Source organism: Neisseria sp. N95_16 (assembly GCF_002551535.2).
Classification (GTDB): Bacteria; Pseudomonadota; Gammaproteobacteria; order Burkholderiales; family Neisseriaceae; genus Neisseria; species Neisseria brasiliensis.
This window is the reverse complement of sequence record NZ_PDBT02000007.1, coordinates 1-49,388: the sequence shown is the minus strand read 5'-3', so window position 1 is coordinate 49,388 and position 49,388 is coordinate 1. Positions and strand designations below refer to the sequence as shown.

Annotated in this window: 47 protein-coding genes and 1 CRISPR repeat array; of the genes, 37 read left to right on the top strand and 10 right to left on the bottom strand. The window is 46.2% G+C overall.

Annotated elements, in window-relative coordinates; all coding sequences use genetic code 11:
• The first annotated feature begins 1,414 nt into the window (after nucleotides 1-1,414).
• From CRG49_RS02160 to CRG49_RS02000, 33 genes are all read left to right on the top strand, one after another.
• Nucleotides 1,415-1,903, top strand: coding sequence for a hypothetical protein (locus CRG49_RS02160; protein WP_095502958.1), 489 nt, complete (start codon nucleotides 1,415-1,417; stop codon nucleotides 1,901-1,903).
• 18 nt (nucleotides 1,904-1,921) lie between these two features.
• Complete coding sequence (locus CRG49_RS02155) at nucleotides 1,922-3,484, top strand: hypothetical protein (protein ID WP_154143265.1); 1,563 nt, start codon at nucleotides 1,922-1,924, stop codon at nucleotides 3,482-3,484.
• Between the two features lie 18 nt (nucleotides 3,485-3,502).
• Nucleotides 3,503-4,438: a hypothetical protein gene (locus CRG49_RS02150; protein ID WP_095502956.1), complete on the top strand. Its 936-nt coding sequence runs from the start codon at nucleotides 3,503-3,505 to the stop codon at nucleotides 4,436-4,438.
• A gap of 2 nt (nucleotides 4,439-4,440) precedes the next feature.
• Nucleotides 4,441-4,947, top strand: a complete 507-nt coding sequence (locus tag CRG49_RS02145; protein WP_154143264.1) for a hypothetical protein — start codon at nucleotides 4,441-4,443, stop codon at nucleotides 4,945-4,947.
• A 10-nt stretch (nucleotides 4,948-4,957) separates the two neighbouring features.
• Entirely contained in the window at nucleotides 4,958-5,242 is a 285-nt protein-coding gene (locus CRG49_RS02140) for a hypothetical protein (RefSeq protein WP_095502954.1), read from the top strand.
• A gap of 2 nt (nucleotides 5,243-5,244) precedes the next feature.
• Complete coding sequence (locus tag CRG49_RS02135) at nucleotides 5,245-5,553, top strand: hypothetical protein (RefSeq protein ID WP_095502953.1); 309 nt, start codon at nucleotides 5,245-5,247, stop codon at nucleotides 5,551-5,553.
• Nucleotides 5,554-5,679: 126 nt separating this feature from the next.
• On the top strand, nucleotides 5,680-6,402 hold the full coding sequence (locus CRG49_RS02130) for a hypothetical protein (protein ID WP_095502952.1): 723 nt from the start codon (nucleotides 5,680-5,682) through the stop codon (nucleotides 6,400-6,402).
• The gene (locus CRG49_RS02125; protein ID WP_095502951.1) at nucleotides 6,399-6,608 is read left to right on the top strand and encodes a hypothetical protein; all 210 of its coding nucleotides are present in this window, start codon (nucleotides 6,399-6,401) and stop codon (nucleotides 6,606-6,608) included. Before CRG49_RS02130 ends, CRG49_RS02125 begins: the two co-directional genes overlap by 4 nt.
• Nucleotides 6,595-7,482 (top strand): ATP-dependent DNA ligase, encoded by an 888-nt coding sequence (locus CRG49_RS02120; protein ID WP_097784573.1) that lies wholly within the window; start codon nucleotides 6,595-6,597, stop codon nucleotides 7,480-7,482. The genes CRG49_RS02125 and CRG49_RS02120 overlap by 14 nt, the downstream gene beginning before the upstream one ends.
• A gap of 158 nt (nucleotides 7,483-7,640) precedes the next feature.
• The gene (locus CRG49_RS02115) at nucleotides 7,641-8,450 is read left to right on the top strand and encodes an FAD-dependent thymidylate synthase (RefSeq protein ID WP_095502949.1); all 810 of its coding nucleotides are present in this window, start codon (nucleotides 7,641-7,643) and stop codon (nucleotides 8,448-8,450) included.
• Between the two features lie 250 nt (nucleotides 8,451-8,700).
• A complete protein-coding gene (locus tag CRG49_RS02105; protein WP_095502947.1) occupies nucleotides 8,701-9,108 on the top strand; it encodes a hypothetical protein in 408 nt (135 codons plus the stop codon).
• Between the two features lie 150 nt (nucleotides 9,109-9,258).
• Nucleotides 9,259-9,399: a hypothetical protein gene (locus CRG49_RS13250; protein WP_198515135.1), complete on the top strand. Its 141-nt coding sequence runs from the start codon at nucleotides 9,259-9,261 to the stop codon at nucleotides 9,397-9,399.
• Between the two features lie 11 nt (nucleotides 9,400-9,410).
• Entirely contained in the window at nucleotides 9,411-9,692 is a 282-nt protein-coding gene (locus CRG49_RS02100; protein WP_095502946.1) for a hypothetical protein, read from the top strand.
• 486 nt (nucleotides 9,693-10,178) lie between these two features.
• Complete coding sequence (locus CRG49_RS02090; protein WP_095502944.1) at nucleotides 10,179-10,445, top strand: hypothetical protein; 267 nt, start codon at nucleotides 10,179-10,181, stop codon at nucleotides 10,443-10,445.
• Entirely contained in the window at nucleotides 10,442-10,684 is a 243-nt protein-coding gene (locus tag CRG49_RS02085) for a hypothetical protein (protein ID WP_095502943.1), read from the top strand. Before CRG49_RS02090 ends, CRG49_RS02085 begins: the two co-directional genes overlap by 4 nt.
• Before the next feature lie 56 nt (nucleotides 10,685-10,740).
• Nucleotides 10,741-11,358: a dUTP diphosphatase gene (locus CRG49_RS02080; RefSeq protein ID WP_095502942.1), complete on the top strand. Its 618-nt coding sequence runs from the start codon at nucleotides 10,741-10,743 to the stop codon at nucleotides 11,356-11,358.
• Between the two features lie 108 nt (nucleotides 11,359-11,466).
• Nucleotides 11,467-12,462 carry a hypothetical protein gene (locus CRG49_RS02075; protein WP_095502941.1) on the top strand — a complete coding sequence of 332 codons (996 nt, stop codon included), beginning with the start codon at nucleotides 11,467-11,469 and terminating at the stop codon, nucleotides 12,460-12,462.
• The gene (locus CRG49_RS02070) at nucleotides 12,419-13,186 is read left to right on the top strand and encodes a DEAD/DEAH box helicase (protein ID WP_198515134.1); all 768 of its coding nucleotides are present in this window, start codon (nucleotides 12,419-12,421) and stop codon (nucleotides 13,184-13,186) included. Before CRG49_RS02075 ends, CRG49_RS02070 begins: the two co-directional genes overlap by 44 nt.
• Nucleotides 13,183-14,130, top strand: coding sequence for a helicase-related protein (locus CRG49_RS02065; protein WP_095502939.1), 948 nt, complete (start codon nucleotides 13,183-13,185; stop codon nucleotides 14,128-14,130). The genes CRG49_RS02070 and CRG49_RS02065 overlap by 4 nt, the downstream gene beginning before the upstream one ends.
• A complete protein-coding gene (locus CRG49_RS02060) occupies nucleotides 14,123-17,125 on the top strand; it encodes a hypothetical protein (RefSeq protein ID WP_095502938.1) in 3,003 nt (1,000 codons plus the stop codon). Before CRG49_RS02065 ends, CRG49_RS02060 begins: the two co-directional genes overlap by 8 nt.
• A gap of 138 nt (nucleotides 17,126-17,263) precedes the next feature.
• Nucleotides 17,264-17,989, top strand: a complete 726-nt coding sequence (locus CRG49_RS02055; RefSeq protein ID WP_095502937.1) for a hypothetical protein — start codon at nucleotides 17,264-17,266, stop codon at nucleotides 17,987-17,989.
• Nucleotides 17,990-18,040: 51 nt separating this feature from the next.
• Nucleotides 18,041-18,628, top strand: a complete 588-nt coding sequence (locus CRG49_RS02050) for a PolC-type DNA polymerase III (protein WP_095502936.1) — start codon at nucleotides 18,041-18,043, stop codon at nucleotides 18,626-18,628.
• Nucleotides 18,625-20,928 carry a hypothetical protein gene (locus CRG49_RS02045; RefSeq protein WP_095502935.1) on the top strand — a complete coding sequence of 768 codons (2,304 nt, stop codon included), beginning with the start codon at nucleotides 18,625-18,627 and terminating at the stop codon, nucleotides 20,926-20,928. Before CRG49_RS02050 ends, CRG49_RS02045 begins: the two co-directional genes overlap by 4 nt.
• Nucleotides 20,929-20,985: 57 nt before the next feature.
• A complete protein-coding gene (locus CRG49_RS02040) occupies nucleotides 20,986-21,561 on the top strand; it encodes an NUMOD4 domain-containing protein (RefSeq protein WP_154143262.1) in 576 nt (191 codons plus the stop codon).
• A 153-nt stretch (nucleotides 21,562-21,714) separates the two neighbouring features.
• A complete protein-coding gene (locus tag CRG49_RS02035) occupies nucleotides 21,715-22,602 on the top strand; it encodes a DNA polymerase A family protein (RefSeq protein ID WP_095502934.1) in 888 nt (295 codons plus the stop codon).
• A 2-nt stretch (nucleotides 22,603-22,604) separates the two neighbouring features.
• The gene (locus CRG49_RS13085; protein ID WP_154143261.1) at nucleotides 22,605-22,775 is read left to right on the top strand and encodes a hypothetical protein; all 171 of its coding nucleotides are present in this window, start codon (nucleotides 22,605-22,607) and stop codon (nucleotides 22,773-22,775) included.
• A gap of 183 nt (nucleotides 22,776-22,958) precedes the next feature.
• A complete protein-coding gene (locus tag CRG49_RS02030) occupies nucleotides 22,959-23,405 on the top strand; it encodes a Holliday junction resolvase RecU (RefSeq protein ID WP_095502933.1) in 447 nt (148 codons plus the stop codon).
• Between the two features lie 54 nt (nucleotides 23,406-23,459).
• Nucleotides 23,460-23,759 carry a hypothetical protein gene (locus CRG49_RS02025; RefSeq protein WP_095502932.1) on the top strand — a complete coding sequence of 100 codons (300 nt, stop codon included), beginning with the start codon at nucleotides 23,460-23,462 and terminating at the stop codon, nucleotides 23,757-23,759.
• A 2-nt stretch (nucleotides 23,760-23,761) separates the two neighbouring features.
• Nucleotides 23,762-24,808, top strand: coding sequence for a metallophosphoesterase (locus CRG49_RS02020; protein ID WP_157807892.1), 1,047 nt, complete (start codon nucleotides 23,762-23,764; stop codon nucleotides 24,806-24,808).
• Complete coding sequence (locus CRG49_RS02015; protein ID WP_095502930.1) at nucleotides 24,801-26,903, top strand: ATP-binding protein; 2,103 nt, start codon at nucleotides 24,801-24,803, stop codon at nucleotides 26,901-26,903. The genes CRG49_RS02020 and CRG49_RS02015 overlap by 8 nt, the downstream gene beginning before the upstream one ends.
• Nucleotides 26,904-26,978: 75 nt before the next feature.
• Nucleotides 26,979-27,434, top strand: a complete 456-nt coding sequence (locus tag CRG49_RS02010; RefSeq protein WP_095502929.1) for a hypothetical protein — start codon at nucleotides 26,979-26,981, stop codon at nucleotides 27,432-27,434.
• 63 nt (nucleotides 27,435-27,497) lie between these two features.
• Nucleotides 27,498-28,409, top strand: coding sequence for a hypothetical protein (locus CRG49_RS02005; RefSeq protein ID WP_095502928.1), 912 nt, complete (start codon nucleotides 27,498-27,500; stop codon nucleotides 28,407-28,409).
• 3 nt (nucleotides 28,410-28,412) lie between these two features.
• Nucleotides 28,413-28,676, top strand: coding sequence for a pyocin activator PrtN family protein (locus CRG49_RS02000; RefSeq protein ID WP_095502927.1), 264 nt, complete (start codon nucleotides 28,413-28,415; stop codon nucleotides 28,674-28,676).
• A gap of 32 nt (nucleotides 28,677-28,708) precedes the next feature.
• Here CRG49_RS02000 and CRG49_RS01995 read toward each other — a convergent pair whose 3' ends face one another.
• Nucleotides 28,709-29,866 (bottom strand): tyrosine-type recombinase/integrase, encoded by a 1,158-nt coding sequence (locus tag CRG49_RS01995; protein WP_095502926.1) that lies wholly within the window; start codon nucleotides 29,864-29,866, stop codon nucleotides 28,709-28,711.
• A gap of 99 nt (nucleotides 29,867-29,965) precedes the next feature.
• Here CRG49_RS01995 and dusA point away from each other — a divergent pair, with 99 nt between their 5' ends.
• The 3 genes from dusA (at nucleotide 29,966) to gshA (ending at nucleotide 33,836) form a co-directional block, all read left to right on the top strand.
• Entirely contained in the window at nucleotides 29,966-31,012 is a 1,047-nt protein-coding gene (gene dusA, locus CRG49_RS01990) for a tRNA dihydrouridine(20/20a) synthase DusA (protein WP_095502925.1), read from the top strand.
• Nucleotides 31,013-31,219: 207 nt separating this feature from the next.
• Nucleotides 31,220-32,041 carry a CoA ester lyase gene (locus CRG49_RS01985; protein WP_095502924.1) on the top strand — a complete coding sequence of 274 codons (822 nt, stop codon included), beginning with the start codon at nucleotides 31,220-31,222 and terminating at the stop codon, nucleotides 32,039-32,041.
• Nucleotides 32,042-32,288: 247 nt separating this feature from the next.
• Complete coding sequence (gene gshA, locus CRG49_RS01980; protein WP_095502923.1) at nucleotides 32,289-33,836, top strand: glutamate--cysteine ligase; 1,548 nt, start codon at nucleotides 32,289-32,291, stop codon at nucleotides 33,834-33,836.
• 179 nt (nucleotides 33,837-34,015) lie between these two features.
• On the opposite strand, the gene putA is transcribed toward gshA, so the two are convergent.
• From putA to CRG49_RS01935, 9 genes are all read right to left on the bottom strand, one after another.
• The gene (putA, locus tag CRG49_RS01975) at nucleotides 34,016-37,621 is read right to left on the bottom strand and encodes a bifunctional proline dehydrogenase/L-glutamate gamma-semialdehyde dehydrogenase PutA (RefSeq protein WP_095502922.1); all 3,606 of its coding nucleotides are present in this window, start codon (nucleotides 37,619-37,621) and stop codon (nucleotides 34,016-34,018) included.
• 223 nt (nucleotides 37,622-37,844) lie between these two features.
• Nucleotides 37,845-42,359: a CRISPR direct-repeat array (repeat unit 32 nt; unit sequence GTTTCAACACACAGCCACCCGAAGGTGGCTGG).
• A gap of 188 nt (nucleotides 42,360-42,547) precedes the next feature.
• Nucleotides 42,548-42,841, bottom strand: a complete 294-nt coding sequence (gene cas2, locus CRG49_RS01970; RefSeq protein ID WP_095503630.1) for a CRISPR-associated endonuclease Cas2 — start codon at nucleotides 42,839-42,841, stop codon at nucleotides 42,548-42,550.
• An 86-nt stretch (nucleotides 42,842-42,927) separates the two neighbouring features.
• The gene (gene cas1c, locus CRG49_RS01965; protein WP_095503631.1) at nucleotides 42,928-43,941 is read right to left on the bottom strand and encodes a type I-C CRISPR-associated endonuclease Cas1c; all 1,014 of its coding nucleotides are present in this window, start codon (nucleotides 43,939-43,941) and stop codon (nucleotides 42,928-42,930) included.
• Nucleotides 43,942-44,613: a CRISPR-associated protein Cas4 gene (cas4, locus tag CRG49_RS01960; RefSeq protein WP_095503632.1), complete on the bottom strand. Its 672-nt coding sequence runs from the start codon at nucleotides 44,611-44,613 to the stop codon at nucleotides 43,942-43,944.
• Complete coding sequence (cas7c, locus tag CRG49_RS01955) at nucleotides 44,614-45,453, bottom strand: type I-C CRISPR-associated protein Cas7/Csd2 (RefSeq protein WP_095503635.1); 840 nt, start codon at nucleotides 45,451-45,453, stop codon at nucleotides 44,614-44,616.
• A 21-nt stretch (nucleotides 45,454-45,474) separates the two neighbouring features.
• Nucleotides 45,475-46,143, bottom strand: a complete 669-nt coding sequence (locus CRG49_RS13690; protein WP_154143260.1) for a type I-C CRISPR-associated protein Cas8c/Csd1 — start codon at nucleotides 46,141-46,143, stop codon at nucleotides 45,475-45,477.
• The gene (locus CRG49_RS01945) at nucleotides 46,140-47,579 is read right to left on the bottom strand and encodes a type I-C CRISPR-associated protein Cas8c/Csd1 (protein ID WP_095503633.1); all 1,440 of its coding nucleotides are present in this window, start codon (nucleotides 47,577-47,579) and stop codon (nucleotides 46,140-46,142) included. Before CRG49_RS01945 ends, CRG49_RS13690 begins: the two co-directional genes overlap by 4 nt.
• Entirely contained in the window at nucleotides 47,576-48,331 is a 756-nt protein-coding gene (cas5c, locus tag CRG49_RS01940) for a type I-C CRISPR-associated protein Cas5c (RefSeq protein WP_095503634.1), read from the bottom strand. Before cas5c ends, CRG49_RS01945 begins: the two co-directional genes overlap by 4 nt.
• Nucleotides 48,332-48,345: 14 nt before the next feature.
• A complete protein-coding gene (locus CRG49_RS01935; RefSeq protein WP_198515132.1) occupies nucleotides 48,346-49,104 on the bottom strand; it encodes a hypothetical protein in 759 nt (252 codons plus the stop codon).
• A 113-nt stretch (nucleotides 49,105-49,217) separates the two neighbouring features.
• Here CRG49_RS01935 and CRG49_RS13815 point away from each other — a divergent pair.
• Nucleotides 49,218-49,388: helix-turn-helix domain-containing protein (locus tag CRG49_RS13815; RefSeq protein ID WP_157807888.1), on the top strand; the 171-nt coding region annotated here is incomplete at its 3' end.

The following is a 49,388-nucleotide window of genomic DNA, read 5'->3' as shown; positions in this document are numbered from 1 at the left end:
TATTAGGTTTGAACTTGTACAGCGTTTCTAAGAGCTATTAGGTTTGAACTTGTACAGCGTTCCTAAGAGCTATTAGGTTTGAACTTGTACAGCGTTTCTAAGAGCTATTAGGTTTGAACTTGTACAGCGTTCCTAAGAGCTATTAGGTTTGAACTTGTACAGCGTTTCTTGCAGCTATGCAGCTATGCAGCGTTACAGCTATGCAGCGTTACAGCTATGCAGCAACTTTTAAACTAATCGCCAAACAGTTTACGCTTTTTGCGGGTAAACTTTTGGCGATTACAGCGGTTCCCTTATACCCTATTATTAGCTAAGTGTCAAAGCTCATTAATATATTCCATTACATAAGTGACTTTGCCGAAATTTAGGTTGGGAATTTTTTATTTAGCTTTTATTTTTTTTTTTCTATATAAAAAAACATGTCGGTGAATTTTCTGTAAAGAAAGTCTAAATTCTCACACCATTTAGGTTAAAGCACGTTAGTAGAATTTAACACTAATCCAAATTACCAATAACAACAACGACTTAGAATGTAAAGACGCTGTTCAAGATACACATTAACAGGCTGCTGTCAACAAAAATTTGGTCAAGACCTGCGTTATCCAAGGAGACCTGCGTTATCCAAAACACCCTTCTAGGGTAACGCAGGTCTGTTAATTTCTGTTAAAGGATAACGCAGGTCTGCTGAAAATCATCCTAAGGATAACGCAGGTCTGCTGAAAATCACCCTAAGGATAACGCAGGTACCCTTCTAGAATACCGCAGGTACCCTATTTTGGATAACGCAGGTCTAATGTAAAGACGCTTTTTTTAGACCTGCGTTATCCAAGGAGGCACCTGCGTTATCCAAAATGGACCTGAGGTATCCAAATAGCACTTACGTACAAGGTTGTATCTATTAACATATAAATATGAAACTTTAGACTTTAACAATTAGCTAACATAAAGTTTACATTTAATTACAAGTTAAACCATACAAACTAGCTTCTTAGCACTCAAAGCACAGTTCTCAACATATTGCAATCATGTTTTACTGTATTGACCCAAGGAAAAACAAACACGCTGCCCCACTGCAACCTAGATTTAAGTACGAAATCCATTCAAATTTGAACATACGCTGCAATCCGCAGCCAAAATTGCCTACATTTTAAGCAATTTGACTGAAAATCGCCTCTCACGGCCAATTTCGCATTAATATATTAAGGAGTTTCCATCATGAAATATAGTCGAGATAAAGAGTTTCACAGGTATGTGAAGATACTTTTGAGTGAACACCCACCCAATTGGCAGGTCATCGCAAGCGGCAAACACCTCAAGCTGCTGCATACCCCAACCGGAAGAAAGGTACCCATCCCCTTCAGTCCTAGTGACCGAAGGGGATTTTTTAATTTCAAGGCTCAAATAAGGAAGATACATGATTAAGTATTACAAAGATGGTTACAGTCCGTGGGCTGTAGCACCCGACGGCACACTGTTGTTGATGATGGCTGAACAGATGGTTGACCGGTTCGAATTAGATTCAAATCCGTGGCTGCCTTGCCTGATTGCCAAGGATTTAAGTATCAAACTATATAAGCATGCTGATTTGAAATTCTTACCTTGTATTTACAAGGAAGGCCTGAGCAGTTCAAACACCATCCATATTCGGTTGCGCGTCCGAGACGAATATCTCGACCTTGAGAATCCAATCCGCAAACAATTGCTGGAATGGGAAAATTCTCACGCCCGAGACCGATTCGATTGGGGATCGATAAAAACGGTTTTGAACGCCGGTCCGGTTTTGCTGACTACCTTTGACGATAAAGTAGCGCTGTCTGCCGGTGTTGAGGTATGGGATTTGAGCTTGACTCGTAGAACTTTCTTTAGGGTGCCGGCATTTTTGCTGGTAGAAGATACTAATTAATAGGAGTTAGTAAAGATGATGAGCAAATTTCCTAAATGGGGTGAGTTAAACCCCTCTGAAAAGTACGGATTCAGTAAATTATTAGATTACGTGAAAGCTGTTTACGAGGGTCGTGAACAGCGTGGGAATTACCCAAGTTACACGAATTGTCATTTAAACATACCGGCTGAGGTTGGTCAGCAGTATAAGTTGCTGAACACGATGGTGTACATACCGGACTGGTATGTACCAATGGCTGTCAAGCACGTAGAAGCTTTGATGTCTATGGGTAGACATGGTTGGAAGCCGGTTTCAGCTTTATGGTACAACTTAACCCAATGGGAAGACGGCGAGTTGTCTGACGATGATGAGATTTGGTTTCAAATCTTAATGCAACTGCCACATATTTCGGAAGTTGATAAAACCAAAATAGCTTATTGGCAGAGTCCTGAGAAATGCGTCAAAGGAATTGAGACTCGGACTACTGTAGGCAGGTATGGGTCTAGACAGCTTGGGTTTGAGCATGGTGGAGGCTTCTTAGACGGGCTGCTAGCACATCATAAGGTGCTGCAAGGTGGTGTTGACGTTGAGTTCGTTGAGAATGACGATGTTGACGGCTGGAAGGAAGTCTATCGCAGTCCGTATATTAAGTCTTGTATGAACAATGACGAGTATGGTGTGACGCGACATGATACATACCGCTGTTATGCCACTTCGGCATTTGGCTTAGAAAACAACGGGTTACGTTTAGCCTATTTGCCGGATGCTATTGAAGGCAGGAAAAGTGCTAAAGCTCGTGCGATTGTGCATGAGCCGAGCAAGTCATTTGTCTCAGTTTATGGCTCAGGTGACTTAGAAAATAGGTTAGGAGAGTTAGGTTATACCAAGGAGTCCGGGTATCCGAGGGGTTTGATTTTGTGGACTGAATCGACGCACGACGGGTACATTGCGCCGTATATCGATGGTGACACGTATCAAGCTTCATTGCATGAAGGTGAGGAATCTTGGTTTGAATTGGAGGCGTGGGAAGGGGACTATTCACTGGATTGCGCCGGTGGTTTGGTTAACGCTCAACTCACTTGCACTTGCTGTGGAGGTACTGTTTCCAATTTGTATGGTCCAGTGCTGCATGAAGATGGTGATGGCGACTTGGTAGAAGGTGAAGTTTGTTATGATTGTTACTATGACACTTATAACATGAACTACTTGGGTGATTACATGAGCGTTCATACAGATGTGGAGTATATCATTATTGGTGGTGAGCGTTATGTATTTACCAATGAGAACTTGCGGTATTACGAGATTGAGTACTCTGAATATTTAAATGAGTACTTGTTGGAATATGTGTATTCGGACTATTACGAGTCTTACGTCGATTGTGGGGCACAGCTCTTGGAATACTGTGACGATTACATTTATACGTACGACTGTAAGCGTCTTTGGAATGAGGAATTAGTAATTGAGGACCACGCTGAGCGAATTGAGGTTGAGGGTGTAGATTATTGGATTCCGAAGGCTGGGATTAGTAATACGACTGACGAATGGCGTAAGGCGTTTTTTGAAGAGGTTAATAAGCCGCAGGTTTCAGAATCTGCGGCTTAATTTATAGGGGTTAGATAAATGTTTGATTTGAATGAGATTTTGGAATTAAGACGACCGCATGGGTCTAAGACTGAAGATGAATTCGTTAAGGATTTGGTTAAGCGGTTATCCGCAGAAGGTTTTAATCCGGTGCAAGACGCATTTGGGAATGTGACTGTGGATAATGGAGGCACGACGGTATTCACGTGTCATACGGATACGGTGCATGCGGCGAAGGCTGAAGGTATTCAAGGTTTGGTTGTGGATACATTTGGCATGATGATGCTGTCTGATCCGAATCAGGGGGATGTACTGGGCGCGGATGATGGCGCGGGTATCTATGTTCTGTTGCAGTTGCTGCTGGCCGGTGTTAAAGGTCGATACGTATTCTTTCGGGCGGAAGAAGTCGGAGGTTTAGGTTCCGAGGTTTACGCCAAAGAATATGAGGCTGAGTTAATGCGGTATAGTCGGGCGGTAGCGTTTGACCGGAAGGGCGTGAATGAGATTATCACGCATCAGTGGGGAGGACGTTGCTGTTCTGATGAATTTGCGATTGCTCTGAATGCGCAGTTGGGTTTGGATTTGAAACCAAGTGACAAGGGTACGTTTACCGATACGGCCAATTTGACGCATTTGATTTCAGAATGCACCAATGTGGCTGTCGGATATTACGACCAGCATACACCGGCTGAGAGTTTGGACACGGTGTATCTGGAACGCTTGATTCAGGCATTAGTTCAAGTGGACTGGGACAAACTTCCTGCGAAGCGGGAACTGAGTCCTAAGTATGAGGACTTAGGACTTGAATCTTCGTATGATGACTGGGGGACGTATGGGTATAAAACCCGGCAGGGGAATCCTGAGATGGAGCAATTGATTGACTTTATCAGTTCAGGTAATATTTCCGCTGAAGACTTGGTTTATGAGATGCCCGACCAAGCGGCGGAATTGATTGAATACTTGATATGGGGTTAAAAATGGCTAGAGTATATCTAAATTTCGGAGGGTTTTACGCGACTGAACATGGTAAACGGGTTGAGGCTTGGATTAACCCTGATTGGGATGATTACAAGAATATATACGATTGGAATGAAGCTTATCGTATGTATGGCCAGTACTATGTTGAGTGGTTTAATTCCTTATTTGATACAAATTTGGAATTTGTATCAATTTGGAAGCCTGAGACGTTCTATATGCAGGTAGAGTCTATAGAAGTAAGCGTGAACGAACGCGATGCAAGCTTGCTGAGAGATGTGGCTTATACAGAGTTTGGCGATGACTATTTTTTGATTTTAAACCGGGCGGTTAGGTCACGCGCTGGGTATCTGGCTGAAGACTATTATTTGCCGATTGAACAGGCGATGGATAGGAGGCTTGAGTGCGTACTGGACTGTTTACTTGAGAAGTTGGAGGCGGATTGGGATACATACTATTATGAGGTGGTCGTACCTCAGATTCCTGAAGAGGAAGCCTTTCAGTTTTAAGGGATTAAATATGAGTGGATACGATAGAGACTCCAAAGGTGTATCAGGCGCTGACCGCCTTTGGTTAGAAATTATCGGGCATGACCATGAAGCCCGAATGCAGAGGGCGCATAAGAATCTACTTGAGAAAAAAGCCGCACATCGTGCGGCTTTGTTGCATCTGGAAGATGTGAAAGTTGGGAAGGTTCGGGATTTGCTGATTCGGTTTCGGAATAAGGAAATCAGCACACTGGAATTAGATAAGATGATTAAGACGCTGTGTGGTACGACGCAGCGGCAATGGTTAAGGAGTTAGAAATGGCGCAAATTATTTTTGAAACGTTGAATGATGCTTATGCAGTCAAGGATAAGTTTCGCGTAATGGGTCGGGACTGTTACCCGATGGGAGTGTATGAGTACATTTACGATTATCTGTCTGAATCGGAAGAAGATTATGTGAACTTGGACGTGATTGCTTGGTGCTGTGACTTAAGTTGGGTGACTTTGGACGTGGATTCTGAGTCTTATGATGAAGACTTTCAAACTAAGTTGCACGAACTGGGTCGTGAGACTTCGATCATTCATGCGAATGAAGAGACTGGGGAGATTTGGTTTTTCAGTTATTGATTTATAGTAGCAACTAACAAGTGGATTTAATGATGAAGGTAAATCCACTTGTTTTAGTTTCCACTTATCTTATACAATTACTGTATAAATTTAATCGTTAAATGTATAAACGACATAAGGGTAGATATGAAGATTGGGGTAATAGGTCTTAAAGGCAGCGGTAAGGACACAGTGTCTGAGTTTATCGCCAAAGACACCGGGTTCCAGCGCACTGCTTTCGCCTATCACATTAAGCAGGTGGTGGTACAGGCTTTTGGGATTAATCCTGATTGTCGTGAGACTAAGGAAGTAGGGTTTGAGTTTGGGGAAGCAGGTCTGAAGAAGTTGTTTGACAGTCACTGCCGTTTGATGATTTCCCTTCTACAAGTAGAAGGGTTCAGCACGTTGAGATACTCGTCCTGTTTGCAAGTATTTGATTTTTCAGAGTTTAGGCAAGTATTTCTAGAAGACGGCTGTAACACTGTTCGTCAGGAAATTAGTCCTAGACTGTTGATGCAGTTGTACGGCACGGAATTTGTCCGAAATAAGATTTCCAAACGTTTTTGGGTTTCTTTGATTAAATCTTCTCGTGAGAATTTGATTCTGACCGATGTCCGTTTTCCTAATGAAGTGGAAGTTTGCGACCATCTTCTTTATATCATGCGGGACGGGGTAGGGCCTGAAGATGAGCCTCATGCGTCGGAGGTATTAAGTGCCACGATGTACAAACTGCTAAAAGACGGTGCGAGTGCTAAAGAGTTGGAAGCATTTACCGGCGTGCCGACTGCTTACATTATGAATAACGGTTCGATTGAAGATTTAGAACCTAAGGCGAAAGCCTTTGTGGATATGATTGGAGTATCAAAATGAAGGAACAGCGAATTTATACGTCGCCGTTGGTTGAGTTGTTCGATGCTGTAGAACACTCGCCGCCTAAAGAAGCAACCAAACTACTGGTTCTCAGTAAATACGGCATACTGGGGTTGGGTTCATTTGATTCTAACTTCCATGTTGCGTGGGGTTATCTGCCCAAAATTCCAAAATCAGTAAAGGAGCGCATGAGTGAAGGTATTTAAACCTATGTTGGCTGCAAAGTTAGACGACATCAAATCGTTGAACGTGTGGCCCATACTAATGAGTCCGAAATTGGACGGGATTCGCTGCATTGTCCGTGACGGAGTTGCCTATTCCCGAAGTAACAAACCGATTCGGAATGAATATATCCAACAGATTTTTCAGAAACATAAAGAGGTTTTAAACAACCTAGATGGTGAATTGATTGTTGGGGAAGTGACATCTGATGACGTGTATCGAACAACTAATTCAGCAGTTATGAGTATAGAAGGCGAACCTGAGTTTACCTTCTATATTTTTGATGACATTAGCAACCCTACCCTACCCTTTACCCAACGTTTAAATAATCTCAAATCACGACAGTTACCATCTTTTGCCGTGATTTTGGAGCAATCAGCAGCAAGTGATTGTGAAGAAGTCTTCAAGTATGAGGCTTACGTTACTGGTCTTGGGTATGAAGGTGTCATTCTGAAAGACCCTAACGGGGTTTACAAGAATGGGCGGTCTACTGTCAAAGAGTCAGGTATGTTGAAGTTGAAACGATTCACCGACGCGGAAGCGGTTTGCATCGGGTATGGTGAACTATACCGAAACAACAATACTGCGTTTAAAAACGAATTGGGTCACACAGCCCGCAGTAAAGAATCAGAAGGTTTGGTTCCAGCAAACACGCTAGGCTACCTGCTTTGCCGGACCTTGGAAGGTGTGGACTTCAAAGTAGGAACTGGGTTTTCACAAGCTGAACGAGATTCTTTATGGCAATCGCCTGATGATTTGATTGGAAAGCTTGTGAAGTATAAGTATTTCGATGTCGGTATTAAAGAAGCCCCGCGACATCCGGTGTTTTTAGGGTTTCGTGACGAAATCGACCTATGAACTTGTTTTACCTTCTAGGTTGTGTGGCCTTAGTTTTGAAGTTGTTACAAGTGTTTCAGTACACATGGGGCGCCGTAATTACGTTATTTATATTAGGCGCAGTTTTTAACCTACTAATACTTCCAAAAGAAGTTAAACAACATAATAAGGATTTGTAGATGCAGATTTCATGCAAAGTTATTGCAGACAGTATATCCGATTCAGGTAAGCGGATTACGACACTGCAACTTACTATGCCACGATTCATTTTATCGCAGTTTAATAAGCATCGGGCATTTAGCAATAACGCTGCGAGTAGTCGGGCGATTCCGGTAAACAAATTGATTCAAGAAGTTCGGAATAATCCGGTGATACCGGTTAACTGGGGTCAGAATCAAGCCGGTATGGTCGCGGAAGTGGAAGTCACGGCTGAAGTGGCTGAACAAGCCAAAAGCGTATGGCTGCAAGCGGCCAAGGCAGCGGCTGATTTTGCGCAGAAGCTGGACGAAGCTTGTATTCACAAGCAAGTAGCAAATAGGATTTTGGAACCGTTTCTGTGGTCGCATGTCGTGGTTACTTCGACTGAGTGGGAAAACTTTTTCAATTTGCGTTTGGAATATGACAGTCAGCCTGAGATGCAAGAGTTGGCTCGTTGTATGAAATCGGCGATGGACAGCAGTACACCGGTTGAACGCTACGAACACCTGCCCTATTTGCTGGAGCATGAACTTGAGTCTGAAGACTTAAGTTTTTCTGACAAGTACATGATATCTGCTGCCCGATGCGCACGGGTATCCTATAAGAATCATGACGGGTCAGTTGCTGATATAGAGAAGGATTTCAAATTGGCGAAACGACTTTTAACAAGTAAGCATATGACCTGTTTTGAGCATCAAGCATATGCCTTGCCGTATGCTAAACAAGGTTCTAATAACTTTAGAGGTTGGTTTCAAGTTCGGAAAGAATTGGAGAGTTCTAATGAAGACTGATTTTGTGATTCAAATGGTTTTGATGTTTGTGATGGCTGTTGGTTACTCGGCTGGTTTATCGGCATTGAAATACTTTGGAAAGTTTGACGGGTCGTGGATTGAATGCTTCATGTTCCTGTTGATTTACTTAGCTCTGCTTGGCCTGTTCACGATTGTCGTGATGGTCAAGTTAATGCTGGAATGATGGCTAGTCGGAATTTAAAGAACCTCACTCTTTTGAGTGAGGTTTTCCTAATATGAAAGCTATTGTATGAATAAATTTAAAGTTGGAGACAAAGTTTACTCAGTCTCGAAGGGTCGATGTATATACACATTAGAGAGTAACTACCCTAATAGACTTTACCCCTTACGTATTTCCAATGTGGCAGCCTTTACTGAGGAAGGTCGTATTGTAGACCATATCAGTTACTTGCCGGATTTACTGCCGGCAACGCCGGAAAATTATGAGTTATTAACTAAATTGTTTGGGGATGTTTGGGAACAGCCTGAAGGATATAGTCTGTTCTCAGCTTCTGGAACTACGAAACGTAAGGTAATTCAGTTTCATATAGAAAGTAACCAGCAGTTAATTATTTTGTGTGATGACGGTACTTTTTGGCGTAGTGGTAGTCTGTTCTATCCTTCTTGGAAGAAGTTGTGTGATGCTCCGCAAGATTAGGAGATTAAGATGGGAACATCAAAACCGGATTTGATTATGTGTCCACAATGTACGGAGTTGCGGGCACCAAGTTACTTTACTCGACAACGCTGGATTGACGGCCAATGCGTAAACGTCGATGAACCGTTTAAGACATGCAGGACTTGCCGAATGCGTGGCGTTAAAAAAGCACGGGGCGAGGTTACCACTTGGAAACCATCGACTATTGAAGCAGACAAGCCGCAATATTGGTCGGTAGGCAACGACAAAATCGCTCAAGCTGTTGTAGAGCGAATTAAATCTAAACTTTAAGGATAAACATCATGGCACTTGAATTACACGTTATAGAACGTTTGAAAAAAGAAATTTGTTTGTATGTACTGTCAACTCACCCTTACCTTGAAGACCCTGAGGGTTACTCAATGAAAGATTGGGCTGACTGGTTCGACAAGGCGATTAGTCGTGAAATCGACTTTGAAGAAAAAGATGAAGATGGTTACTACATCTACGGTTTGACGGAACAGTTTGAGTACTATGAGTTGCCGGTAGCGTTGATGTTTGTGTATGACATCATGCTGACAGCGGCGTTGACGTTGCACGGTTAAGACAAAATAGTTTGAAGAACCTCACTCTTTTGGATGAGGTTCTTCGCAAGAAGTGGAAGACAAAAGGATACCGCGTGACTAAAGATTGTTTATCAAGCCGTTTTAGCGAGCGGTATTCCGAAAACTTACTAAACCTATCAAGAAAGGAAACAACATTATGCTGTATATTGCTGTCACACCACACGGGAAACAGTTCCCGAGAAACATCATCCCAATTCCAAGTAGGCACCACTTACTGCAAATGGTAAAAGACACCATCTATTCAGGCAAGTGTGACTTGGCCGACCTGCCACACAATCCGAATCAGGCCAACATTAAACAGTTGCTTAAGATTCTAGACTACTTGAACGATGAGTGCCACAGCAAGACTACACGCCGAGAGTTCCTACGATTCCACGGGAAGCGTCAAGCATGATTCGGTGAGCTGTCGAGAAATCGGGCTTTTGAAACTTATTGCACTTGTAATAAGTGCGGAAGGTTAATTAAATGAAAAACTGGGTAATTAAAAAATTAGGTGGGTTTACAGCAGAACAACATAGTTTGATGATAAGAGTCTATCAGAAAGACATAGTCGAATTAAAGAGGTTATTTAAAGAGGTAGAAGAAGATTACTTGAATGAATTTCAATCAAGAAAACAAACCCAACTGGAACTTGAACGCTTGAAAGAATGGCGCAACAACGTGGCCAAAGTCTTACGGCAAAACAAAGTTCCGCACCATATCGTGAATAAAGTAACGGAGATTCCATCATGACTACTATCGAACATGGAAAATCACAAGGCCACCCATACGCGAATCTTATCAGGCTGCGCCGTAAAACTAATTTTGAGCCGTATAAAAAACAGTTGGGAGCGTTAAATGAGGTGCAGCGCATTGAGCTACTTGACACTTGCTGCGACCAAATTGTGACCGCTGTCGGCGTGGCCTATATGTTGGGCATGGATATTGAGGGCGCATTAGCTGAGGTTATCCGAAACAAATTGAAGGTCTAAGGTAAAGATTTTTAAATTGGTTATTCCCCGATTTTGAGGATTATTAAGGACAGAAAATGAGCAATTTAGTAGAACGCATTCATCTGATGTTATACATTCAGGATGAATTAAACAGTAAATTAGATCCAGATTGGAAACATCGAAATTGGAATTTCAGGCTGGCGGCTCAGGTTGAAGCTTATGAGGCATTAGACCATGTAGGCTGGAAGTGGTGGAAATATAACACACCTGACTGGGAGCAAGCCCGTATGGAGTTAGTAGATATTTGGCACTTTCTTCTCAGTGAGTTTATCGTACAAGATACTCCGGCAGAATACTTTGCAGGTTATTTTACAAATCTTACAATCCCTAGTGATTTGGATAAAGGTAAAGCAATCCAAGCATTAGCCGATTATGGTAGAAACACAGGCTGCATCCGAACTGTCTTAGAATTCACCACAATGATGGAAGCACTTGGGTTGAGTTTTGAAGAATTGGAGAAATGGTATCTAGGAAAGTACTGCCTGAACAAACTTCGCTGGTCACATGGTTATGCAGAGGGCTCCTATATAAAAATCTGGAATGGTAGAGAAGACAACGAATACCTTACCGAATACCTCAATAGCCGAGAAGCGATAACTATTGAAGAAACGTCTAAGTATCTAGAAGACATTTACACTTCAATTAAACACTGAAACTTATCCAATTTATCAGGCTGCGCCGTAAAACTTCGCCGTTCACGGCGGAGATATAAGGCGCGGACTGCGTAGCAGTCCTAAAACCGTTGATACAAGAGGTATAATATGAATTTAGCAACGATGGTAAGAGTCCCTTTGGTTGATGGCTCAGGAACTTTGAAAAATTATTACCTACCTATTTACCAAGGTTGGATATTGGTCAAACCTTTGGTTGAACTGGTAGGCATGAGCTGGACAAAGCAATTTCTAAAACTAAAGACCTTGTCTTATGTAGAGCAGAAGCAGTTAACGCTGCCTGCGTCAAACGGGGACTTAGTACAGCAGTCACGTTATTACGTTTGCATTCCGACTAGCCGTACCTTAGACTATTTACTCACATTAAACCCTAGAAAGTCTGAGACAAAATCCAGATTATCAACTTTAATTAAATTACTGCCGGAATTACTTAAAGAGCCTGAAGGTCAAGAACCTGTACCGGATACCCTACCGGAATTAGAAACCGAAGTGATACAAGATGCCCGAACGGTAGATGAAATCTATAAAGAATTGTTTCCGATTACAGTCGATAAACCTTTGGATAGGTTGGACTATATCCGAAAAGATTTGGTTGCAGTCGGTCTGAGAAATGCCGAAGAAATCAACTACATTTGCAAAGGCGCTGCAGTCTTGATTCTAAGTCATAAGGCCGATGGCAATCATCTCAGTTCTCATGTATTTGTTCACACATACGAACAAGGTGACTTACTGAAAGCAGCTAAAGCAGGATACTACCCTATACCGGAATTTTTCCGAAGATACCCTAGCGAATATCAACAACTTAAAATGTGGACGGTACAAGTTGAGCGTCAAAACGATTCCATCAAATCGCCTATCGTCTCAGCAACCAAGGTTCGTGTACCTTTAGCAATGGCTCCTTGGTTTACCGACAAATTCGCCGAAGAGATTTCGAGATTAAAATATATTGCACAGGTAGTTGAAGATAGGAAGAGAAAGGCTGAACTGAAGGAAAGAGTACTTCGAGGCGATTCTCTAGATGACTTACTTGAGTTTGACGATTATGAATACTACGACTTTATCCACAACGATGTTAACGCGTCTTAACGAGTACAACGCAACGGCTCCAAAAATCCACTTCAGTCCGCGACAACAGCACTATCCTTTTGAACTTTACTTAGAGCTCAAATCGGCCGGAATGCAGTTTGAACACCTTCCTTTATTTTACTCGGATGCAACAGAGGAAGTTTACCGTAAATATAAACTCCCCTACCCTTTATACCCATACCAAAAAGCATGGGTTGATGCTTTTGCTACCAACGAAGCCGCTGCGATGTATTTTCAAGTAGGGGCCGGTAAGACAGCTACTGCGACAGTCGCTGCTTTGCACCAACTAATGCATCATCAAGGTCATGTCATTATCCTCATGCCGCCAATTCTGTTGGACCAATGGGAAGCTTGGCTTAAAAAGATTGAAGGTATCCAATCCGTTTGCTTATATCGGGGTTCACCTACCGAACGGGAAAAGTTGGATCTGGATGCCCAATTTGTTTTGATGTCTATGGATATATTTAAACGGGACTTCAAACGTATCTATACCTTTTATGCAACCCGTAACGCCACACTGATTGTAGACGAAGCAGTCTGCGTTAAGAATCCAAGCACACAGAATCACAAATGTGTGTGGGCTTTTCACAATCTCAACACCTCGAAAATCTCGACGCAGTCGCAAAGACCTTCTACAGCAACACGACTGCAGCAAACCCGACCGAAAGTGGATACTTCAGCAGTCGATAAACTCAAAGCCATGCTCAAGGAGAAATACCGATGAAACCTGTACGACACCTTATATTGATGACCGGTACACCGCTTACCACACCTATGGACGTTTTTGGTTATACCCGATTTACCTACCCTCAAGCGTACTATTCCCAAGCTTGGTTTGAAGCAGCGCACGTTGTAGAGCGTGATATGCACGACAACGTTACGAAGTGGAAAGACAAAGAACTTCTGCAAGAAAACTTTTTGCACAACGCTGCAAGGGTTTTCCGAAGAGAAATTGACGAAGACCTACCTCAAGTGACCTATGAACCAATAACTTATTCCCTCACACCTGAACATAAAGCAGCGTACAACCAATTAGCCGAACTGGCTATGACCGAAGTTGAAGGGAAGAAATTATCGGCAACGACTGTTCAGAAGTTGAACACCATGTTGCAGCAGATTATCATCGGTTATGAAGGCTTCTTTGAAACAGACTCTCAGAAGAAGAAGGCACGCAAGAAGGTCGCAGGTTTTGATTTACTGGATGAAGTAATGGATTCCTTAGGTACTAGGAAATTAATCGTATTTGCCTATTTTCAGAAATCTATTACCGCATTAAAAGACCACGGGAGTAAGTACAACGCAGTCGCCATTTACGGCGGCATGACCGACAAACAGCGTCAAGAAGCCTTAAGTCAATTTCTTGAAGATGAAGCCTGTCGCCTCCTGATTGGCCAACCTTTGAGTATGGGTTCCGGGTTGGATTCTCTTAAAGATGTTTGTTCAGACATACTCTTTTTAGAGTTACCTATGATAGCCAAAGATTTTGAACAGGCTGTAGGCCGCATCGATCGTAACGGGCAAAAAGAACGCTGCCATGTACGCATCGCCACAGCAAAAGGTACGTTACAGGTCAGACGACAAAAGGCTTTGTTGGATAAAGACGAGCAAGCCAACGAAATTCAATTAAATATGAAAGACTTGAGAGATTGGATATACGGCGATGAATAATTGGTATTTTTATGCCCAACACGGAAAAGGGCAATGGAAGCCTTATACTTCTGAAGATAAGTTGGAGGTATTAAAAAATGATAGACCGGACTTTATCACAGCCTTGGAGGTCAACTGCCTCCCCGATAAAGATGGGAAATATCCTAAAGCACTAGCATACCGAGGTGATTTGTATCTGGATTGGGACGGCAAGGATGAAATCCAAGATGTTCTGGACAGTGTCAAAAGGTTCATGTTCAAGTTGGAGAATTTGAAAGTTGACTTGAACCAATTACGTTGGTGGTTATCAGGCAACAAAGGAGTTCACTGTGTTATCCCTACAGGGGTCTTTCTATCTGAGGGCACAGTTAAAAGTTTAAACGGCAAAGGACATCCTTCCCTACATCACATCTACAGAAGAATGGTATCAGATAACGACCTGATTACCGACCACATGGATTTAAGTATCTATACCGGAGGCAAAGGTCGTATGTGGCGTGTAGAGAACATGCCAAGAACGCTGTCAGACGGCCGGACGACTTATAAAGTTCCCATTACCGCTGCCAATCTGAAAAATTTAGATGAAGCCCGTTATTGGGAGACGGTTTCCGAACCCCGAGAGCCTATTTACCCAACTCCAGCGATTAAGAACTTAAGTCTAAGTACACTATTCTCTATTTCGTTAGATGAAGTGAATCGGGCTTTAAAATTGAGAGACGACAACTGTAAAAACGAGATGAACTTTTACGACTGGCAAGAAATCCCTTCTACCATTCGAGCAGCATTTAACGGAGAAGGTATTTCAAGCCACCTGGATTTAAACACAATTAAGATTCAACTATGCGTCGCGGCTGTGGCAACCAAGTTTCCAAAACTGTCAGACGAAGATGCCTTTATTGAATCTATTCAAGGTTTCATCCAAAGTCGTGTCGGCACCCCCGGCGCAGCGCACCAAACTGCCCAACAAATTGAGCAGTGTATGCGTAACGGTTTCCGTTCCATTGCAGAAAACTCCTGCTATGCCTACACCCCTCAAGCATTTGCTTCTATCTTAGATACTAAACATAAGGATAACCTTGATTACCAAGGGCGGGATGTGACAGGTGAGTCCGGACAAGACCCTGCGATAACCAATCAAGCGGACTTCCAAGGCAACTGTTTTGCGAATGACGGCGGTGTCATTATTATCGAAGGTAATAAAAAGGAGAAAAAAGATAGGGCTGTATCCAATTATTCATGGTGTCAAAACAGTTTGATGAAGATTGTAAATGACGTAGGAGAGATTCAGGCATACAGCGTTATACCTTTGATTGATAAGGAAGAGAGACCGCGTACCACTATCTCATTGGATTTACAGTTGAATACGGCAAAAATGTGTCGCCATGTGATGTCTTTAGGCGGTCATTTGGAGTTCGTCAGCAGTCAGACATTAAGTCAGGTTCGCAGTGCTTGGCTTAATTGGTTGGGTTCAGGCGCAACCGAACAAAACGACTACAAATCTGTTGTGAGTCGCGCCCCTATCGTAGAGGCGGTTCGTTCAGAAGGTATTTTTGTTCAGTCCCGCGTCTCTTCAGATGAGTTAGACCCTGAATCTATCCCTTTAGACGAAAGATACAACGTATTTTGGGTTGAACCTACCAACATTGTTGACGGCGAATTGGTCAATAAGAAAGACACGGACGGCAAACGTCTTCCAGACCCTTTGTTTTATGACCCTGTTAACCCTGAAGGAAGTTTTGGAATTGAATTATCCAGAACCAATCAGACATTGGAGACCACACGAACCCCTTGTAAAGAATCTGTTCGAGCATTATTGGAGTTAAACGGAAACTTTCACAGTATGGCAGTCATGCTGGGTTGGTTTACAGCTTGCAGCCTGAAGCACCAACTGTACACAGTGGGTTGTATTACCAATTTCCCGATTCTTCAAGTGTATGGTGAAGCAGGTTGCGGTAAGACCACGACCATGAACCTGATGTTGAAGTTATTCTCATGGAATAAAGACCTAAGATTGAACACTGCCGGTGATGGTACAACCATTGCTTCTCTGCGTATTTCAGCGGCAACTTCGACCTCTATCCCTTTAGTTGTCGATGAAGTTAAAGCCCAAAACCTTGGGCATACACGCTGGATGCCTGAATTCCGCAACTTCCTTCAGAATATCTACACCATCGGCCAACAATCCAAAAAGGCCGGAGGACGGGCAGAAGGAGGACACAGCAGTGAATTGGTTTCAGCCAAACAGTTTGCCCCTGTAGCCTTTTTAGGGGAGACTCTAGAAACCTCACAAACATCGTTAATGGAACGTCTGGCGATTGCCGGATTCCATAAAACCGATAAAGTAGGTAGAGACCAATACGCCAAAGCGTTGATTGATAATCCAAGACCCATTTCGATTTTAGGCTGGTCGATTGTTACATCTGCTATGAACACCCCAATGAGTGAGTTGGTCAATTTATACAAAGATTGTCAGAAGCTCGCAGAAGAAAAGGTGTACACAGGCTCCAATGATCGTATTACGGCAACATTGGCGATGGTGTTAACCGGTTTTAGATTCTTCAGCAAAGTGATTAACAACCGTTACGGTGAGGAATTTAAATCCAAATTAGAATCCATGGAACACGCACTGTTGGATGCCAACCGTTGGAACCGAATCATCTCTTCCGAAGTGGTACGACTGTTGAACTTCTTGTCTCAATCTTCTTATGAAGACAGCGACTTTAACCGAACAGCAGCCGTCAAAGGTCAGCACTATGACTTTGAGGTTGGCACATCATCAGAAGGTGTCACCAAATTCCTGCTTTTGTCTATCGACCGTTTATACACTTTATACAGATTGCGTTGCCGCTCTATCGGCGAAACACCTGTATTTACATCAGAAGATGAGATGTACGAAGCATTACGAAATGCATCCATTACCGTAGATGCTTACCATCATCCTGAATTAGGTCTCAAAACTTTAAAAATTGACCCTAATATTATGGAAAAAGAAGGAGTTAGAATGTTCAAAGATTAATTTACAATTATCGTATTGATTTATACAGTAAATGTATAATATTATCTAATACCACACGGCTTAGGCAACCGTGTGGTTTCACTTGCCTATGATTTATACACTTTATACTTTTCACTATTTACTTTAAAGGACTTCACTATGTTAAACCGAGACTTACACGACATCGACTTCGACACCCCAACTGCCGAGACTACTCACACACCTGTGGTTCAACAACCTACTGCGAATACTTTAACAGCGCAAGCAGCTGCCACAGGTTTAAGTGCTTTGTTCGGCAAATTCCAACGCGAATTGGGTGACGGCCTTTTACCGGCGGAAGCTACCACTTCCTGCACCATCATCTCAGGTCAAATCAAAATGGGCGCTGACATGAATATGAATGCCGGTGACTACTTGACCATCGACCCTTTAAACATCACCAAGTACGAAAAGCTGAATTTAGGTATCCCAAATCCTTCTCAAGACGAGAAAAAGCTTCAAGTCAACTGCTACGACGGCCAAACCGTTTTGTTTGACGAGCAGCAGTATTCCAAATCTGAATTTTTAGAGTTGGTGAAATCTAAAGGTTTCAGCAAAGCCAAATATCAAGACCGAGCAGTGGTTCACGGTTTCTATATCGACTGTGAGCGAGCCGATAAAGTGGAATTGGTTGAAGATGATCGACTGATGGCGATTTACCTTTCACCTTCCAGTCTGAAAGCTTTGCAAGGTTTTGTGATGAAAACTTCCCTGCGACCTCAAGCAGACAAACCTCTTCTGAAATTAGGTAAAGAAGACCGCACTTACAACGGTACAACATGGACTCAATTCAATTACGAACGAGTTGCCGCACCGGAATCTGCTTCCACTGCTTCTGCCGCCTAACTTGAAAGACAAACCGCCCTGAGTATCAGGGCGGTTTATTTGGAGAACACGATGAATATTATAGGTATCGATACCGAGACTACCGGTGTAACCGACAACGACGACATCTTACAAATCGCTGCCATCAAAATCGACCCTGATACTTGGGACATTACAGAGCGGTTTGTCAGCTTGGTAAAACCCAGAGCACCTATTACCCCTGCTGCAGAACTGATTCACGGCATTTCCTACGAAATGGTTAAAAACGCCCCACGAATTGAGGACGTTCTCAACAGCTCCCGTTTGAAAGTTTTAATCGATGAAGCTGATATCGTATTTGGGCATAACATATCCTTCGACCTACGTTTTATCGGACCTGAACTCTTCCATGATAAGAAGGTTTTAGACACTTTACGATTGACAAGAGTAGCTTGGCCCTTACTGAAGTCACACCGACTTCAATCCTTAGTCCAACACCTAGGGCTGCCTTCCCGACCAGCCCATGATGCTCTTGGTGACATTGAGTCTTGTGTGGATGTTTTGAAATTATTTAAAAACTCAGGAAGCTCCATCGAAGATTTACTAAGCGGTCAAGAATTCCTCAAACACAGAACCTTACTTGCTGTGCGGAAATTGGCTGCGCAAAGGAATACTCTATGAAAATCTTAGTAGATATTGCCAGCATTGCCAAACGGGCATTGCTGGCTGGCGAAGACAAGCATAACGGTTACTACGAATACTTACAGTCCGAAGGAAAAGAAGTACTCATCAATTCTGCTACCTACGGCTTGGATAACTTGTGCAAATCCTTTGAGTCCTTTTTCAAGGACTTAGAAGTTTATCCCAAAGATGTTGTTCTGGTGATGGATGGGGTAAACGGTACCCAAATCCGAAAATCTATCAACTCTACCTACAAATCAGGTAGAAGTAAACCTCAAGGTTTTTACCGAGAGTACAACAACATGATGACCCATTTCACAGAAATCATGTTGGGTTTGGGTGCTCAAACAGCCCGTTACGATGGTGTCGAGGCAGATGATTTGATTGGATTCTTCTGCGATACGATAACTGAAGACCAAATCTTAGTTTGGTCAAACGATAAAGACTTACTGATTTGCGCCAAGAATCCTAATGTACACGTCTATTACAACCGAGAGTTAAACCCCCTTCCCTACGGCAACTTCCCTTACGAATTTATCGATGTTTACAAAGCCACTGTTGGAGACGCTTCCGACAATATCTCAGGAGCCAAAGGTTTCGGACCAAAAGCATTTGAAAAAATGTACGAAATTTTCGGTGACAACGGATTGAGGGTTCTGCGTGCTGCAATCCAAAAGAAAGGTTTAGCAGGTTTGTCAGAAGATGTGGCTGCTCTTCCGCAGTTGCAAAAACTGATTGATTATGCACCGGATGTTCAAACCAGTTTGGCACTGGCAGAACTCAAGACCTACTTAATTAAGCCGGAAAAAATCATTTGGTCTCACGGCGTTTGTCAGACAAACGCAACCGTACACCCTTTCTTGAAGGATTTTTCACAACAGGTTACAGGAGTGACAGCCCTCAACTTTGAAATGGCATTTGATGAAATCAAAGAACTGGCTAAGGAATCAGAGGTCATTGCTTTGGATATTGAGACTTCAACACCCGAAGAATCAGACAACTGGCTGTTCGATATTAAAGGTGAAAAACACAATTCAGTCGATGTGTACGGCAGCCGTCTGACCGGTATCTCTTTAACTATGGGCGGAAACTTTCACCGAACATTCTATTTCTCGGTTGACCATCGGGATACGCCAAATGTTGAAAAATCGCTTATCGAAAACGTTTTAAAGTACCTCAACCCCACACACCGGTTTGTGATTCATAACGTCAACTTCGAGTTACCTGTACTGCACAACGAATTTGGTTGGTTTTTACGCGACGTAGATGACACCAAAATGATGGCTTCCTATGTTGACGAAAACAGCAGTCTGGCACTGAAAACCAACAGCCTGCGTTGGTTAGGTTACGAACAAGATACTTATGAAGATACTTTGAAAAAAGCGGCTACCGAAGCGTTCACACCAACCAAAATGAACCATCTGACTTTGCAGGAAGTTCTGCACTACGGAGCAGACGACACCATCTGCACCGCAGCGTTGTACCAATGGTTTCAATTACATATGATGCTGGAGCAAGTTTGGCAGGTGTATCGTGATGTGGAAATCGGCGCAGCCTACTGGGTTGCTCAGGCATTTTTAGACGGCGCTGACATTGACCAAGTGACCTTGGCCAAAATGATTAGTCGTGATGCCCAAGCCAAAACCGAACAAGAGAAAATCCTGTTTGATTACCTGACTGAACAAGGTTGGGAAGGCAGCGTACTGGAGGAAGCAGATGAATCCAGTCGATACACGCCGAAGTGGATTAAATATGCTTTTGAGATTGTCACCGGCCGACCTTTGGAAACTTCGGTTCGTCGTTTTGAACGTTTGGTTTTTGAAGTTCGGGAACAAGGCGCTGAGACCTTGGCCACACTACTTGAGTCTGAAGACCTAGGTCGTTTGAATCAGTACGTGCGTACTCATTTCTCAGGTACTCCGGCGTTTAACACAGGCAGTCCGAAGCAAATGCAGCACTTGATGTACGAAGTCATGCAACTTCCTGTCCGCTTGCGTAACAAACCGACCGATTTGATGCGCCTGAAAGGTCAAGATGGTACGCCACAGACTGATGACGTGGCCATCAATTCAGCGTTGCACTACGACTTACCTGATGCTGATGACCCACGAAGAGCAGTTTTAAACGCGCTCTTGAAACTCAAGATGTACAACACCCGTGAGGGCTTGTACTACAAAACCTACCCGAAACTGCCACACTGGTCAGACCGTAAGATTCGTTCAAGTATGAACCAGTGTGCCACGGTTACACGCCGATTTTCGAGTAGTAACCCTAAACTTAATTGGGCTTCACAGGGGTAACTCTGTGTCGAAAGCTGCCTAAACGGGGGAAGCCCCAAATAATTTGGAGGTAATCCCGTGCTAAATACTGAGGTTTGGGCTGAGGTTAACGACACTGATGGTTTATATTATGTGTCTAATCTCGGAAAAATTAGAAATTCAAAAGGTAAGGTTTTAAAGACCTATACCAACAATAGTGGTTATGCCTGTGTAAAACTTGCAAGCAAACGCCGAAGACACTGTTTAGTTCATAGACTGGTCGCAGAAGCGTTTGTGGTTAACCCTGACCCTAATAAATACAACGTAGTAAACCATTTAGACGCTAACCGTCTCAATAACGTATCGTCTAACCTTGAGTGGTGTAGTACCAAACAGAATTTGGCTCATGCTAGAGCTTTAGGAAGAATGGTCTATAACAAACCCACACTAGGTAGAAAGTTAAAGGGGCAGCGAGTTGGCAGTTCCTCTTACTACGGCGTATTTCGTAACGATTACAAGTACAAAGACACCATCAAAGAGAAGTGGGTTGCGTACTTAAGGGTTAACGGAAAAACTCTTGAGACTAAGAGTTTCGATACAGAGCTGGAAGCAGCCAAATACTACGACTATTTGTTGGACAAATATCAAGTTACGACTAAACCTAAAAATTTCTAAACCTTAGTTAAATGCCTAACGACCATCACGAAAGTGAGTACAGCCAAGCGGCTGGAAACGGCAGCCACCCTTAAATGAGGGTGTTGATATGGTCTGCTCTTACAGGTGACTGTAAGCAGTCTGAAAAGACTGGGTGTAGCGTAGCGAACTACACTGAACACAAGGAATCTACAACAATTGAGCAAAGGTGCAGGTGACTTCCGAACCATTTTCGTTCCGCACAAGAAGAACGCCATGATTGTGTCATTGGACTTTTCTGCGCAGGAACTGCGAATCATCGCCGACTATTCTCAAGACCCGAACATGCTGTCTTGTTACACCGGTGAACACCGAAAAGATATGCACAGCCTTACTGCAGCCGGTATCGCCAAAATGGATTACGAGACATTCAAATCTATTATTGACGATGAAAGTCATGCCCAGCACAAATGGGCAAAAGACATTCGCAAACTGGCCAAGACAGTGAACTTTGGTTCCGAGTACGGTGCTCAAGCACCGAAAATGGCACAAACCTTGATGGTAACCGAAGAAGAAGCACAGCGATACTTGGACGCTAAGTCTCAAGCCTTTTCCCGTTCGGAAAAATGGAAAGAGGAAGTCATCACTGAAGCACACCGATTAGGTTACAGCACCACGATGTTAGGTGTACGTCGACACTTACCCAACTTAAACAGCAGCAATAAGTGGGATGTGATCAAAGCTGAACGTCAAGCCGTGAATTTTAAAGTTCAAGGCTCAGGTGCTGAGATGACCAAACTGGCGATGGCGCGTATGTGGCAAGCCGGTATCCGTCAGAAGTATGACCTGAGATTTTTAGCACCGATTCATGACGAAGTTGTTTTCAGTATCAGCATTGAGGATATGCCACAAGCCATCTGCGAAATCCACGAAGCCATGACTGCACCTTACGCCAATATGCGTGTACCGATTGAAAGTTCCATCTCATTCGGCTGGAACTTTAACGACCAACACGAAGTCGGCGACATCGGGAAGCCAACACCTGAACTGATTCAACAACATATTCAGAATTACATGAGGTAATAATGGGACAAAAGAAATTCCTTTACGAAATCCTAAAATTATTAGAGCGAGGCAAAATTCAAGAAGCCTCTGATGAAATTCACTATCGACTGATGGAACGCGGATTTTACACCCAACCTGTGAAAATCAACCAACAACCTAAAGACTCAGACGTAGGAGGTGAGCATGGCTGACCAGTTCGACCGCGCCTCTGATTTGGAGGAATTAGAACGTTTGAGTTTGTTAGCCTTACATGAAAAGAATAAGGCTGTATCACCGGAGTCAACAGGAAGTTGCCTTTACTGTGGTGAAATTTTGGAAGACAACCGACGTTGGTGTAATACCGAGTGTCGAGACGACTGGGAGAGAATCAACTCATGTCGAAAGTAAACAACGGCAAGAAAGCCGAACAGGCTGTTCAGTCCGTACTCAAATCCATTGACGAACCTTGGTTTGATTGGCAGCGGATGTACGACGCAACTTCAGCCCGCGGTGTCTTTATGCCTCAGACCGGTGACTTTCAATTCTTTACACCTGATGTACACGGTGTCATCGAAGTAAAGTCAACCCAGCATGATTACAGACTACCCAAGTCCGCCTTTTCCGACAACCAACGTGCAAGATTGGAACGCCGTATGTCGGCTGGCGGTAAAATCTTTGTCATCGTATGGCATTGGACTTTGAACGAGTGGCGATTCATCAATTATCAGGATGTACATCAAGCGTTTAACGTCCAAGGTCAAGCGTCTTTGGACTTGAGAACTATCCCGACTTACCCAACTGCAGGGGAAGTGGTCACAAGACTGTTGGCCTCTGTCCTATGACCTAATTCAGGCGACCTAAGTCGCCTGAATTGCAATCAATAGAAAGGTACTAAGATGTTTTTTAAAGGCGTAAAAGTAAAAACAACTGAATTCGGTTCTGTGGAAGACCCGCTGCCGGAAGCAGTTAACCTTCCCAACATGCCTGAAGGTGTTTCGTTCAACCCTGAGACAGGTATCCTGCAGAACTGTGCTGCACCTAAAACCCCAAAATGCATTGGCTTAAAGTTAGACGACAAAGGTGGAATCTCAATTATGTTTCAAGGTGTTGCTCATTTCTACATCCAACCAGGGGGTAGAGCCGACTTTTCCCGTTATGGTAAGTATGGTAAAGACTATATCTTAGAATGGTTATAAATATGAGACAAACATTTATTATCAATGACTTGCACCTTGGCGTAAAACGTTCCAGCGGTACGACCAAGGCAACCGTGAAAGCACTGTCCGAATGGCAGATGAGCAAATTTTCAGACCTGCTGAAGTTGGCGGAAAAGAAAGACCTACTGATAAACGGGGATTTATTTGACCGTTTTGAAGTTGATAAATCGATTGAATTTGAAGTGTTCACCCATCTGCACCGATGGATGCAGTTCAATCCCGACCAGTATCTTTACCTCTGTGCCGGTAATCACGACTTATCGACCAACAGCGAACGGACATCTTCATTCGAAAACCTCTGTGGCTATCTTTCCGTCGTTGATACTCGCCAACAATTGAAAGTAGTTGCAGGGAATACCGCTTTACATATTCCAAACGCATTTACCATTGTGGCACATCATGCCAACCAAACCTTATTCGATGAAGCCCTAAACACTGTATTGGCGAACCATACAGATATTAAATATGTTTTTCTACATGCTAATTTAATGTCACCTTTTGCCGAACACAGTGACCACAGTCTGAACGTATCCGAACAGCAGCTTCAAACCTTTGAAGACAAAGGTGTAACACTTGTATTTGCGCATGAACATAATCGCCGCAGATTTAAAAATGCCATTGTTATCGGCAACCAAATCCCGACATCGGTATCCGACTGTCTGGACCCTAACCCCAGTAAACAGTATGCTGTTTTAGATGACCTAGGTTTGAATACTTTCGATTTCATCACCTTATCCGATGTGTTTGCCAAAATCCCCTGGACTGCAGACACCATTCCTGAACCTTTATTTCTCAGGGTTGAAGGCGAAGCCGAGTATGAACAAGCCGCCGAAGTCGTACAGCTTCTTGCTGAAATCCGCCGAAGCAGCGATGCATTTGTGGTCACCAACGCTGTACAGGTTGGTAAATTAAACATGACGGAAAATGTACCCAACCCAACAGAACACCTAAATGTTCTTAATTTGGTTTTGGATAACCTACCTACCCACTTACATACCCGATTTAAAGAGGTTGTAAATTATGCTTAAATCCTTAAAATTAACCAACTTCAGACAGCACAGAAACGTGAACCTGCAATTCACTGAAGGTGTCACAGTCATTAAAGGTCTGAACGAATCAGGAAAATCTACCATATTCGAGGCCATCAGCTTCGCTCTCTTCGGTGTCCGCGCCTGTCGCAACAACGACATCACCACATGGGGTGAACCACAAGGCAGTCACCGAGTAGATTTAACCTTTACCTCAGGCTCTAAGACCTATGTCCTGTATCGTTCAACCCGGGGCGCGGAACTTACTGCCGAGGATATCCGTGTCAGTGGGCAAACCGAAGTCACCAGATACTGTGAACAGTTATTCGGTATCCCTACTGGCACAGCCCCTTTACTGATGTTCGCCTCTCAAAACACACTGAGAGGCGTTTTAGATGCGACCAACAGTAAAGCTGCACAATTCGTGGAAGATTTGGCCGGATTCAGTCAAATCGAACAATGGATTGAGACCTTGCAAGGTGACTTCCCTGTCGGCAAATCCAATCAACTGGAAGAAGCCCTTACCTACGCTAAAAAATCCATTTCCGATTGGACCGCCGAACTGCAGCAATACCCTAATCCTAAAGAGCAAGTTGCCCAGCGACGGGAATCTTTAGAAACTTCTGTGAAGTCCGTAGAAAGTCAGATTGCTGAAGCGGAAAAGTTAAAGGCAGAAGTTGAGCTGCAGCAGCAAAATTTGGCCGATGCCCCTCAACAATTGCAAACAGCTCGTGAAACATTGCAATCACTGAAATCAAGTCTGGCGGTCTTTGAACATAAAGCCGGTCAGACGCTGGAAGAAGTCAGCGATGAAGAACTTCAGAAAGCTCTAGAGAACTATGACACGATTCAATCGGACTTGAAGACTTGGCAGCAGTATGCTGTCCTAGACGGTGTAGAGTATCCTGACTATTACCAAGGATCTAAAACCGAATTAGAGTTTGCTGTAATAGATTACACGGACTTGAAAGAAGGTTATTTGCGTGAACAAATGGCGCTGGAAGCCGAGTTAAAAAGTCTGAAACAGTCGATACATACGGACTTGTTCTGCCGAACTTGTAACCGAGCTTGGGACAATGCCAAACAGATGGAAGAATCCAACCGTGAGATTCGTCAAAAGATTGAGGACTTAGAACCTAGACTTTCCGATGTAGAATCTAAGTACAAATTAGCGCAGTCTCAATTGACCCGTCTGATTAAAATCTCTCAGTACAAAGTTCCTGATTATTCAGAAGCAGCGGGTTGGGAAGTGGACGAAACAGTCTGGCCGCCTAAATTTACATGGCCTTACCTTGTACCCCGTAAAGTCAGCACGAAAGAGTTAGAACAGGCAGCGGTGCTTATCGACAATCTTAAGTTACGAGCGTCCCAGTACCAAGAACTTAAGACACAGGTCTTAGAAGCTGAGGCTCAAGTCTCAAGACTCAAACCTCAAGTCTCAAGTCTTATGTCTCAAGTCTCAAGTCTTGAGACTCAGGTTCAAGAGTATCAGACCTTGAAGCAGACGCTGAAGACCTATGACAATCGTATTCAAGCTTTGCAGGAAGAGCTGGAACAGTATCAGAAAGCATTGTTGCAACTGCCTGAATACGAAAAAACGTTGCAAGCACCAATTGACCGTTTGAAGTCTTACATCAACGACTCTCAAACTCAAGCTGATAAATTAGAAGCTGATTTAAAAGAGCTGGGTGTCAACAACACGCTGCTGAAGGCTTTAAGAAGTATCAAGCCTCAAGTGTCCAAAATTATCTGGGACAACTTGTGCAGCAATATCAGCCACTACTTCAGCCTTATGCGGGGAACATCCTCTGTCGTCGGACGTGAAGACAATGGGTTTTCGGTAGATGGAAACGATGTGTCCTCATTATCCGGCAGCACTTTGGATGTCCTAGGTCTTGCATTGCGGGTCTCGCTTACTAAGACCTTTTTACCGGAAACATCATTTTTACTGTTAGACGAACCGTTCGCAGCCTGTGACTCGGAACGTCAGACTCAAGCCTTAGGGTTTGTAACCAGTGTGGGATTTAACCAAGTGATTATTATCACGCATGAAGAAACGACTGAAGCCGTATCAGACTATCTGATTACTTTGTAGGTTGTCTGTTTATACGGTATTCAGTTATGATATACGCCTTGTGTATAAATAAGGCATTACATAGGAAGCCTAAAAATGGATACCGCGTACAATACAACTTATCATATACAGATGGCCAAACGTACTCTGGCAGGGAAACCCTACTCCAAGATTGTTCCCAGAGACCCTAATAGTTGGAAACAGTATGTAAAGGGTCTAAGGGAAGAGGTCTTGGGTATGCCTCTGGAGAGTTTTTGGGGGATGTTTGGGATTAAAACACCAACAGGGCATAAATACGAAAGCCCTAAAGATGCTGATGACCCTAACAAATCTCGAAATCTAAAGCTACATACCATGAAGCTAATTATGGATACTTTAGATTTGGTTTGGGAACCCACTTCAAAGTTCGGAGAATACAGTTCTATAACCCGAAACTATGCACTGACCGATGACGGTAAGGCAGCGATTGGCCTGCTCAACGCCTCAGGGCTTGAGTTAAAGGATCTAGAAGCTTTACTCTTACTGCATAGTTACTATAAATCCCATAAATAATAAACCTAAGCCTACCCAGCCGCTATCAAATCTTTGATAGCGGCTTTTTATTGGAGCAAACACATGCAAACAACCAGTCAAATGATGGCTGCTAAGAAAGCAGCCAAACGAAAAACAGAAAGCGAGCGCGCTGCCAAGCAGCAAGTCAACACCGTAGGTAAAGACCGAAACCGTATTGCGAAAGCCCAGTACAAGCAACTGGACTTCCTATATAACCTGCGAAAAGGTAAACCCTGTACCGAAGAAGAGCAATTAAACGACCTGATTCAAAATCACCTGCACTATCAAACCTTGGTGTATCAAACTGATACAACCAGCTTAGTTGTATTTGAAAAACTCTTACGCGCGTACAGCGTTATCTCAAAGGTTTACGGCGATAAAGATTTAAGTGCTTGCGTCAAAGCAGCACAAAATGCGCTTGACTGCAGCCGACAGCCGGAAGCAGATGATTACAGCCCAAACCAACGCCGCGCATTGCTTCGTCCATTACTGGAATTGTGCAACTGGGCAGAAGCTTATGGCAAAATTATTCCGGCAGCAACGCTCAGTTATATTGCCCGCTACTGCGGTTCCGTACAGACGATACTGTATACAACAGCATTTTACAGTCGACCAAAGGGTTTGGTCTCCGGCCTGTTTGATATTTTGTCAGGTCGTACGACATTCCGCGAGTTAGCCAAACAAAGTGACTTGAAAGCGTCAGAATTTAAAACTGAAATTCTGGACACAGCATGGTTACTTTATCGTGTAGTTGAGTGCGTTGAAAAGAATCTGCGACCTCCGGAAAGCATTACTGACTTGAAGAAGCCCCTTTGGAAAAAGTTCTCCAATCATGATGACGTGCAACGTGTGATTAAATGGGCAACAACAAAGTGGCTGCTTCCGTTTGAAGATAACACAGGAATCACACTGATTGATTACAAGAAATTCCGCGCCGATTGCGTGCGGATTGAGAAAGACTTTGCACTAGGATAAGTTATGAATATGCCAACCCAGCAAAAATTGCTACTCATTTATGGTAAAACCCACATCACACTGGAACAAGCAGTTAACGACTGGATACCACACATTAACGTAGATACAGCCCGTCGCAGGGCTAAAGCCCAGACCCTACCATGGCCGGTAATCGCCAGTGAAGAAAGTCAGAAATCCTCCTGCTTTGTCAGCATCTCCGCCATCGCAGAGTGGCTTGACCAAAGAGAAGAAAAAGCAAAAGAAGCGTGGGATAAGATTCATAACTAAAGGCCGTCTGAAATCATTCAGACGGCCTTTTATTAATCCACACTCAAATCTTTTTCTGCCACCGCCATCGCCTCTTTAAATTCGAGGCGTTTCGGACGTTTACGCAGATTGACGTAACGCTGCAAGCTACCCCAACTATCATGCAGCGTTACCATCTGCATCTGCGATGGCGTGAACCCATCTTCAGCCAGCCGCGTGGCCGCTTCATGACGCAAATCATGAAACCGCAAATCTTGTATACCCAAAACATGACAAGCCCGAGTAAATGCCGCACTAATACTTTTCGCATTGAGCGGCACCAAGCTATTGGCAATCCCTTGACACTTTAACATCCGAGACCGTACAGCCGGTTGTTTTAACTCGTCAATAACCTCTTTTGCTAAAGGTCTCACATCAAACCACTTATGATTACCCTTACTGCCTTGAGGATGTTTCACGTCACGAACCAACCATTCGGAGGACTCTTCCCGAAAATCGTCCAACAGCAAACGGCAAAGCTCATCCTGCCGCCGTGCCGTATAAATCGCCAGCCACATAATCAAATGCATCGGGATTAAATTGTTTTGCTGCCAGCGTGACCACTGACTATAAAAATAAGTCGTCAAACGTTGCAACTCATCATTAGTCGGCAACCTGTCCCGTTTGGCAGATTTGGCTACCAAACCCGATTTAGCCAAACCTTCAGACGCAAAATCTAATTCCTGCCAGCTCACCGGCATATCCCAAACATAAAACGCATGTTTTAAAACCGTGCGAATATACTGCAATTCCTGCAATGCCGTGGCCGCCGACACCGGCGCAACCTTTTCCGAGGGCAAACCCCTTCGGCGCATCATCACATGCTCAGCAAAATCCGAGCGGCGTAAACGGTCTAAACGAATGTCACCAAGCGGAAACGATGACAAAAACAACAAGCCCATACGTTTTGAACGCCCCATCTCAGCAGCTTCAACCAAATACCTGTTAACTGCTTCCTTTAACGTAGGCCATGTGACTTTTTTCTCACCATGCAGAATCTCAGGATTTGCTTCAATCTCCGCTTCACGTTTACGCATCCACTCCGTGGCCATCGCCTTTTTACTAAACGTCTTACTTTCGGTAAAATCCGGATACCCAGCCCGTTTGACACGGATTTGAACCCTGTAAACTATCGCGCCGCTTGGGTTTTGACGTTTTGTAATCGTACCCATTTTGCACCATCCTATTTAATGAAATTTATGGTGCAAATATGGTACATCAAAAACAACAAAACATCACAAAATAGCGCAAAATATACATAAATAAAACCAATGCAAAATTCAAAAATTCTCAATAAAAACAAGCAAGTTATTGATTACAAAGGCACTAGACGGCTATCAGTCGCGCCCATGCTCGACTGGACCGATCGCCACTACCGCCACATGGCGCGCCAAATCACGCAAAACACTTGGCTTTACAGTGAAATGATCAATTCCGGCGCAATTGTGTATGGCGACAAAAACCGCTTTCTCATGTTCAACGAAGGCGAAAATCCCGTGGCGCTGCAACTGGGCGGCAGCGACCCTGCCGAGCTGGCCAAAGCCGCCAAAGCGGTAGAAGAATACGGCTACGACGAAGTCAATCTCAACTGCGGCTGCCCCAGCCCTCGCGTGCAAAAAGGCGCATTCGGCGCTTGCTTGATGAACGAAGTCGATTTAGTGGCCGATTGTTTAAACACCATGCAAGATGCCGTGCAGATTCCCGTTACCGTCAAACACCGCATCGGTGTAGACCGCCAAACCGAATACCAAACCGTGGCTGATTTTGTCGGCACCCTACGCGACAAAACCGCCTGTAAAACTTTTATCATCCATGCCCGCAACGCATGGCTCGACGGCTTGTCACCCAAAGAAAACCGCGACATTCCACCACTGAAATACGACTACGTTTACCGCCTGAAACAAGAATTTCCCAAGCTGGAAATCCTGATTAACGGCGGCATCACCACCAACGAACAAATCGCCGAACACCTCCAACACGTCGACGGCGTGATGGTCGGGCGCGAGGCCTACCACAACCCGATGGTGATGCGCGAATGGGATCAATTGTTTTACGGCAGCAGCCACGCCCCCATCGAATACGCCGATTTGGTGCAACGCCTGTTTTCCTACAGCCAAGCTCAAATCCAAAGCGGCCGTGGCACCATCTTGCGCCACATCGTCCGCCACAGCTTAGGCCTGATGCACGGCCTCAAAGGCGCACGTACTTGGCGGCGCATGCTCTCCGATGCCCCCCTGCTCAAAGACAATGACGGCACGCTGATTTTGGAAGCATGGCGTGAAGTGGAAAAAGCCAACCGGTTTGGGTTGGGTGAATAAATCATAAAAGGCCGTCTGAAAATCAAGTTTTCAGACGGCCTTTTATCATCAAAATCCGCTACAATGTTTCTACTAAAATCATATCGTCATTTAAAAGAGAAATAAGACGAGGCAACAGCGACCACCGTGTATAAGTAATACATGAGGGAGCTGGTCACGCGGTATGATTTCTATTTTAAATGACGATAAAAAAACAAAGGAGAAACCATGCTAAACCGCCCCATTCCGAAAGTATTCCTATTCGTTCCCGCCACTCGCCCTGAGCGGATTGCCAAGGCATTTGCCAGCGGTGCGGACGAAGTGATTGTCGATTGGGAAGACACCGTCTCGCCGGAAGACAAAGCCACCGCCCGCGCCAACATCGCCGAATACTGCCACCAAGCTGGTCAGCCTGCAGTATGGGTCAGAATCAACAATTCGCGCAGCGCGTTTTATGCAGACGATGTGGCAGCGCTCAAGACTATGCCTGAAATCAAGGGGATACTGCTTTCCAAAACCGTTCACGCCGATGAAATTTCTTCGCTGCATCACGCCACGGGTAAGCCGGTGATTGCTGATATTGAATCGGCACAAGGCATGGCCGACATCGGGAAATTAGCGCGTTCAGACGGCCTGTTTGCGCTGACCTACGGCTGTTTGGACTTAGCGAATGATTTGGGCGTGAGTTATGGTACCTCCGCTGCGCAAACGGTGTTCGACCGCCTGCGCACCGATATGCTGCTGCACAGCCGAATCAACAATCTGCATCCACCCATCGAAACCACCTTCCCCGATTTCAACGACCACGAAGCCAACCGCCGAAACGCGGAATACTGGCGTGACATGGGGTTCGGCGGCGTTTTGTGTATCCACCCGAAACAAGTCGCTGCGGTGAAAGAAGCTTTAAGGCCGTCTGAAGATTTGTTGGCCTTTGCCAGAAAAGTCGTTGCCGAAGCGGAACACAGCGGCCAAGCCGTTTTCCAAGTAGATGGGCAAATGATTGATGCGCCGGTGATTGAACGGGCAAAATGGGTTTTGCGACAAAGCTAATGTAATGTTCAGACGGCCTGATCGTTACTCAAGCCGTCTGAAATCATTTTCACTGATAACTATTTTATCGGCTTATCCCTATAGCTTTTAACTAACGATTTGGCCGTCTGAATATCCGCCGTTCATTCACACATAACCATATTCCGCCGCTGCCGTTCCGTGCTAAAATCGCTCTGTTTGATGGCAGCAAACGCCATCCCGATAGCCACTTTTCGCAGAAGCCCACACTTTCTGCCAAGGAAAATACATGAACATCGAGACCCTTCCACTGTCCGGCGGCAACATCGGCATCGAGCGCGAGAGCCTGCGCACCACCGCCGACGGCCACCTTGCCGGAACACGCCACCCAGAAGCCTTGGGCAATGTCTATACCCATCCGAACATCACCATCGATTATGGCGAAGCATTGTTGGAACTGGTCACCGATCCGCATCAATCCCCGAAAGCCGTGTATCAGCAGCTTTTGGAATTACACCAATTCAGCGCGCAAAACATCGGCGAAGAACGCATGTGGGCAGCCAGCATGCCTTGCCGTCTGCCCGACAATCCCGAACACATTGAAATTGGCTACTTCGGCCAGAGCAATGGCGCCAAATTGAAGCGCCTGTATCGCGTTGGTCTGTCTTACCGCTACGGCCGCACCATGCAAATGATTGCCGGTGTACATTTCAACTATTCGCCACCTGAAAGCCTGTGGGCAGCCTTGGCCAAACAAGAAGGTGTGGAACCTACTGATGATTGGCGCAACGAGTGCTACATGGGCATGATTCGCAACATTCAGCGCCACGGCTGGCTGATTTGCCACCTGTTCGGCACCGCCCCTGCCTGCGACCAAAGCTTCCAACCGGCGCAAAATGTGCTTGACCGCCTGCACGAGCAAAGCTTTAGCTGGAAAAACGCCACCACCCTGCGCATGAGCCAACTCGGCTACCAAAACAAAGTCGATTTCAGCGTCAGCTTCAATCATCTGAACGAATACGTTCGCGATTTGGGTGCGGCGGTATTAACCCCAGCGCCGGTGTATGAATACTTGGGCTTGCGCGGCCCGGCCGGACTGTACCGCCAAATCAGCACCAATATTCTGCAAATCGCCAACGAATATTACAGTGGCGCACGTCCGAAACAAGTGATGAAAAAAGGCGAGTTGCCCATCAGCGCCTTGAGCGCGCGCGGCATCGCCTATGTTGAATTGCGCCTGCTCGACAACAATCCGTATGACCCTGCCGGCATCAGCTTGGAGCAAATTCATTTCTTGGAAAGCTTTATGCTGTGGTGTTTGCTGAAAGACTCGCCTGCATTTACCACCGCCGATTACAACGAAGCCAACCACAACCGCTTGCGCACCGCCTGCTCAGGCTTGAGCGAAGGATTCAGCCTGTTTAAAAACGGCCGCAGCATTTCCGCGCAAGATTGGGCAAATGAAATCTTGCATGAAATTCTGCCGATTGCCGAACGCCTTGACCAAGGTTCGGACAACAGCGGCTACCGCGAAGCCGTGCAAAGCCAAATCCGTGCCAACAGCGGCGAAACCCTGCGCCTGCCACAGCGCGTGCAAGCCGAAATGGCCGAACAAGAGTTCCTGCCATGGGCAATGGCCTTGACCGCGCAACATTCAGAAACCTTAAAGCAGCCGCTACCGCAAGACGTGCAAGCCAAGCTGGAAGCACAAAGCCAGCAATCCCTGCAGGAGTTTGCCGAAATCGAAGCTAAAGCCGCCGATGAAATTCCGTTTGACGACTATTTGGCCAACTATTTCAATCCGCTGCATGAATGCTTGGCAAAATTAACGGTTTAAATCGTGATAAAAAACCATGCCGTCTGAACGCTTCAGACGGCATGGTTTTTTCTTTATCTTACTCAACTGAAAAAAGATAAACTGAGACTTTTGCAAAAGCATCATTTTATACTTCAAAAGGCCGTCTGAAAGATTGAACTCTTCCCCAATCTTTCAGACGGCCTTGAGCATTTATAAAATTAATCCGACATTGCCATCAAGCTGGCGTTACCGCCCGCTGCAGTCGTGTTGATGCTACACGAAATTTCTTCAAACACCTGCAAAATATCCAAGCCGTTTTCAGACGGCAGAATGCGGATTAACGCGCCCTCGCTCGCTGCCAGCGCTTGTTTGCGTTCGGTCGGCAAATCTTCCAGCGCCACCACATGGCTGATGCCGGCGTTTTCCGGTTTATCGACAATCAGCAAATTGCCCAAATGCGCCACTTCTGTCGCCAGCGGATGATTGGCTTCAATCACGCCCTGCACACCGGCTGCGGCCAGTTGCACCAAAGCGGTGAACGACTGCACCAAATCGCCGCCGTAAATCCACACGCGTTTCGGCGCGTGCCAGCTTAATACGTTGCGCTCGCCGGTTGGGCCACACAACACCTTTTCAGCATGACGCAGCGTGCGGATACGCGCTTGGCCTAAGGTAGCGGCAATCGAGAGCTTGTATTCTTGGCTGATAGGCAGATTGTGCAACACAGCTTCCAAGCGTTTCAATACTTCGTCATCGACTTGACCGACTTTGCTCAAGGTCGGTGCAACCCATTGTTTCAGACGGCTTAAACGTTGCAGGTAGAACGGGCCGCCTGCTTTCGGACCTGTACCCGATAAGCCGTGGCCGCCAAACGGCTGCACGCCGACAACCGCGCCGACGATGTTGCGGTTGATGTACACGTTGCCCGCTTCAATGCGTTTGCGGATGTGATCCACGGTCGCATCGATGCGGCTGTGTACGCCGTGGGTCAGCGCGTAGCCTTTGCTGTTGATTTGGTCGATCAGGCTGTCGAGTTCGTCGGCACGATAGCGCACGACGTGCAACACCGGACCAAATACTTCGCGCTGCAATTCGTTTAAATTATTCAACTCAAACAAAATCGGGGCAACAAAAGTTGATTGCACCTCATCAATGCCGTCTGAAACCTTGATTTCATGGAACGATTTAGCCACACCCTTCATTTTATCAATGTGCGCCAACAGATTGGCTTGCGCTTCAGCATCGATGACGGGACCCACATCGGTGTTCAGCAAACGCGGATTACCCACCACCAATTCGTTCATCGCGCCTTTAATCATATCAATCATATGATCGGCCACGTCTTCTTGCACGCACAAAATACGCAGCGCCGAACAGCGTTGGCCGGCCGAATCGAAAGCGGAATTCAATACATCGGCGCAGACTTGTTCGGCCAATGCGGTTGAATCGACAATCATCGCATTTTGGCCGCCGGTTTCGGCAATCAATACCGGATTGTCATCGCGTTTGGCCAAGGTTTGGTTAATCAGGCGTGCCACTTCGGTCGAACCGGTGAAAATCACGCCGCTGATGCGTGAGTCTTGCGTTAAAGCCGCGCCGACTTCGCCCGCGCCCAATACCAATTGCAAGGCTTCAGACGGTACACCGGCTTCATGCATCAAAGACACAGCATACGAAGCAATCAGGCTGGTTTGCTCGGCAGGCTTAGCAACCACGGTGTTACCGGCAGCCAATGCGGCCACCACTTCACCGGTGAAAATCGCCAACGGGAAATTCCACGGGCTGATGGCGATAATCGTGCCCACGCCTTGGGTGTTGGCAGGTAAGGTTTGCTCGGCTTCATCGGCATAATAGCGGCAGAAATCAACCGCTTCACGCACTTCGGCAATGGCGTTTTGCAGCGTTTTGCCCGCTTCGCGCACCGCCAGCATCATCAATGCAGGGGTATGCTGCTCCATCAAGTCGGCCAAACGGCGCAAGCAGGCAGCGCGTTCGGCAGCCGGTGTCGCCCCCCAAGCGGCTTGCGCGGCCACAGCTTCGGCAATCGCTTCTTGCGCCAAGGCAGCATCGGCAAATGAAACCGTACCCACCACATCGCCATGATCGGCAGGATTTTTGACATCTTGCGGCGCGTTGACTTCACGCAGCTTGCCGTTAATCATCGAGGCCGTCTGAAACGCTTGCGCCGCCGATTGGTTCATTTTCTGCTGCAATTGCTGCAACACGTTTTCATTGCTCAAATCCACGCCTTGCGAATTCAGACGGCCTTTGCCGTATAAATCACGCGGCAGCGGCAACGCGGCATGCAAATGAATGCCTTCTTCGGCAATGGTGTCGAACGGGCTGCGAATCAGCTCGTCAATGCTGATTTTTTCATCAACGATTTGGTTCACAAACGATGAATTGGCACCGTTTTCCAGCAAACGGCGCACCAAATAGGCCAGCAGCGTTTCATGCGTGCCGACCGGCGCGTAAATACGCACGCGGCGGCCTAAGTTTTGTGGGCCGACCACTTGGTCGTACAGGGTTTCGCCCATGCCGTGCAAGCATTGGTGTTCAAAATCCTTGCCCTTACCCATTTCGTAAATAGCCGCCAGCGTGTAGGCATTGTGGGTGGCAAATTGTGGGAACACAGCATCTTGCGCGGCCAGCAGTTTGCGTGCACAAGCCAGATAAGAAATATCGGTATGCACTTTGCGGGTGTACACAGGATAGCCGTTGAGGCCGTCGACCTGCGCCCATTTGATTTCGCTGTCCCAATACGCGCCTTTTACCAAGCGGATCATCAGTTTTTGATTGTTGCGGCGCGCTAAATCTACCAAATAATCAATCACAAACGGGCAGCGTTTTTGGTAGGCCTGCACCACAAAACCGATGCCGTTGTAACCGGCCAAATCAGGATCAGACACCAAAGCTTCCATCAAATCCAGCGACAATTCCAAGCGATTGGCTTCTTCGGCATCGATGTTCAGGCCGATATTGTATTGTTTTGCCAAAACAAATAATGCTTTTAATTTCGGCAGCAACTCGGTCATCACGCGCTCGTGTTGCGCACGGAAATAGCGCGGATGAATCGCCGACAATTTCACGGAGATGCCGTTGCCGTCATACACGCCTTGCCCTGCCGCATCCTTGCCGATAGCGTGAATCGCGGTAACGTAATCCTGATAGTAGCGGTCGGCGTCGGCTTGGGTAAACGCCGCTTCACCCAGCATATCGAATGAGAAACGATAGCCCAGTTTTTCACGCTCTTTGCCGTTTTTCAATGCTTCTTCAATAGTTTGGCCGGTCACAAACTGCTTGCCCAGCATACGCATGGCGTAATCCACGCCTTTGCGGATCAACGGCGCACCGCCCTTGCCCAACACACGGCTCAAAGCCGAACCCAAATTCTGGTCGTTGGTCGTGGTGGTGAGTTTGCCGGTTACCAGCAAACCCCAAGCTGCCGCGTTCACAAACAGGCTTGGGCTGTGGTTCAGATGGCTTTTCCAATCGCCGTCTGAAAGCTTGTCGGCAATCAATTTATTGCGCGTGGCATTATCCGGAATGCGCAACAAAGCCTCCGCCAAACACATTAACGCCACACCCTCTTCGCTCGACAATGAAAACTCGTGCATCAACGCATCCACACCGCTGGCTTTGGTACGGCTCGCCCGCACCTGCGTCACCAAACGGCGCGCCAAATCATCGGCAGCACGACGCTCTTCACCCGTCATCTGCGCCTGTTGCAGCATATCGTTCACCGCTTCGACTTCATCGCGGCGATAAGCCTCAGTCACCGCTTGGCGCAGCGGAGTTTGTTGGGGATGGGCAAATTGGAACATGGATTTTTCTCCTGAAATCAAATGGCATTCATTCCTAAATCATATACCAAAATCACGTTCAGACGGCATGATTTTTTTAGCATACTTTAACTTAGTTCAAACTTAGATTAACTCGATAATAAAAAGGCCTCATGATACGAGGCTTTTTAATAGGGATTTAATTCCTCTAGGGGTATCGGGAGTGCTTGACTTATTCTGCTTGGTTTTTCGCCGTTACTGGATAACTTCAATACACAGCTATCCGAAGGTGGCTGACCTTTAATGATTAACCCACTGCGTTTTCAAACAAGTTTCAACACACAGCCACCCGAAGGTGGCTGGTGTTACGCCTAAGCGTTTATATGAAAAAGTCATTGTTTCAACACACAGCCACCCGAAGGTGGCTGGGTCTACTTCGGTGCCGTCTTCGAGTTTCATTTTGTTTCAACACACAGCCACCCGAAGGTGGCTGGAAGCTCGAATAACAGAAGAATCGACACCTATACAGGTTTCAACACACAGCCACCCGAAGGTGGCTGGGTGAGTAACACGCCTGAGAGTTATGCAGACTTATTGTTTCAACACACAGCCACCCGAAGGTGGCTGGTAAAAAACACAACCAAACCGGCCAGCACAACCAAGCCGTTTCAACACACAGCCACCCGAAGGTGGCTGGACGGTCAAAAAAACCGCCTGAACGATATTCGTCTAGTGTGTTTCAACACACAGCCACCCGAAGGTGGCTGGGCGCACCAAGCAGGACGGAAGCGATACATACAAATTTGTTTCAACACACAGCCACCCGAAGGTGGCTGGGAGTTTCTAATTCTGCCACGAAGTCAGGCACTTTGTTTCAACACACAGCCACCCGAAGGTGGCTGGCTGTGAGTTGTTGAAATCCTTTTTGATTGTTGCTGTTTCAACACACAGCCACCCGAAGGTGGCTGGGACCTGGAAGAGACGACGGCAAATATTCATCAAGGTTTCAACACACAGCCACCCGAAGGTGGCTGGGCAGACCCATTTCATGAAAGGAAAGCTATGAAGCTGTTTCAACACACAGCCACCCGAAGGTGGCTGGGGCCGCGTAGAGCGCATTAAAAACACCCTGTATCTGTTTCAACACACAGCCACCCGAAGGTGGCTGGATGTGCGGATTTTGCAGCCGCGATATTTCCAGCGTGTTTCAACACACAGCCACCCGAAGGTGGCTGGCGATAAGAAAACGTGGTATATCCCTGCTGGGCAAGTTTCAACACACAGCCACCCGAAGGTGGCTGGATGCAGGGAGTGCACCGGACAAGCCCAAAGGATTTGTTTCAACACACAGCCACCCGAAGGTGGCTGGCACGATTGCAGAGAAGCAAGATGAGTGGGCGGAGGTTTCAACACACAGCCACCCGAAGGTGGCTGGTGCCGACAATGCCCGATATATTCCGCTGACAAATGTTTCAACACACAGCCACCCGAAGGTGGCTGGAAAAGGTGTTTGCAAATGACACTGACGGCACGTTGTTTCAACACACAGCCACCCGAAGGTGGCTGGTCCTTTACCTGACAACAGGTTATACCGACTGGAGCGTTTCAACACACAGCCACCCGAAGGTGGCTGGGCCATTGGCTTAAGCGATGCCGACAAGCTCATGTTCGTTTCAACACACAGCCACCCGAAGGTGGCTGGCAAATTGCTTTGCGATATTGCGCTGTTTATATGGTTTCAACACACAGCCACCCGAAGGTGGCTGGTTTTCTATTTACAACCCTTTCAAAGACAAAGGATTGGTTTCAACACACAGCCACCCGAAGGTGGCTGGTTTAGTGTATTCCACTTCAATCAGGCGAACTTCCTGTTTCAACACACAGCCACCCGAAGGTGGCTGGATCGGGTAAATAACGGATTTCTGCATCACGGCTGTTTCAACACACAGCCACCCGAAGGTGGCTGGGTGTGACTTTCAACATACAAGCAAACATCAGGTGCTGTTTCAACACACAGCCACCCGAAGGTGGCTGGAAATAGACGACATATCCGTCTTAATGCCCGAAAGTGTTTCAACACACAGCCACCCGAAGGTGGCTGGGATCTTCTCGCATTTTAAAAAACACATTGACAATGTTTCAACACACAGCCACCCGAAGGTGGCTGGACGACTGGTATAAGCGCCAAGAAGCCTACGACGAAGTTTCAACACACAGCCACCCGAAGGTGGCTGGGCGTGATGCCTTGGCGGCGAAGGGTGGATTTGGAACGAAGTTTCAACACACAGCCACCCGAAGGTGGCTGGTCGCCAAATGAGGCTCTTCCGCTCATCAATTGTGTTTCAACACACAGCCACCCGAAGGTGGCTGGTGCCGACAATGCCCGATATATTCCGCTGACAAATGTTTCAACACACAGCCACCCGAAGGTGGCTGGGTGCATTTTCAGGAAGTTCGCCTGATTGAAGTGGTTTCAACACACAGCCACCCGAAGGTGGCTGGCTGTGCGTTTGTGATGGCCTCTTCGATGGTGTCCCCGTTTCAACACACAGCCACCCGAAGGTGGCTGGACATCACCATATTCAAGCGCACGCCACGTCTTATAGTTTCAACACACAGCCACCCGAAGGTGGCTGGCCGGTGAAGCAAAAATTGACTATGTAAGCCGTGTGAATGTTTCAACACACAGCCACCCGAAGGTGGCTGGATGAAGAGGCTGTTGAAGAAGTCGGCACGGACGAAGTTTCAACACACAGCCACCCGAAGGTGGCTGGGCCGAAAGCGCCGTTTATTCTGATGAACATCATCAATGTTTCAACACACAGCCACCCGAAGGTGGCTGGTCTACGGCCGCTAAAAAATGGGCTGAATCAACCGGTGTTTCAACACACAGCCACCCGAAGGTGGCTGGTTCAGCAAATCCACACGCTTCCATGCTGGCTGGCGTTTCAACACACAGCCACCCGAAGGTGGCTGGATCAGACGCCAAACGCGCTCGAACTTCTTCAGCAGTTTCAACACACAGCCACCCGAAGGTGGCTGGAGGTCATGATTCAAATTAAAGGGCAAGATGAGAAGTTTCAACACACAGCCACCCGAAGGTGGCTGGGACCGTTACAACAAATGCATGGCGGTGAACTGATGGTTTCAACACACAGCCACCCGAAGGTGGCTGGCCACCCGATAACGTGCTTCGCGCCGCTCAAATCGTTTCAACACACAGCCACCCGAAGGTGGCTGGGTCAGTCCCTGCTTTTGCACGTAGGTCTCGGAATTGTTTCAACACACAGCCACCCGAAGGTGGCTGGCTACGACACAGAAAAAGGCGTGCCGTATTTTGATGTTTCAACACACAGCCACCCGAAGGTGGCTGGGGAAAACGACGATTTTGATTTAGACGGCATGGATGTTTCAACACACAGCCACCCGAAGGTGGCTGGGACAAGACGACGGCGAAGAATTGCCGCCGGAAGATGTTTCAACACACAGCCACCCGAAGGTGGCTGGGCGGCTCCCCTGCTCCTTTGCAACCCACCAAATGAGTTTCAACACACAGCCACCCGAAGGTGGCTGGCAATAGCTGCAGCCGGTTTTTTCGAGCCGTCAACAGTTTCAACACACAGCCACCCGAAGGTGGCTGGGCTGACAAGGGTTTTGCAATCAAATCTTCTAAGATGTTTCAACACACAGCCACCCGAAGGTGGCTGGAGGTAGAAGGCGGCCGCATTGGTTTTGTTCATCGTGTTTCAACACACAGCCACCCGAAGGTGGCTGGGGGTTCAAGCGTTAAATCGGTTAGCTTGGCTGAATTGTTTCAACACACAGCCACCCGAAGGTGGCTGGAAGCAGCTAACGGGTTGCTGGATTGGTTGAAGCTGTTTCAACACACAGCCACCCGAAGGTGGCTGGGGACGACTAATCAGCGTAAACAGGCGGTCTTTATGTTTCAACACACAGCCACCCGAAGGTGGCTGGTTGGCTGATTTTAATGCAGCTTTCGGCGGAAATATGTTTCAACACACAGCCACCCGAAGGTGGCTGGGCTGTTAAAACTGGTTCAGTATCATTTGTTTGGCGTTTCAACACACAGCCACCCGAAGGTGGCTGGGTTGGTTTTACCAGAGCCAGCATTTTGGGGAGATGTTTCAACACACAGCCACCCGAAGGTGGCTGGTTGGCTTATCATGGCCAGCCACTTCACAAAGGGCGTGTTTCAACACACAGCCACCCGAAGGTGGCTGGCTCTTCAACGCGGTGCAAATATTGCTGACCGATTGTTTCAACACACAGCCACCCGAAGGTGGCTGGACGCGGCCAATACAGTTGACGTAGCGACAGGCCATGTTTCAACACACAGCCACCCGAAGGTGGCTGGGCATATGCTGTATTCCGTTTGGGCGCAAGAAAGCATGTTTCAACACACAGCCACCCGAAGGTGGCTGGTCATACATTCCAACCTTTAATAACAGCACGGCTTGTTTCAACACACAGCCACCCGAAGGTGGCTGGATCCGGCGCGCTCACCGCTACCGGCGTGAAAACCGCGCTTGTTTCAACACACAGCCACCCGAAGGTGGCTGGCATTTAACAGGGCGCGTGCTTCTGCCTGTTTGCGTGTTTCAACACACAGCCACCCGAAGGTGGCTGGCAAAGCAATTTGGTGCAAAGTGGGATGCCGATAAGTTTCAACACACAGCCACCCGAAGGTGGCTGGGTTCAGCCTGTCAAGATGCCATCAACGAAGCCCTGTTTCAACACACAGCCACCCGAAGGTGGCTGGAGCCCCTTGTACAATCCTTACCAATCAAGGCAGATAATGCACTGATTCGCTAGCGTTATTCAAGAGAGCCGAAAAAATTATAGCACACTCCTGCAAAAGGCATTAATCAAAAATAAGTCCTCATTTTTAAAGAACATTTCTCAATCGCTAACTTCCTGATGATTTCATGAGAACCAGTGGTCAGCGATTCAGATAATCAATGTATCTTGGAAAATATCCACCGCCGGTTTGGCGCCGTGATGTTCGACTTTTCTGCGCCATTTGCTGCCCAAATGGTAAAAGCGTAAGCTGTCTGTTTCGGGGTTGTAGGTTTTGAGCAGTTTGTCTTTGAGCACGACCCATTGATCGGGGGTAATGTCGCATTCGAATACCGAAAATTGCACGCGCACGCCGTAATCTTGGCAGTGTTTGGCGATTCGCCGCAATCTGGCTTGGCCTTGCGCATCTTCCAATGAAATATCGTAAGTAATCAGCATTAACATTAATCTTTCCCCTATTGATAAGCAGCAGAGGCCGTCTGAATATTGTTTCTTCCACTTATTTTCAGACGGCCTAAAGCATACCCTGCCTAACGTATTAAAAACGGCGGATATTCGGCCAAGTCACCGCGTAAATGTCTGGCCAACAGCATGGCCTGAATATGCGGCAGCAAACCGATTGCCACTTCTTCCTGCAAAAAAGGATGAAGGATTTTTTCCTGTTTCTTTGCCTGCAGGGTTTGAAACAATAATTTGCGCGCCTCAGCCTTTAAAACTACTGCGCCGCCTGCCTCGCGGGTAAAATCCTGCGGCTTGATTTGGCCGCGGTTAATCAGCGACAACACCAGCCTATCCGCCCACCAAGCGCGGAATTCTTCTAAGACGTCTTGTGCCAAACTGTCGCGCCCCGGCCTATCCGCATGCAGAAAACCCACTTGCGGATCCAGCCCCACGCCTTGCAGCGCACCACTAATGTCTTTGCCTAAAATACTGTATGTAAATGATAACAACGCATTGACTTCATCGCGCGGTGGGCGGCGGTTGCGGCCATTGAACACAAAACCGCTTTTTTCATTAACCAAATGCTGAAACACCCCAAAATAACGCGCCGCCGCATCGCCTTCAATCCCGCGTATCACATCCAAATCATGGGCAAGCTTCAATTGCTGCACGCTAAAATTCAAAGCCGTAATGGCCGTCTGAATATCGGCATTCTCCCCATGATTGCGGATTTGACGTTGCAACACCCGCTTACTAGATTGAATTTTGGCAGCGATGATATTGCGCGCAATCGGTACAGGATCGCTTTCCGACCGCCGATACTGCGCCCGCCTGAGCAACACATTGCCACTCTGCCGCCCCTGCAAACGCCCTAAAAACCGCCCGTTTTCGGTAAAAAACGCCAGATTGACATTATTTTCACCACAAAATCCCATCAAAAACGGCGACACTAACACATTTCCAAAGCAGAAAATATGCCCGATGGAATGAATCGGCAACTGCGCCACTTTTTTACGCTCTTGCTCCACCACCAAAGTTTCCCGTTCTTTATGAAGATAAGAGCCTTGCGTGGTGATATAGAGGGTGTTTTGGAGTTTTTTCATTTAACTTTCTCCAAATAACGCTTCTGTATATTTTACCGACAGATCCTGCCCAAATAATTTCGGTTCACAAATATCCAACAGCGAACATGCCTGACAATGTTTGCCGTATTCTGCCTGCGGCGTTTGCCCGCTTTCCAAAAGCTGTCTGACCTTGCCAATAGTCTCAATCGTTTGCTTTCTGAGGCCGTCTGAAAGGATAACAGGCAGACGATGACGGGTTTGCATATACCACAATGCCCCTTCATCAATCGACTGCCCGGTCATTTCTTCCAAACACAGAGCTTGGGCGCATAATTGAATTTCGTCCATCGCCGTCGGCTTTGGTTTGCCGCGCTTGTATTCGACAGGTTTCAGATGGCCTGATTGCAAATCATGTTCCACCATATCGACAATACCGCTCACGCCCAACTTTTCTGCCGACACATGCACGCTGCGCTCAAAGCGTACACCTTTGCGGGTTTCCGGTTCGCCCGAATCGACACGCTCATGCAAAGCACGTCCTTGCGCGGTGAGAAAATTCTCCGCCCACGCCTGTTCGCTATGGATTAACGCACACTGACGCGGGCAGAAGGCGTAATGCTGCAGGGCGGAGAGGGGAATCTGACGTTGGTCATATTTTTTATTCTGCCCTGCTGCTGGGATTTGCGTAGTAGATGGCAAATCAATCGACATTTAGAAACCTTCAATTTCCTGTGGCTGCAATCCTTCAAGATTCTCCAGTTGGTAACTTCCGTCAGGATTTACCGTTAAGCTACCGTGTACTTTGGCAGATGAATATTGGCCTGATTTGCAATTGTGTTCCCACCAAATCAGTTTCAATACTTGCATTGAGCCTTCAGGACGGGCGGAAGATGCGTCGCCTTCAAACAGTTTGGTGAGCACGGCTTTGATTTTGTCGGCGTCTTCGTCGGAAAAGCCGGTGCGTTCGGCAAGTTGCGGCGACATGGCACCGAAGGCAACGTAAATGCCGCTGTCCACGCGGTGTTTCATGCCCATGGTGTCCGAGCTTTTTTTTGTGCCGTCGCCTTCGCCGCTGACGCTTTTCGTAATTTGTGTGCTAGTGATATTAACCGGTTCGACGCTAAATGCAGATTGAATAGTTACCGGACCGCGCACGGCGATAGATACGCCCGCACCGTCGTCGCTTTTGCCGAAAGCAAATACCTGCCCGAAACTGCGCACATCCAGCCATTTTGCACAGGCAGCTTTGGCGGTTTCGTCTTTATTGGCTTTTTTGCCGAACGCTTCCGCCCCCAAGCCGACGTCTTTGTCTTTAGCACGATTGGCAAGGCTGGTCATACCGTCGGTTTTCTTTTCGTCAGATTGCACAAAGATGTTTTCACCGTTACTTTGCAGGCGGTCGCGGATTTTGCGTTTTAAGCAAACGTCGGTCATTTCACCGATTCCGGCAAAATCGGAACGCGGGCGGTTGCCGTTTAAAGGATCGCCGTTGGGATTGGCATTGGTTACTTTAAGAATCAGGGCGAAGTCGATTTTTTTAGTTAAAGACATTTTATTCATCTCCATAAGGGGTTAATGGGTTTCGGTTTGGTCTTGTTCGTCTTGTTCAGACGTGGTATTTGAGCTGTTGCGGTAAGCCATTTTTTGGCTGTGATAGCCAAGCAGAAATTCGCCGTCCAACGGTTTATCCAGCGGACTTTTTAATTCATTTAGAGCTGACATAATTTCATCAATCTCTTTTTCTCGATTGCGTAAAAATCCTATATAGCGGTTGCTGCGCAGGCGGTTTTTGTAGGGTTCGAGTCCGAGCTCGATTTGCAACCAAGTGCTTAGAGGACGCACAGCAAAACGCTGCATATACCTTTCGGCGTTAGTTGATCGATTTTCATCGGCAATTCTTAAAGCCGTACTTTCCAATTTTTCCGCCACCGCCAATAATCTGCCAAACAGATAATCGCGCGAGCGGTTTTCTTTGTCTAAACTCATAAGGTAAGTTCTCCGTTGTGATAAATCGTGATGACGGGCACGCCAGCCTTTATATAAGGCACAGGCGACACCGATATTGCGTTGCCAGTTTGTATGACGAATTTTTTCTCCATCTTCAGGGCGATGATTTGCATAAGGGTTGCAGGCCGTCTGAAAGCTTTTCTGTACCAAATCATAAGGGATCGGCACTTGTCTGCCGCCGGCAATCACAGGTAATAACCGGGCGTAGAGCTGTTTTTTCAGGGTATCGCTCAATGCCTTTCCGTAAACGGCGTGGCCGATGTCAAAAGGCGAAGGCGGCAATACCGGCCAAAGGGTTTGTTTGTCGGTTTTTTACCGTTTTTCTTCTCGATGCTGCGGCGTTGATACCAGGCAAAATCGTCTACCCATGCGTCCAGATTGTCGAAGTAGTCAGCAGGCAGAAATTCTTGATAGTAAGTTAATGCCATGCGACCATCCGTTGATTTATCTACCATTAGCAAAGAAATTTGCTCATGCTCTTCCAGTTCGGCTTTATAACCATGCAGTTTTTTCTTGATAATTTCTGCTGCCGACTTCCCAACATTACTTGACCAATCTTTGCTTGAAGTTTTTTCTTCAAACGACATATCAATTTCAGTTTCACTTTCAACCGCACTTGTATCTAAATTGTCCCAGTCAATCACACCAAAAGAATCTTTCATCGGCGATGGAACTTCTTTACCACTAATCGCCCAAACAACTGTTTTTTGATCACCGTTGCTGATACCTTGACGTTTTATCAACCACTTCAATATATTGAATGCCTTTTGAGAGACATCCCTTCCCAAGGTTACAGCCTGGCTACCTAGTTCAGATTTTGCTCCATTGTCTTTATCTCCATAAAACCTGCCCCGAAAAGTAAATCCGGTATCATCATTAGCAGAAACTAATTTGGCATTACCGTCGATTTTCGGATATGCCTCCACCGGATAATCTTCTTCTCCGGTTACGTAACATAACGCTTTATTTTTATTGCCTTGTTCAGATTGATTTTCTTGGTATTTAATCCATTGCTTCTTGATATTACCTTTACTCCATAAATCAGAATGAGGGTCATTAGGTATTTCCACTGCCCATACGATCGTCAAACCAAATGGATCATCTTTAACAGATAACAGGATATTATCTTCAAAAGAAAAATATTTTTTCTCGATCAAGTCTTCAATCAGCGAACCTTTTTGGATATACCGCAAAACAATGTTTATCTCCTGCAAATGGCTAAACTCAGCCCAATCGGATAGTTGCTTCTCATAAAATTCAAAACAGCTTTGATATTTTGCTTTTTCCGCATCGGCAAATTTTTGTTTTTCCTCATCAGTGCCTGCAAGAAATTCTTTCCATTTTTTGCCATTGGTTTTTTCCGCTATTTTGGAAAGATACTCAATCGTCAAATATCGTTTTGCGGTCTTGGCGATATATTGCAAACCATCGTGTAACGCATATGCTGCAATCGTTGATCCGGAACGTTTTGACGATTTTTCAGTTATTTGAATAGGAACCTGCTTTTTGCCTTCAAACCGTTCTGCCCGCACCAATTCCGCCTTATCGTTTAGAACAATTTTCAAGTGAACCGCTTTAGACAGATGAAAAGGCAATGCCAATTCTTCATCATCCAATCCTTGGTTTTGGACAAATTCATACGTCCGATACAGTTTCTGCATCCAGCTCATAATCCCAACTCCTTAGCCTCGTCTTCCACAGGCTTCACGTTTTCACCGCGTTTAAACGGTTTTTCGGGTTTCATTTTTCGGATAAAGCGGGTTTTCAGGCTGCCCGAAACGTCATTCACGCTTGGGAACTCAATCTTGCCGCGCTGCATACCGGCATTCCAAAAGCGGCTGATCAGCTCATGTTTGCCCGTTTCTTCCGGATAGCCGAAGCTGTGGAACATCAAACCGAAATCCAGATTGTCGATTTCATCGTAAAAGCCTTTACCTGAACCGAATTCACACGGTTCGACATAGCCCTGACAATCGCGGGTGCCGAGGAAAATATCCTGCCGACCGCCACGCTGGAGCATTCGTTCGGCAATCGCGGTATGTTTGCCTTCATTGCGATCGCCCTTGAGTTCTTCCCAGTTTTCGTTCCAGGTAAAATGCGCTTCTACCTGATATTCCACGTCTTGCAGAAAAGTATAGATAGCTAACGTATGATGGGCACCTTTAGGTGATTCCCATTGTCTTGGCTTGGTGGATTTGCTTTGGGTATGGATAGGCTTCATAACCCGCACGCGGTCGATGTGCCAAATCAGAGTCGGTTTCCAGTAAATGCTTTTTAAAATACCTTTAAGTGCCTCGTAAGTCGGCACTTGATAACTGAATTTCTCACCGCCGATTTTAGTGACGGGGTCGGTAAACAAGGCCTGCCGTCCCCAGACACGAAAGCAGAACGGTTTACTGCGGAATGTATTTTTGTTGTTCATCACATTTCCTTAAATCACAATTCATAAAAAGTCATCGCACCGACTTCATCGACGGACAAGCCGTATTCGTCGCTGTAATAACGTTCTTTTAAATAATAAATACCCAAACCGGCCTGCACTTCCTGAACGGCTTGTTCTTTTTCCAGTTTTTCCCACACATTCGGAAATACATTCACGCTGTAACGCTGCGCTTTGGCCAAAGTGTGGTACATCTCTTTCGGATCCCAGGCTCCGCACAGTTCGGCGATTAAATCTTTACCTTTGCCATAGGGCACAATCACGGCACGGGTTGGTGCCTCAATCGCCTGGAAGGCTCTCCCCGCACTTTTGAACGACTGCATCAGCAACGGTAATTTAGGACGGCGTTTGTCGTTTTTCGCGGCATAGGCGTTTAAACGGTTATCGGAAAGCCAGTCTAACAGGCTGCCTGAAGTGCTGCCTTTAACCGTATAACTCATCTCGCTGCTGCGGTTATAAAAATAGTATTCAAAATACTGCCGCATAGCGTTAGGCTGTAAAATGTCCTGCTCGGCGAATTCGCGCAGTACGCGTTCGGCATTTCTCTGCCCTTGGTCAATATCGGGCAGCACCCGTGCCAAATTCGGCTCTTGCAGGTTCAGCACATATACCTGCCCTTTGCCCGCTTTCTCCCCATGACGATTACACCGTCCCGCCGCTTGGGCTATGCTGTCCAGCCCGCCTAAAGCTCGAATCACACAACTCATGGAAATATCCACCCCCGCTTCAATCAACTGGGTGCTAATGCAGATCACGGGTTGTTTGTTTTTTAGACGGCCTTACATTCGCCTAACAAGTGCAATTTCCAATAACAGAAAAGGCCAGTATGCGGTAGTATACTGCCTTTCCTGACAAGAAAGATTGCAATATGGCCTACACACAACTGACCTCACACCAAAGATACTACATTTCCAGACATTACCGCAACCTACCCCTAAACCAAATCGCACAGAACATCGGTTGTCATCCCGCCACCGTCAGTCGGGAAATCAGACGGCATTCCGTCAACGGAACCTACTGTTACCGAAAAGCACAACAG

Excerpts from the sequence above, each read along its gene's own strand:
- CRG49_RS02070 (WP_198515134.1), top strand. The coding sequence starts at position 12,419 with ATGAATACTACGACTTTATCCACAACGATGTTAACGCGTCTTAACGAG.
- cas1c (WP_095503631.1), bottom strand. The coding sequence starts at position 43,941 with ATGAAAAAACTCCAAAACACCCTCTATATCACCACGCAAGGCTCTTAT.
- CRG49_RS01995 (WP_095502926.1), bottom strand. The coding sequence starts at position 29,866 with ATGGGTACGATTACAAAACGTCAAAACCCAAGCGGCGCGATAGTTTAC.
- CRG49_RS02115 (WP_095502949.1), top strand. The coding sequence starts at position 7,641 with ATGCAGATTTCATGCAAAGTTATTGCAGACAGTATATCCGATTCAGGT.
- CRG49_RS02135 (WP_095502953.1), top strand. The coding sequence starts at position 5,245 with ATGGCGCAAATTATTTTTGAAACGTTGAATGATGCTTATGCAGTCAAG.
- CRG49_RS02000 (WP_095502927.1), top strand. The coding sequence starts at position 28,413 with ATGAATATGCCAACCCAGCAAAAATTGCTACTCATTTATGGTAAAACC.
- cas7c (WP_095503635.1), bottom strand. The coding sequence starts at position 45,453 with ATGTCTTTAACTAAAAAAATCGACTTCGCCCTGATTCTTAAAGTAACC.
- CRG49_RS02020 (WP_157807892.1), top strand. The coding sequence starts at position 23,762 with ATGAGACAAACATTTATTATCAATGACTTGCACCTTGGCGTAAAACGT.
- CRG49_RS02140 (WP_095502954.1), top strand. The coding sequence starts at position 4,958 with ATGAGTGGATACGATAGAGACTCCAAAGGTGTATCAGGCGCTGACCGC.
- CRG49_RS02155 (WP_154143265.1), top strand. The coding sequence starts at position 1,922 with ATGAGCAAATTTCCTAAATGGGGTGAGTTAAACCCCTCTGAAAAGTAC.
- CRG49_RS02045 (WP_095502935.1), top strand. The coding sequence starts at position 18,625 with ATGAAAATCTTAGTAGATATTGCCAGCATTGCCAAACGGGCATTGCTG.
- CRG49_RS02065 (WP_095502939.1), top strand. The coding sequence starts at position 13,183 with ATGAAACCTGTACGACACCTTATATTGATGACCGGTACACCGCTTACC.
- CRG49_RS02005 (WP_095502928.1), top strand. The coding sequence starts at position 27,498 with ATGCAAACAACCAGTCAAATGATGGCTGCTAAGAAAGCAGCCAAACGA.
- CRG49_RS02080 (WP_095502942.1), top strand. The coding sequence starts at position 10,741 with ATGAGCAATTTAGTAGAACGCATTCATCTGATGTTATACATTCAGGAT.
- CRG49_RS02055 (WP_095502937.1), top strand. The coding sequence starts at position 17,264 with ATGTTAAACCGAGACTTACACGACATCGACTTCGACACCCCAACTGCC.
- CRG49_RS02015 (WP_095502930.1), top strand. The coding sequence starts at position 24,801 with ATGCTTAAATCCTTAAAATTAACCAACTTCAGACAGCACAGAAACGTG.
- cas4 (WP_095503632.1), bottom strand. The coding sequence starts at position 44,613 with ATGTCGATTGATTTGCCATCTACTACGCAAATCCCAGCAGCAGGGCAG.
- CRG49_RS02075 (WP_095502941.1), top strand. The coding sequence starts at position 11,467 with ATGAATTTAGCAACGATGGTAAGAGTCCCTTTGGTTGATGGCTCAGGA.
- CRG49_RS02010 (WP_095502929.1), top strand. The coding sequence starts at position 26,979 with ATGGATACCGCGTACAATACAACTTATCATATACAGATGGCCAAACGT.
- CRG49_RS01945 (WP_095503633.1), bottom strand. The coding sequence starts at position 47,579 with ATGAGCTGGATGCAGAAACTGTATCGGACGTATGAATTTGTCCAAAAC.
- cas2 (WP_095503630.1), bottom strand. The coding sequence starts at position 42,841 with ATGTTAATGCTGATTACTTACGATATTTCATTGGAAGATGCGCAAGGC.
- dusA (WP_095502925.1), top strand. The coding sequence starts at position 29,966 with ATGCAAAATTCAAAAATTCTCAATAAAAACAAGCAAGTTATTGATTAC.
- CRG49_RS02090 (WP_095502944.1), top strand. The coding sequence starts at position 10,179 with ATGAAAAACTGGGTAATTAAAAAATTAGGTGGGTTTACAGCAGAACAA.
- CRG49_RS01985 (WP_095502924.1), top strand. The coding sequence starts at position 31,220 with ATGCTAAACCGCCCCATTCCGAAAGTATTCCTATTCGTTCCCGCCACT.
- cas5c (WP_095503634.1), bottom strand. The coding sequence starts at position 48,331 with ATGAACAACAAAAATACATTCCGCAGTAAACCGTTCTGCTTTCGTGTC.
- CRG49_RS02145 (WP_154143264.1), top strand. The coding sequence starts at position 4,441 with ATGGCTAGAGTATATCTAAATTTCGGAGGGTTTTACGCGACTGAACAT.
- CRG49_RS13085 (WP_154143261.1), top strand. The coding sequence starts at position 22,605 with ATGGGACAAAAGAAATTCCTTTACGAAATCCTAAAATTATTAGAGCGA.
- CRG49_RS02030 (WP_095502933.1), top strand. The coding sequence starts at position 22,959 with ATGTCGAAAGTAAACAACGGCAAGAAAGCCGAACAGGCTGTTCAGTCC.
- CRG49_RS02085 (WP_095502943.1), top strand. The coding sequence starts at position 10,442 with ATGACTACTATCGAACATGGAAAATCACAAGGCCACCCATACGCGAAT.
- CRG49_RS02130 (WP_095502952.1), top strand. The coding sequence starts at position 5,680 with ATGAAGATTGGGGTAATAGGTCTTAAAGGCAGCGGTAAGGACACAGTG.
- CRG49_RS02050 (WP_095502936.1), top strand. The coding sequence starts at position 18,041 with ATGAATATTATAGGTATCGATACCGAGACTACCGGTGTAACCGACAAC.
- putA (WP_095502922.1), bottom strand. The coding sequence starts at position 37,621 with ATGTTCCAATTTGCCCATCCCCAACAAACTCCGCTGCGCCAAGCGGTG.
- CRG49_RS02160 (WP_095502958.1), top strand. The coding sequence starts at position 1,415 with ATGATTAAGTATTACAAAGATGGTTACAGTCCGTGGGCTGTAGCACCC.
- CRG49_RS02100 (WP_095502946.1), top strand. The coding sequence starts at position 9,411 with ATGGCACTTGAATTACACGTTATAGAACGTTTGAAAAAAGAAATTTGT.
- CRG49_RS13250 (WP_198515135.1), top strand. The coding sequence starts at position 9,259 with ATGCGTGGCGTTAAAAAAGCACGGGGCGAGGTTACCACTTGGAAACCA.
- CRG49_RS02150 (WP_095502956.1), top strand. The coding sequence starts at position 3,503 with ATGTTTGATTTGAATGAGATTTTGGAATTAAGACGACCGCATGGGTCT.
- CRG49_RS02125 (WP_095502951.1), top strand. The coding sequence starts at position 6,399 with ATGAAGGAACAGCGAATTTATACGTCGCCGTTGGTTGAGTTGTTCGAT.
- CRG49_RS02060 (WP_095502938.1), top strand. The coding sequence starts at position 14,123 with ATGAATAATTGGTATTTTTATGCCCAACACGGAAAAGGGCAATGGAAG.
- CRG49_RS02025 (WP_095502932.1), top strand. The coding sequence starts at position 23,460 with ATGTTTTTTAAAGGCGTAAAAGTAAAAACAACTGAATTCGGTTCTGTG.
- gshA (WP_095502923.1), top strand. The coding sequence starts at position 32,289 with ATGAACATCGAGACCCTTCCACTGTCCGGCGGCAACATCGGCATCGAG.
- CRG49_RS02105 (WP_095502947.1), top strand. The coding sequence starts at position 8,701 with ATGAATAAATTTAAAGTTGGAGACAAAGTTTACTCAGTCTCGAAGGGT.